This is a genomic window from Pseudoalteromonas sp. SWXJ133, from assembly GCF_015864365.1.
Lineage (GTDB): Bacteria > Pseudomonadota > Gammaproteobacteria > Enterobacterales > Alteromonadaceae > Pseudoalteromonas > Pseudoalteromonas arctica.
This window is the reverse complement of record NZ_JADYXJ010000011.1, coordinates 1-57,671: the sequence shown is the minus strand read 5'-3', so window position 1 is coordinate 57,671 and position 57,671 is coordinate 1. Positions and strand designations below refer to the sequence as shown.

The following is a 57,671-nucleotide window of genomic DNA, read 5'->3' as shown; positions in this document are numbered from 1 at the left end:
GTTTTTTGCATAGCGCGTCCTTCATCATCATTACCAGGGTAGCCACCCAGTGGAAAGAGCGCGTCGGGTGCAAATGCAATAAAGCCTACCTTCGCTAAGCGTCTTGCTACATCCTTTACGTAAGGGTTTAACCCACGATTTTCGTGTACCACGAGTACAACAGGAAGCTTGCCTTCTATGTTTTTAGGGGTTGCTAAGTAACCTTTGCCTTTACCGTGCCCGTTTGGCGAATTGAATTCTTCGTATGTTGCTTTAATATCATCGTCATTAAACGACACTTGTTCAGCCAATGCGTAATTAGGTAATAATGCTGATGTAAGTACAGCCATCGAAAAGCCAAGTGCAGCAAGGCCACTGAGTTTTTTCATAAAAGTACGTCGGTCCATTAAACCGTGGGCGTATTCGTCATACCAATCAAAGGCTTCTTGAGGAATGTGATCAGAGGGGGATTTATTCATGGCTGTTCCTTAATTTTATTATGTCTATTTATTATTTAAATACCATAACGTATTAGGGATAAAAAACGAGCAATATTTCTATCAATTATTAGGACTGTTAATTAATCCTGCGTGCTAAAAAATAAGTAATAGAAGTAATGTTAGCAAATAGGTGAATATTATTCTTAAGTTAAAAATAAAAAGCTCGGCATATAGTATGCCGAGCTTTTTTGGTTGGGATGTTACTTAATTTAGCTGTGAGTAGGCGCTGGTTGGGCATCTACTAGTGGTGGCTTGCCACGCATTTTACGTATTAATCGCTTAGCGTCTTCTAGTGCTACGTATTGGCAAGGTATAAGTATTAAGGTAATTACTGTGGCAAATAACACACCAAAAGCAAGTGATACAGCCATTGGGATAACAATTTTAGCTTGTAAACTCGTTTCAAAAATAATTGGCATTACACCAATAAAGGTAGTGATTGAGGTGAGTAATATTGCTCTAAAGCGACGAGCACCTGCTTGCATTACAGCATCCTTAATCGCAACACCTTCAGTGCGTGCTTTGTTTACAAAATCAACCATAACGAGGGAATCATTTACGACCACACCCGCTACAGCAATTATGCCAAACATAGATAAGCTACTCATGGTCATACCTAAAATCATATGCCCAAACATGGCGCCCACTACACCAAACGGAATAACCGACATTATAATAAGTGGCTGCGAGTAAGATCGAAGCGGAATGGCTAATAAGGCAAATATGATCATCATTGATATACCAAAGTCACGAAGCTGCTCTGAAGCGCTATCCATCTCTTCTTGAATGCGCCCAGCTACATCACTTGTAACACCAGGGTAGCTTTTAAGTAATGTTGGTAAGTATTCATCACGAATTTCTTCTGCAATCGCAAATGGTTCGGCTTGGTCGGTATTTACCGCAGCCCATACGTTTACAGTACGTTTAGAGTTTTCGCGGCGAATACGGTTAACGCCGTCAACAAGCTTAACTTCGGCTACTTCACTTAGTGGTACTTCAGCGCCAGTAGGTGTAATAATACGCACGCTTGCGATGTCACTAATTGAGTTACGTTCGTCTTCTGGATAGCGGATCATGACTTTAATTTCTTCGCCTTCACGCAATATTCGCTGCGCTTCTAAGCCGTAGTAACTAAAGCTAACTTGCGATGCGACATCAGCAAGCGTTAAACCCATGCTATAAGCGAGTGGTTTTAAATCAAGTTGCACTTCGTCGGTGGCACTTTGCATTGAATCGTTTACGTCGCCAACGCCTTCCATTGTTTGTAATTTGGCTTTTAATTTACCAGCCACTTCTTTTAGCTCGTCAGCATTTTTGCCTTCAAGTTTAAAGCTAACGTCGCCATCATCTCGACCGCCATTCATTATACTGTCTTGAATGGTCATGGTTTTAATGCCGGGTAGGGCGGGCATTTGCTCACGCCATAATGCACTTAGGGCAAAGGTGTCGATAGGGCGTAAATCAGGCTCTACCAAAATGGCCATAATATTTGCTTCAGTTCGCCCGCGCAGGCTTACCGATAAGTCGCGGATCATCGGTTTACCGTATTGCTCTTGTAGTTGCTGATCGACCTTTAATAACACGCTTTCTATTTTACGTGCGGTTTCAAGCGTTGCTTGCTCAGATGAGGCAAGGTTCATCTCTATATCAATACGCGGAAAGTCATGCGGTATTTTAGGGTTTGGTACAAACTTAACTAAACCACCTGCAAACATACCTGCGCTTACAATAAGCAAACACATAAAGCCAACAATTACGGTATAGCGGTAGTGAATACAGCGGCTAACAAAAGGAAGGTAGTAGTTATTCACAAAGCCTTTTAAACCACTATCAATCACCATACGTAAGCGATGTAATAGGTTTTTAGGATTTGGTTTACGCGGGTTCATTGCTGCAATATGCGCAGGTAAAATAAGTTTTGATTCAATGAGTGAAAAAATCAAACATAAAATAATCACGCCACCAATTGCCTTAGAAAAAGCAGCGCCAGGGCCTGTTGCGAGTGTTTGAGGTAAAAATGCCGCAATGGTTGTTAGCACACCAAAGGTTGCTGGCATCGCAACGCGTTTTACACCGCGTACAACGTTATCAAGTGTGTGGCCGTATTTTTCTATTTCGGCACTGGCTGACTCGCCCACAACTATGGCGTCATCAACAACAATCCCGAGTACAAGTATAAAGGCAAAAAGAGAGGCTAGGTTAATTGTTACATCTAAAAAGCCAATAGGCATAAACAAAAAGGCGCCCAGAAAAGACACCGGTAAGCCCATCATTACCCAAAATGCTAAGCGTAGCGGTAAAAATAGTGCCAGCACTATCATTACTAACAAGCCACCCCAAATCATGTTATCGACCATCATATCAAGTCGACCTTCAAGGTAGTAAGTTAAATCAACAATAGGAGAGAGCTTAACACCTGCAGGTAAAAGTGGCTCTTTAGCCGCCATGTAGCTTTTAAGGACTTTTGCTACATCGGTAATATCTTGATCTTTTGATGCGTTAACTTCAAACGAGAGTGAATTTTTACCATTGTATTTTGAATACTGCAGACCTTCTTCAAAGCCATCATTAATAGTTGCAACATCGCCTAAATAAATTTGTGCGCCATCAGCAAGGGTAATAAGGGGGAGTTTTTCAAACTCAAAACCACGGTAGGCTTGTTTTTCAACACGCATCGAAATATAACCGTTTTCAGAGCGTATTTGCCCCGCCGACATATTGGCCGAAAAGTTTTGCACAGCGCCTGCAATATCTCTAAATGTTAAGCCGTACTCGCGCAGTTTATCAGGGCTGACTTCTATGCCAATTTCGTACTCTAAGCCGCCGTTAAAATTAACAAGATTCACGTGAGGCAGTGCTTGTAACTCGTCTTTTATATCGTTGCCAAGCTCTTTTAACTGGTAGTTACTCATGTCGCCATAAAGCGCGAGTATCATTACTTCTTGCTCAAACTTATCGCGGCGAACAACAGGGCGCTCCATCCCCGCAGGAAAGGTATTTATTGAATCAACTTGTACTTTAATTTCATCAAGTACTTCTTGTGGGTCGTATTGCTCTTCTATTTCAATCCACGCTTGTGAAAAACCACGGTTAGAGTAAGTAATTAGGCGTTTAATACCTTCAATACCTTCGAGGTTTTCCTCAACTTTTATGGTTATTCCTTCTTCAACCTCTTGCGGGGCAGCTCCTGGGTAAACTGCTTGTACGCTTATCCAGTTACTTTCAAACTGTGGGAACATTTGTTTGCGAATGGTCATCGCCATTAAAATACCGCCCACTAATATAAATATCATTAGTAGGTTGGCAGCAACGGGATTTCGGGCAAACCATGCTATTAACCCTGTTTCACGAGTGCTCATGATTATTCCTCTTTCAGCGCAAGTTGAGTTACATCAGTTTTATTTGGCACAATATCTTCAACTTTTACTGCCATACCTTCAGTAGGATACTCAAGTGCTGAGGTAACAATTTGCTCGCCATTTTTTAACCCTTGGCTGGCTATAATCATGCCGTTTTGTTCGCGTATAATATTGAGGGTTTTAAACGACAATGTTAAATCGTCATTTAAAATTACAATTTTATTATCTTTAACTAAATGGTGCGCAACAATAATCGCGTTATCAAGCGGGCGACCTTCAATTGTAGCGTTAATGTATGACCCAAAACGAAGTGGGCGTGTTTTATCGCCATAAGGTGTTGCAAGCTGTGCAACTAAGTAGCTCATGCGGCTTGTTTGATCAACCACACCTTCGGTGCGAATTACTTTTGCCTGCCACATTGTTTGCTTACCCGCATATTCTGCGTTAAATGTAACGTTTGAGCCTACACCGCCGTTTTTTAAATATTGTAGTTCTTGGTCGGCAACCGGTAAACGGACCTCTGCAACTGAGGTTGCACTTAATGCACCAAAGCTGCTACCAGGGTTTACTACTGAGCCTAAGCTAATTGTGCGCTCATTAATAATGGCATCATATGGAGCTTTAATATAAGTACGTTCAAGATTACGGCTAGCACGTTTAACACTTGCTTGAGCAGAGCGATAACGTGCTAGTTTTTCGGCTAATTGTGGCTTACGTAAATAAAGTTCTGAGGCGATAGCTTCGCTTGAATCTGACTTAATACGCTCCCATTCAGCTTTTGCTACATGTGCTTGTGCGCGTTCTATTTCAAGTGCTGAGCTTGCTTGTGCTAAACCGGCTTGCGCTTCAATAAAGTCTGCCTCGTAATCATTTGCATCAATTCGTGCTAAAATATCGCCTTGCTTTACAAACGCGCCTTCAACAAATTGATCTGATACCGAAATAACTTGCCCGCTTACTTGTGCGATTAGTTCGGTACGGTCCTTTGGTTTAACAATGCCGTACGATTTAACATCGAGCGTTATAGAATCTAAAAGTACGCTTTGTGTTGCAACTAAAGGGCGTAAGTCTTGCTCTGGCTTTTCTTCGGGTGGCTGTTTCATCATCTTAAAAGCTATAGCTAACGCAATGCCGCCTGCTAAAACAGCAATTGGGAGTATTATTTGTTTTGTAGTAGCCACAAGGCATTCCTTCATAATTGGTGGTGACAGAGCAATAATACGCAATAAAGTGTTTACAAGCTGTTTTAAGATGTAACAAAGCATTACATATGTACATTACAACTCAACATGCGGCTAATTACGTTCCTAAAAAGGAATTAAAGTAAATGTTTTTTATACAGAGGATATTATGAAAACCGAATCAATGACTTGCAGATTAGGCTGCGGTGCATGCTGTATTGCGCCAAGTATTAGTTCGCCCATTCCAGGTATGCCAAATGGTAAAAAGGCAGGAGAGCGTTGTATTCAGTTGGACGAACGTAATTTATGTAAGTTATTTGGTGATTCAAGCCGACCTAAAGTATGTAGTGATTTTAGCGCCACATTTGATGTGTGCGGGTCAACAAATGCGCAGGCTCTAGCGCTTATTACAGAGCTCGAAGAGCTAACTTAGTGAGCTATTAAAATACACATATATTTACACTTATCTAGTAGTGAGTATTTATTTTAAGTAATTAAAAGCTGTGCTTTTCACGTGAGCAAGCTCTTCGTCTACCGACAAAGTGTCGATTTGTGGTTGTTTTGTAGACGTGAAGCTTGCTTACGTTACTGTTTACCAACTATACGTTGCGCTTAACGTATATTGCTCACCTCGCCCTGGTGTACCAGGTATCTCTTCAAACGATTCACCCCATAAGTTATCTGCTGCTAAAGTAATAAATAAGTTTTTTAGCATTGGCGGCGTAATTTTTAACGTTAAATGAGTAAATAAAGCATCGTCGTCACTACCGCGCAGCGCATTTTCGTGCTGTTTGCGCCACTCGTTATCTATTCTAAACTGCAATATATCAGTAGGATTCCAAACTGCGCCGAGTGTTAGGCGGTGATCAGGAAAGTTTAATGCGTAAAAACTAGCATCAATATCTGCCGCACCGTAATTTTCTGATTTATGAAGGTAGGTGTAACTCGCTACAATTTCGGTTGTTTCAAAGTGTTTAGTTGCTAAGAACTCAATGCCCGTCGTATTTATATCTACAGGGTTTGCAAAGCGCGCAGAGCTTGAATCAAAATTAAACGTCCAATCGGTTAAGTTGTCATCTTTGCGATAAAAAATAGCCGAATTAAGTTGCCAAGTTTGCTCATCAACTAATAAACCCAGCTCTAGGCTTTTAGTCGTTTCGCGCTCAAGGGTGTAATTACTTCTAAATAACCCGCCTGAATCACTTCCGCCAATGGCGGTATAGCCTGCCACTTGGCTTGCCTCTGCGTACGATAAATAAAACGTGCGCTCAAAACCTTTGCTGTTTTGTGTATTAAGCGTTATATCACCAATAAGTGACAGTTCAGAGTCGTCTCTATTTGTATCGTCAAACGCAGCACCTAAACGAAATGTAAGTTGTTTATTATCCTCAAGCGCCATTTTGTATTCAGGCAATACGCTTAATTTATAATACTTACGAGAGGTAAAGTTGTTTTCAAGCGTGGTAGATTCAATTGAGTCGTCAATAAACTGTGCTGAATAATTTACAGCAAATACATCGCTTTGAGCATGATGCCCCGATAGCGCTAACGACTTAACTTCACTTTTGTGGAACGCTTCAAAAGCGCTTGGATTTTCGCGAGAGTAAATATAATGATCGTCGTGTGTGCGGTAATAAGCCGACACTTCAAAGTTACTATCCTGCGCATAATTTTGCTTATGGTTTAGCATTAATAAGCGGGTTTCTAGATCTTCTGTTTCGTTAACGCCAAATGGAGTGTACAAATTTGGCCAACCAAAAAACTTATCTTGTGAGCCAAAAAACAAATCTGTTTGAGAATCAGCGCCAGCTAATTGAACGCGACCCGATGCACGCGTAAAGTCGTGATCGCCGTTATCAATAGTGCCATCGCTTTGTGAGTGAGAAATCTCACCTTCAAAACCAAGCTTCCAATCCTTTGCGCCTTCAAGGGGCATACTTACACCTGCATGTAAGCTTTGTAAGTTAAAATCGTTTGTGCCAGTACCTACCGATACACTGCCGCCCGTGCTAATTGGTTTCCAGCCAAACGATACAGTGCCTACAGAGCTATTAGCACCATTAAGCGCATTGTCTGCGCCTGTTAAAATATAAGGGCCGGTAAGCATTTGCGGTGCAATAGGAATTTCAGCAAAGTAATGACCAGACTGTGGGTCAAGTAAAGTAGCACTACCAACTCTAAAGCCGGTATTTTCAAAAATACCACCGCGTATAGTTACATCGGCTTGCGCTTCAGCCATATTACGTGATTGTAAATCAACACGTGGGTCATACTCTAAATTAGATACTGGAGAGTCAAATGTACCTACAGGTAATGTGTTTGCCGTGGGCGATGCCTCAACCGTTATTTTTTCGATTGCCGGTGATGCTTCAGTTTTATCAGTTACAGCTTCGCCGTAGGCAAAACTGCTCGCGCTGCATAGCAGTGCAGGGAGTATAAAGTGCGGTGACCATTTCATGTTGTGTGTCTCATTTTTTTATATGCAATTACGGTAACAATTAAATTCAGAACACACTTTTAAGGCGTGATAAAATAATTCAATTAAACAACTGCGATTTTGGCGCGATTGTACATTAATTCATTAAAAACTGCATTTGATTATCATTTGCAACGTTAATGCATCTAACAAACTTGGTCACATTTATTATGAATATAAAACAGCAAGATACTATTTACTTTGCAGGTGGCTGCCTGTGGGGCGTGCAAGAGTTTTTAAAGCACTTACCTGGTGTAATAAGTACTGAAGCAGGGCGGGCTAATGGAAAAAACGATAATACACAAGGTGAATACGACGGTTATGCTGAGTGTGTAAAAGTAATATTTAGTACAAAAGCGGTTAGCTTAAACGAGCTGTTTGGCTTCTTTTTTGAGATTATTGATCCGTATAGCGTTAACAAACAAGGGGATGACGTAGGCCCTAAATATCGCACTGCCATTTATAGCAAAAGCCAAGATCATTTAAAGGTCGCTAGCAATTATATAAGCCAGCGAAGTGATGCCGATAAAATTGTGGTAGGGGTAGAGCTGCTAACTAACTACGTGCCAAGCGATCCTGAGCATCAAGACCGCTTAACTAATCACCCTGATGATTACTGCCACATACCGCTTGAGTTACTGCATAAGTATAAATCGTAAATTTGAGTAGTGTAAGCGCACAAAGATAAGTAATTAGAAGCTATCGCTTCTCGCGCAAGCAAGCTTAGCGCCTACAGGTAAAGTTTAATCCGGTGTTTATTTTGTAGACGTGCAGCTTGCTGACGTGACGGGCGTAGCTCGTAATTACTTTATTTTAAAAGTCCCAAAAATACACACCCACAAAAAAGCTCACGTATTGTGAGCTCTTTTAAAACTTACTTATAGCTAATTTTAACTTACTGCTGCTTTTGCGGCGGGAAGTTACTTAAAATTTCGCTCACTGTTTTATTAATTGATGCTTCACGTTGTTCTGGCGATTGATTTTTCTTTAATCGACCTTCTTTTGCGCCGCGCCATACTAGTTGGTTTGATTCACGATCCACAATATCGATAATCAGTGTACCCACTTCGTATTCACGCGCAGTTGTATCGCGTTGAAAACCAGTACCCCAATAACCCCAATGCGGGCGGTAGTTTATATTGAAGTTGTCTACTTCAAGCTCTTTGTCTACCGATGCATGATAGTTAACAAGTACATCAGCTTGCGCTGCATCAACTAAGCTCATACCTAATGTTTGGCTCAGCTCTGCGTTAACGGCAGTGCGAACACGCTTTTCCATTAGGCCATTAATTTGATAGTTATTTGTGTCTTTAGTTAGGCTGGCGTTTTCTACCCAAGCAAATGTTTTAAAATTACTAAAGTTAGCTGATTTATCGTAATCCCAATCTGGGGTTTGTGTACAGGCTGTAAGAAGTGCTAGCGCTGCAACAATAAGTATATTTTTCATTACGTTTGCTCCAATAAAATGCATTAATTTAAAATAACACACATAGTTTAAATGTGTATTATTTAAACGTCCTAAATATTAGTCTAATTGTCAGGGCGTGTTGACCTCTCGTGGTTGAATTTGCAGCAGTATGTTTGGTATTTGGGCAAGGCAGAGCCTATGTAGTGTGGTTATTCCCCATAAATAGGTGATAACGCAGCATAAATGCCAAACATGCGCTGCCCGAAGGGTTCTGCCTAGGGGCAATTAACTCTTTGTTGCTCGGTTTTTACTTAGCCCACTAGGTTACAAACCTCACGCCGCGATTAAATTGCCCCTAAATTGAACAAATTTCAATCCACAAAGGTCAACACGCCCTAAGGCTGAACGACTAATTAACCTCTGTTAATTAGTCATCAGTAAAAGTTTAATGTTCAACTTCAATCCAATCTTTTTCATCTACCCAGTTTTGTGCACCGTCTTTTACCGAGCGAATAGGCACAATGTAGTCACAACTTATTTGTGGCTTAACTGAGGCAAATATAGGCACAAAACCAAAGCTTAGTGCGGTTTCTATAATTGCTTTTTGATTTTGCGGATCGATATCGGCCGCTTCATCTATATAAATTGGTATACGGTATAGGTTTTGTTCCTGGTCACTCAATAAGTAACGAATAAACAACATGCCACACAATAACTTAATCGTAATACGTGTGCCGTTTGAACCCGCCGAATCTATTTTTTCAAAGTGCTCTGTTTCACCTGCGCGGTTAACCACTTCAAATCGAATATCAAATAAATCGGTAAGTGTTAAACCCGCTTTATCTGAGGCGAGTTTAATTAAGTGATCTTTCGCTTCGTTTACCGCACTTTCGCTGTACGGTTCTTGGCTAAGTAAATCAAGCGTGTCACCTTGCTCAAACTGATGCGACGTGCTGATAATGGTATCTATACTATCAACCAGCATTTTGCGCGGTATTACGTTAATTTTAAACGCTTGCAGGTTTGAAATACGGTGCTGGCTTATGCCTTTATTAAAGCTGTTCATTTCGCGGCGAAGTCGGTCTAAATCTTCTCGCAAGCCTTTAATAGTTGCGGCCACTTCGGTAAGCGCAACGCGAGCTTGGCGCTCAACAGCGTCGCGTTCGTTATCAATATTATGAAAGGCGCTTATTAGCTTTTGGTATTTAGTGTATTCGTCGTTTTCGTTGTCGAATTTAGTAATACCCGCGTTATATACATGCAAATAAGTGTTGCGTACGTTTATGTCAAAATTACGCAGCTCTTGGCAGTCTTTATTAAAATGATGAACAAGGTCGCTTAAGTTATCAAAGTCGACTGTAATATCAATCATGTACGGGGTTACTTTACCGCTGTATAAATCAAGCGTGTGGTCAATTCGCTCGCTTTTAACTTGGCGTAAGCGCTCAGTTTGGCGATTAATTTGCTCTTGTTTCGATTTAATTAACGAGCGACGATCGGCAATTGAGCCACTATTTTTTTGAATATCTTGCAAGTAGTCGTCAACTTGTTCGCGCTCAGCTAATAATTGCTCTTTTAGCATGGCTTGCGCTTCAACCGACTGCTGCATTATATCAAACTGTTCTAAGCGTTTTAGGGCGCTCTCAGCGCTCATTAGTTCATCGTATAGCGCGTCTTTTTCTTTTTGCTTGTCGGCAACGTTTGCTGCAACATCGCGTTGTTGTTTAAATTCTTTAAGTGAATGCTCAAGTGCACTGAGCTGAGCGGTTAATTGCTCTTTGTTTTCGCCGCTTTGCATTTGCACAGGCGAGAGCTTTTTAAGCTTAATGCTCGCACCTGGCAGAGTTAGTACACCGCCTTTAACGTTTTCGCTAAGTAGCGATAAAAATTCACCAAACGCGTCTTCGTCATCAATGGTTATATCGCCATTAGTGGTGGTCGCAAATGAGAGAATATCAGGGTTTAAAATCCGCGATATTTCTTCTACTTCTTTTAACGAGAGGTCTTCGCGCATACGGGTAAACAAATTAAACTCAAGGTTTTTAAGTTGCAGCTTTAAGCTCTTAATTTGTTTTTGTGTTTCGCTAATGCGGTAGTCAAGCGTGTGCAGGCTTTGCCCTTGTGCGCTGGTTATAGAGTGCGAAAGCGACTCGTAATCTTGCTTTAACTGAGTCAGGCTGGTTTTAAGGGTGGCTTTATTTACCAGTTCAAATTCGCTTTTAAGCGCATCGTAATCTAAAAACCACTGCTCAATTTGTGTTTGTCTGCGCTCTATGTCGCGCGATTGCTGTACGTATAGGCTTTGCTTTTGCTCAAACTCGTGTTTTTCGTGTTCTATATCTTCAAGCGCTATACCCAGCTCATTAAGTTGCGATTCTTGATAAGTATCAAAATCAATCAGTGCTTGGTCAATTTTAGGTGCATACGCCGCTAATTTACCTTTAAGCACGGTTTGGTTTTCAAGCATTGATTCAAGCGCGGCTATTGGCTCTTGCATTGACTCAAGGGCTTTTAGTTCGCGTTTTGAGCGGTTTACTTTATCAAACGAGCGACGCCATACTTCATAAAAGTCGACCTTAGAGTTTGACATATGGCGTTCAAACACGCGTAGCATAAAGCGTTTTACGTCGCTTGCGCCTAATTTGTGTAAGTTAAGAATACGTCTAAATATTTCTTTATAAATAGAAGAGTCTTGCACATTATTAAGCGGGATCATTTTTAAGTTAATGTCGCCGTCAAAAGGCGTTGCGCCGCCAGTAAGTAGTGCGTTTAGCTCTTGTGCTTTAAGCTCAATAGGGTTGTAGTTAAGCGATTTTAAATGGTTGAACAGCTTGGTAAATTTAATAATAGTTTTACCTTGCGTGTACTGCTCTAAATCAAGCTTTCCTTGATAACAAAAGTACTGATGCGCGTAACCGGCAATTTTACCAAGCCCTGCAACACCAATCACTACCGAACCATGAGGCAAGTTAGCTTCTAGTAAAATGTACGACTGGTCCGACGAAAAATAAAACTTACGGGTTTCATCTAAATCGTGTCCGTCCCATTCTGTTAAGCGCAAATCGTTAATAAGCGGAAACTGCAGGGCGTTAATAACCGAGCTTTTACCTGTGTTATTTGGCGCGCAAATAGAGCTGCTTTTATCAAGCGGGATCACACATTTTGCATAGCCTGCGGTGTTAAGTAGGGCGAGTTTACTCAGTCCGTATAGATTTTTCATTCCTCGTCCTCTGTAATGTAGGTTTCTTCGTTTACTTCCATTAATGCATCTATATAGCGGTGAATCGGCGCTTGTAGCATAAAGCCGCCTTCTACTTCGCGGGCTAAACCTAAGCGCACCATGCGCAGGTAAACATCTTTACGTAAATCAGATCCCGAAAATATCTCAAGCTGATCAAACAAGTGTTTGTTAATTTGCACCAGCGTTTGCATGAGTTCTAAATCGTTTACGTCGTCAAACAATGCGCGCATTGGGTCTTTACCCGTATTGGCGTAGTGCTCAATTAAAATGTAAATGGTGAGTGCGATAGCGCGAGATATTTTGCCCATATTTGGCGTGCTTTCGTCGCTACCAAAATAATAAAAGCCACGGCTGTCGCGTTTTAAATCGTTGCCTAGGGCTGTAAATAAGGCGCTGTAGCTTTCTATGTGTTGGTCAAGCTCTTGCCACATTACGTTGTCTTGCTCGCAAATATGGTAACCCGCTACTAATTTTTTATTAATGGCTTGTAGATGGGTTAGCTCGTCTAAGTTTATGTGTGTTGTGCTAGTTTCTATCATAAGAGTTACTTATCTGCCTTTGTATCTGGCTGAGGCTCTGAATTAAATGGGTATAAAGAAAAGTGCTGACCGGCAATTTTTACGCGGGCTTTTTCATCGCTTTGAATTATTTTAATATCGCTGTCGCTGACTAATTTTTGATACAAAAATAGCATTTCGTCGGCATCGAGATCTGGGTAGCTTTCGTCTAAAAATTGCAGCAAGGGCTGCGGCTTTTTGCGTTTTTTATTAAAGCGCTTAGCAAAGCTGGTTTTAACATCGTTGTAGTCAGGAATATTAGGCGTAACAAATGCAGGCACATCTTGCTGATCTGGCAGTTGGTATTCTTCGTGTTCAAATTCAACCAAGCTTGCCATGTAAGCCACAATATGGCGCTGCTGACCAAGCGAGTATCGCTGCGCGTCGCTCACAAAATGTGGTTGTACCGCACTTAGCATATTGTCTACGCCATTTTTACGCACAAGCCCAAGTACTTTGGCTGCTTGGCGAGTTATTAAGTTATTACGGCGAAGCTCTTCGCGCAGCGGCATAAGCATATCGGCACTTTTACGTAAGCTTTCTCTGCCCACTAAATGCATCTCTAATATACGGGTACGTAATTGCTCTAACATACGTTTGTCATTGTAGGCTTTACCCGATCGCTCAATATGAATAATTTGCTTACTTATTTGTTCTTCAATGAGGGTAAAGCACGCATGAAATTCACCACGAATATCAACCATTTCAAGCATGGGCTCTATGTATTCGTCAAAGGCTTCTATTACCGCTTTATAACGCTTTTGCAGCGATTGCACCGCATTATTAGATTTAGCTTGTTCAACAATATTTAAAATAGCATTTTCGTTGTGCGTATAGAGCTTCATTATTTTACGCACCCGATCATCCATAATGCGGCTAAAGCGGCGTAAGTCGTCAAAGTCTTCTATTTCGCCAGCGTTATCTAGGCGATTACCTAAACGTGCGAGGTCGTCGACTAATACGCTAATTTCTTGTGCTAAGCCTAAATGTTCTTCTTGCAGTAAAAAAGTAGCAAAATCGGCAATGGCACGATTTATTTCAAGCTGAGAGGATTTAGCCAGTGGAATTAAAATATCTTGGTTTAACAAACGATTTGTTTCTTTATAAATACGCTCGTTTGACCAAGTAGGCTGTTTTTGTTTAATGGCGTTTTGTACGTCTTTCAGGCTAAAGTCAGCCATTTTAAAACGTTTAAATAATAGCTCTAATACACCCCAATGTTCAGTTATGGTGTTTAGTAGCTTTTTAGCTGGGATCATAAGAGGTTACAACATCCTAGTATTTTATTATTGAGTATTGTGTTCATACTCATTATTACGTATTTTTAATTAACCTTGTCTGTATATAGTATTCGTTTTTAAGACCATTTAATAATAGTTTTTGCATAGAGGCAGTGCTAAAATTCGCGCCGAAAATAGGCACATGAAATGGAACGTTATTTGTGTGTTTTTTAAAAACTAAATCAAAGGTTGTTTAACTACCATGGTTTCCTCGATTATTCTAACCCTAATAGCGATTGCTTTTTTACTGATCGTTATAGAAGATATAATCCATGTCAATAAAGCTAAAACCACGCTGTTTTTTGGTACGCTTTGCTGGATTCTTCTTTTTATATACCCTCTACACGGGCAAAGCCCCGATACGATTCAACACCTTTTAAATGAAAATATTTTAGAAATTGCCTCTCTATGGTTATTTTTAATGGCTGCAATGACCTTTGTAGCGTATTTAAATTCAAAGGGGTTTATAGAAAATATTGTGCATCGTGTTATGCCAAAAAGTATTAGCGAAAGAAAGCTGATGTTTTTGGTGGGTGGTTTTGCATTTTTGTTTTCGTCGATTTCAGATAACGTAACAGCTACGCTTATATCGCTCGCGGTTGTTATGTCGTTAAAACTTGAACCTAAAAAACTCATTAAATACGCCACGCTTATTGTGTTTGGGGTTAACTCAGGTGGGGTATCGCTAATAACCGGTGACGTAACCACACTGATGATATTTTTAGATGGCAAAGTAACCATTGCTCATTTATTGCTACTTATAGCGCCAGCACTTGCAAGCGTTATGCTTCTAGCTGCGCTACTGTCTATCGGTATGAAAGGGCGAGTTGAATTTGCCGGTGCAGGTAAAACCCGCATTGAAAAAACCGACATTACCATTGCTGTTATATTTTTATCTACCGTAATTAGCACACTTACGCTGAGTGTAATTTACAGCGTACCGCCTTTACTCACCTTTTTGTTTGGCTTATCAGTAATGTTTTTAGTAGCGCAATTTTTAATGCGCAAAAAAGACATAAACAAAGACATAATCGATTTTGTTCGCGATATAGAATACGACACATTATTGTTTTTTGTAGGTGTACTTTTACTTGTAGGCGCACTTAAAGAAATTGGTATGTTGAGTAAATTTACTGACCTATATACGGTAATGGCACCCGAGTACGCAAACTACTTAATGGGCATATTATCAGCGGGGGTCGATAACGTACCGCTTACTGCTGCTTTATTAAAAGCCGATATAGTAATGAGCCAACAGCACTGGTTGTCGTTTACGTATGCAACGGGCGTGGGCGGTTCAATGCTTATCATTGGGTCGGCTGCAGGCATTATTGCCATGAGTAAAGTTAAAGCGCTTACCTTTATGAGCTACTTGCGTTTATCGCTGCATTTATTAATTTGCTACACCGTAGGTTATGCAGGCTCGTATTACATGGGCAGTTTTATTTGATGCATAAATTATTAAATGCTTGACAGCTAGACGTCTAAACGATAACTTTCAAAGCCCCGCTACTTAGTGGGGTTTTGTTTTATTAGCCACTGGTTAATAAAGCATTCAGAAGAGGTGCGATACTTAGGTACTTAATGTTAGGCGACGAATGCCGATGATCATTAAGGAGGGAAGTACTCGCCGAGGAAAATAATGGTACGTCGTCATTGCTTTTCGGTTTATGGGGCTGAATCCTCAAAACTGTCACCAATATAGGTGGAGAGCTTCTGGCAGTGGACTTATCTTCAAGCATTCCTTTGCCAAGTTCTTCTTGTTTTATTGCGGTTTGGATACCGCGAAAGGAGACTAAATGACTACCCAATCAGCGCCACAAACAGTGCCTCAAACAGAGTTAAGCGCAAAATCAGATTACATCGTTGCCAAGTTTGGCGGAACAAGTGTTGCAAACTTTGAAGCGATGAGTCGCTGTAGCGAAATTATTGTTGCAGATAAAAGCGTACGTATTGTTGCCGTGAGCGCTAGTGCCGGCGTAACTAACCACTTAGTTGCACTGTGCAAACCAAGTATTACCTCAAGTGAGCGTCAAGAACACATAAACGGCGTGCTTGCTATTCAACACACTATTTTAGATGAGTTATCGCTAGATGCCGATTTAGCGGTTGGCTTTAACGAAACCCTAAAAGCATTTCAAACATTGGCTCAAGAGTCACTAACAACCGATCAGCAACACGACGAGCTACTTAGCTTTGGTGAGCGTTTATCGTCGTATTTATTTGCACAGGTACTTCGTTTACAAGGTTTAAATGCCGATCGCTTTGATGTGCGCAAGGTGCTTAAAACCGACAGCCAATTTGGTAAAGCAACGCCTAATGTTGCAGCCACAGCGCAAGCTGCTAAAGAACATTTAATCCCGTTATTAGACGCTCAAGTAATTGTGACTCAGGGCTTTATTGGCAGCGACGAGTACGGTCAAACAACAACGCTTGGACGTGGTGGTTCTGACTATAGCGCTGCATTACTAGCTGAAGCAATTAACGCTAAAAGTGTGCATATTTGGACCGACGTAGTGGGTATTTTTAGCACCGACCCGCGTTTATGCGCAAAAGCGACGCCAATTGCACGTTTAAGTTTTGACGAAGCCGCTGAAATGGCGACCTTTGGCGCAAAAGTATTGCACCCAGCGACTATTTTACCAGCGAGCCGTAGCCACATTAATGTATTTGTAGGCTCTAGCCGCGAGCCAGAGCGTGGCGGTACATGGATTGAGCGCGAAAAATCGCAGCAACCAGGTATACGCGCAGTAACGCAACGTAAAAACCAAATATTGCTTACGCTTAAAAGCCCAGAAATGCTCCTAGCAAGTGGCTTTTTAGCACGCGTATTTACACTATTAAGTGAATACAATATATCGGTCGATTTGGTAACCACATCAGAAATCAGCGTAGCTATAACCCTTGATAACGCGCAAAACGCATCGCGACCAGAGCTTGATCAAGAGTGCCTAGATAAGCTTGCAGAATTTTGCCATGTATCGGTAGAAAACAACCTAACATTGGTGGCACTTATTGGTTCTGAGATTCAATTACGCCAACACGAAATGAACTTAATGAGTGTATTAAAAGACTTTAATATTCGACTAATTTGTCACGGTGCTAGTAAGCACAACCTGTGCTTTTTAGTAGAGCAAACTGAGTCAGATAACGTGGTGCAGTCTATTCATAGCCGTTTATTAGAAAACGATTTTGCTGCTTAAATAATTTTACTATTAAGAAGCGGTTATTCAGGAAAGCGATTTATTAAAGTTAACTAGTAAAGTTACTTAATAAAGTCACTTAACAAAATTAATTAACAAAGTCGGTTAATAAAAAGCATCGCCAGTCGGTGCTTTTTTTATGCACCACACTTACATCAAAACAAACATTGCAGTCACTGCTATCAGCTACAGTAATGCTATTACTGCAAGCACTCAGCTTTGCACTATGTAATTCGTTAAACACATTGGGGCTAAGTAGTTGTGCAATAGGGCGGCTGGTGGCTTTAGCAAGTGACTCTTTTAATGTCCAAATTCTAAAAAACGTATCTGCTTGGGCTTGGGTATTAGTGGGCTCGGTAATAAGTGTAATTTCATCATTATGATAAAAATGCTTAGCGAGCTTTTCAAATGGGCGCTTTAGGCTTACTTTTTCAATATCAAAACCAAACTCACTTTTATCAAAATTAAGCGCGACCCCAACCAAACCATGCGAATGCGAAATACAGGTATTAATAACATCACCACTTACATGTATTTGCAGCTTTGAGCTTGCTTCGTCAAATTCTGTACTCATTTTATTAAGCGCCACGTGCGCATGTTGCGGCTGCGCTATTTTAATAAGGTGTTTTAACAATAACCGCGTAGCTAAATACTCTTGCTTAGCTTGAGGGCTTTTGCGGCGGTTTATAATGGTTAACTCAAATGGGCTTAAGCAATCGGGCAAATTAAAGTCACTAAGCTCAAGTGTTTTAGCATTAAATAATAAAAGGCTGTTACTTGCTAAAGACAAATTTGCCAATTGAGTTGAAGTAATACTCAAGGTGTTTTTAAAATAGTGTTCAGTCATAAAAGCCCTAAAGCAAAAGAAGTCGCTGATATTGTGAGCGGTTAACGCCACTAATAAAGGCTGGGTACAATTTTATTACTCAGCTGGCATGAAATATGGTTTAATTCACAATAATCAAAATAATAACAGATTTGTAGATGTATGGCACAAGTGCGTGATGGGTTTCAAAGCCGACTCGGTTTTGTTTTAGCCGCTGCTGGCGCAGCAGTGGGTTTGGGTAATATTTGGGGTTTTCCTACGCAAGCGGCCAACCATGGTGGCGGTGCATTTTTACTGGTTTACTTTATTGTTATATTTTTACTTGCGCTCCCTGCGCTGTATACCGAACTTTATTTAGGTCACAAAGCACAAGCTAATCCTGTAAAAGCATTGGGCGATGCATGGCAAAACACTAACCGTAAAGTTGGTGCAGCAGCAGGTTACATAGGCCTTGCGGGCGCAGTTGTTATGCTAAGTTTTTACTCAATAGTAGCTGGGTGGATGCTCTCGTACGCTATTGAACCCATAACAACCTTTTTTGGTTTTACAGGCGCAAGCGAGTTTTTACATAGCGACTCAGTGCTGCGTAATTTTGTATTTACGCCGCTTATGCTTATTTTAACCGCCAGTATTATTTTAAAAGGGGTTAAATCGGGAATCGAAACCTGGTCGCGCCGTTTAATGCCACTGCTACTTGTGTTGCTTGTTGGTTTAATTGCCTACATTGCAACACTCGATGGCGCAAGCGAAGGCTTTGCCGCGTATTTAATTCCTGATTTTAGCCAAATACTCGACCCTAATTTAATTATTGCCGCAATGGGGCAAGCGTTCTTTTCGCTCTCGTTAGGTGTAGGCTGTATGATGATTTACGGCTCGTACTTACAACCAGATGCTAATTTACCAAAGCTTACAGTAGGTGTTGCCTTACTCGATACCAGCGTTGCGTTTTTAGCAGGATTACTCATTATTCCTGCTATTTATGTGGCGCAGCACAACGGTGTAGAGGTATTTAGTGGTGGTAAACTGATTGGTGAAGGACAACTTATTTTTGCTATTTTACCTGCACTATTTAGCACCATGGGCGAAATAGGCTTATTAGTTGGTTTATTATTTTTTGTATTAATGTCTATCGCCTCGGTTACGTCAACTATATCGACCACCGAAATTCCGGTAGCATTTTTAGTCGAAAACCATAACGTTAGTCGCACTAAAGCAACATGGGCAGTGAGCGCCGTTGTACTTGTGTGTGCAAGCGCAATTATACTAAATTTTGATTGGTTATTTGGTTTGGTAATTATGCTATTTACTCAATACCAATTACCGCTTATGGGTTTATTTTACTTTATTACCGTAGGATGGATGTGGCAGCGTGGTAATAAATTACACCAAGCAACAACCGGCGTACATTACTGGTTTGCTCAGTACATTCGTTTTGTTTGCCCAATATTAATGACCTTGGTATTTGCAAACGTTGCCTTTGGTTAATTTTATCTAAGCCCCTAAAAATAGATTAATAAAGCGAAGTGAGTTTAAAATGCACTTCGCTTTTTTTGTACCTGTTATTTAGGTATAGCCAAGGCCTTTATAAAACCTCATTAGTCAGAGGCCTGCCTTCATTTACTTCAAGCGCGTTAAGAAGGGTTGTATTTGCTATTTCGGTGAGTGCTTCTTGGGTAAAAAAGCCCTGGTGGCCTGTTACTAAAACATTTTTAAAGCTCACTAAGCGCGAGAATATATCGTCTTGGTTTATTTCGTCGCTATGATTTTTAAAAAATAGCTCCGACTCTTGCTCGTAAACGTCGAGCCCTAAGTAGCCTAATTTTTTAGTTTTAAGCGCATTAATACACGCTTTGCTATCAAGTAATGCACCGCGTGACGTGTTAATGAGCATTATACCGGTTTTCATTTTACTAAATGCCTCGTCATTTATTAAATGATGAGTTTGCTCGGTAAGTGGGCAATGCAAAGAAATCACATCGCTTTGGCTAAGCAAGGTGTTTATATCGGTAATAGTATAATTGCCAGGTTGTGCGTAGGGGTCGCACACTAATACTTTAGCGCCAAAGCCATTTAAAATGTTACACAGCGCAAGGCCAATTTTACCGCAGCCCACAATACCCACGGTTTTATTGTGCAAGTTAAAACCGAGTAATCCGTTTAAATCAAAATTATCTTCGCGAACGCGGTTATACGCTTTATGGGTTTTACGGCTAAGCGTTAGCATAAGTGCTATGCAGTGCTCAGCTACTGCTTCTGGGCTGTATGCTGGTACGCGTAATACCTTTAGTTTATGTGCTTTTGCTGCAGTTAAATCAACGTTATTAAACCCTGCACAACGCAGCAAAATAGTGTTTATGCCTTGGCTTGCCAGTTGCTCAATAACAGCGGCGTTTACGGTGTCGTTAACAAACACGCATATGGCATCAAACCCGCTTGCTAAAATAGCGGTTTGTTCGCTCAGGGCTTGCTCAAAATACGTTATTTTTATATCACGCTGATCGCGTGTACTTTGTTCAAAAAAAGGCAGTTCGTACTTTTGAGTACTAAAAAAAGCAATGTTCATGGTAATAGCCTCGACGCTTAAGGAGTATTATTTATTACTAATACAATAAACTACTTTGTAAACCTGTGCTTTAGTAGTACGCATTTTATTGATTTAAATTAAGCCTTAAGCGGAGCCTTACTTGAGGTAAACAAAGGTATTTTTGAAGATACCTTTTTACCATCTTTAGCTGCGCTTAACTTTGCAGCTTGCAGTAGGTTGCTTTCTATTACTTGTTTAAGTGTTTCGGGCTTAGTGCGCGGTGCATAACGTGCAACAAGTTGCCCTTGTGAGTTAATTAAAAACTTAGTGAAATTCCACTTAATAGCACGGTTTTGCGAAATACCCCGCGTATGCGATTTTAAATAATTAAACAACGGATGTGTTTCTGGCCCGTTTACCATTACCTTACCAAATACCTCAAACGAGGTATTAAATTGCTCTTGGTAGAAGTCTTTAATGGCTAAATTATCAAGCGGCTCATTTTGGCCAAACTGGTTACACGGAAACGCAAGCACAGTAAAACCATGGCCTTTGTATTGCTGATAGAGCTTTTCGAGCGCGTTTAATTGCACCGAAAAATTACACTTACACGCTGTATTAACAATAAGTACGGTTTTGCCCTGTAACTGGCTAAGAGAAAAATTTTCGCTGTTAAAAAGTGGTGCATTAAATTGATAAATACTGTCCATAGGTTACCTACTTACCTTTCCCGCTTAAGGAAATTTTATAAAGATTTTCATTCGCTTTTTTATCGACCGGTTGACATAATCGAGGTCTAGTTTCTAAGTTATCAGTTTAATAGGTCATTTTTATGTCAATGAAAGTCGCATTTATAGGTTTAGGCGTAATGGGTTACCCAATGGCGGGGCATTTAGCAAAAGCAGGGCACAGCGTATGCGTTTATAACCGCACTCAAGCTAAAGCACAAACGTGGACTGAAAAACATTCAGGAAGCTTTGCACCAACCCCGCGCGAAGCTGCCAGCAATGCCGACATCGTATTTATGTGTGTTGGTAACGATGACGATTTACGCTCAGTAGTGTATGGCGACAACGGCGTGTTAGCAGGCATGTTGCCGCACACTATTTTGGTTGATCACACCACAACCTCAGCTGAAGTAGCTCGCGAAGTTGCAGCAAAAGCGGCTCTGCAAAATATCGACTTCATAGATGCGCCTGTATCGGGCGGACAAGCTGGCGCCGAAAATGGTGTATTAACGGTTATGGCGGGTGGTAATGAAGCCGTATTTGCTAAAGTACAGCCAGTTATGGCGGCGTTTAGTCGTTTTAGCCAACTGTTAGGCGGCGTAGGCTCGGGACAACTTTGTAAAATGGTTAATCAAATTTGTATTGCTGGTGCAGTGCAAGGTTTAGCTGAAGGCTTACATTTTGCCAAGCAAGCAGGGCTTGATGGCGAAAAAGTTATAGAAACCATTTCTAAAGGTGCAGCCGGTTCGTGGCAAATGGAAAACCGCTATAAAACAATGTGGGCGGGTGAATACGAGTTTGGTTTTGCCGTAGATTGGATGCGTAAAGATTTAGGCATTGCACTCGATGAAGCTAAAAACAACGGCGCTACTTTACCAATGACCGCAACGGTCGATCAATACTACGCCGATGTACAAGCACTCGGCGGCGGCAGATACGACACCTCAAGTTTACTAGCACGCATTGAAGCACTGCATAAAAAGTAACGTTTACGTTGAGTATGTAGATGTAGACGCCAAAGTATAGATTTATGGTTGTTTCGTAGACGCGAAGCTTGCTTGCGTGACGGGCAAAGCCCGTAAGATTTATTCACAAAGAGGTTATGAGGCGCTGCGCTTTTAGAGTAAGTGATTAATTTAAAGCTATTCTTGGCTTATGTCTTCTCATTTACTCCTCATTCGTTTCTCTTTGTGAAATATATTTTTCTTTTTTGAAGTGGTACAGATATTTATAAACAAAAACGCGACACTTTATTGCTAAAGCGTCGCGTTTTTTATGCGTTATACAAACAATCTAAAGGCAAATTACATGCTTTGAGCGTAGTTATACAACGCCTTTAAAATTGTAAGGTTTTTTTCGCTGTCGTCATGTTCATGCGCTAGGTTTTCAAGGGTGATCATAAAATCTTGCGCATTAATCGACGGTTGATCCTCTCCGTGCATTAACTTGTTTTGGCAATACTGGCGCCATTGGTCAAGCTCTTGCTGGTTTAGCGTTTCAGGCCAGTTACGGGCGCGGTATCTAAACAACAATGTATTAAACTTTTTATCTTCAAAGTCTAACTTCAATCCAGCCAATTCATCTGGTTTTGCATCACGAATAATCGCAAACTTAGCTTTATCAGCATGGCTTGTAAACCCATCGTAAAGTAAGTAGTCAACGTTAGTGGTTGCGCTGTAATCGCCTTGCTCGTTAAACACTTCGGTTACTTTATCGCGAAGGTCGGTATTGGCTTTTAAAATAGCTAAGTTAGCTAAGCACTGCTCGCGATCAATCCCAAGGCGGGCGGCATTTTCAGGCAATAACGTTTTAGCTGGGGCTAAAATAGGGCACTTGTTTAAATGCACCAGCTTTAAGCCAACAGGTAAATCGTCCTCGGCTAAATCTACACGTTTGGTGTATAAGCGTTTGCGTAACTCTTCTACGTTTAAATCAATGAGTACTTGCGGGTTTTGAGTTAAATCAAAACAAATAACCGCATTTTTATTTACCGGATGAAAGCTCATTGGTGCAACCCAGCTTGTACCGCCTTGTGTTGCAGGTATGCGCGATGTGGTATGCACCAGCGGCGTCATGTTAAATACATCAACCAACTCAGCAAGCGCCTTTTTACTACGCAAACCAAAAAAGAAGTTATACAGCTTGGGCTGTTTTTCTTTTATTAATTTAGCCAGTGCTATAGTGGCGGTTACATCACTTAGCGCATCGTGTGCTGCGGCGTGTTCAATACCATTGGCTACAGTTAAATGTTCTAACTTAAAGCTTGGGCTGTCGTCTTCTTTTAACGGCCATTCAATGCCTTCAGGGCGCAGCGCGTAACAAGCACGTACTAAATCAATAATATCCCAGCGACTATTATTGTTTTTATATTCGCGCTCGTACGGGTCGTAAAAGTTACGATAAAAGCTATAACGACTTACTTCGTCGTCAAACCGAATACTGTTATAACCGGCAACACAGGTGTTTGGTACGCTAAATTCAGCATGAATTTTTGCTATAAACTCAGCTTCAACCAAGCCTTTTTTCATCGCCACTTGTGGCGTAATACCTGTAATTAAACACGCCTCAGGGTGAGGCAAGTAATCTGCTTGCGGCTTACAATATTCAATAAGTGGCTCGCCAATAATATTTAAATCAAGATCGGTACGAACACCTGCAAATTGGCTCGGCTTATCCTTTTGCGGACTTGCCCCCCAAGTCTCGTAGTCGTGCCAATAGATTGTTGCTTGATTTTGCTCTTGATATGCCATTTGAAAACCCTGAGTAGTTAACTTGAAAGCGGCTAAATACGCGCCAAGTTACTAAAATAATGAATTATTTAGATTATGGCATATGGACGAGGGAGTTTATAGGTTTGGGTGAGAAATGAGTTTTATTTATAGGTTTCAATTAACTGAAAGGGAGGGGATGATTAAGGGTTTTGAAGAGGGTATAACTGGCCTAGTGAAAGAGTTGCGGTATAGCGTAAAGGCAAGATCATTTAACGCTTTGTGAATCATTATAGGGGGTAAGTAAAAGGGGCGCTTAATGCGCCCTTTAGTTTAACGTGCTGAAATACCTTGTATTTCATGCTGTGCCGCTAACTGTAAAAAGTTTGAACGGCTTTTGTATTGCGGATGTGCTTTAACTAAATCATCAATTTGCTTAGTTAATAAGTTAGGCAAAGTTACGTTAATTTTACCCGCTTTGCCTAAGTAGGGTTCAAGATCAATATCAACCAATGCCCACACCCAGCCTGAAAACTCAGGGTTGTTTACGTGATCGTTAATATTACTTGATTGCGGCGGTAAAATACCGTCTTCGGCTAATAACTCTAAATGAGTTTCTAGTGCGTCTTTAGCGTTTAATAGTGCTTGCTCGAATGAGTCACCCGCACTATAACAGCCTTGCACATCAGGAAACACCACGCCAAATGCTTCAGTTTCTGTACCTTTTTCAATTGCGATTGGATATAACATCGCTATTCTCCTAATGAGTGTTTACAACAGTGATAGAGTTAAGGAAATAGGGGCCTAAAGCCCCGCATCTTTCAGTATTTTTGCTACCAATCCTTTGCCTAAACCTTTCTTAGGGTGGGGAACGGTGATGAGGTTGATATGGGTTGGATGCCTAAAGTGATGATGACTACCTTTAACTCTAACTTCTTGCCAACCCGCCTCCTTGATTAAATCCTTGCTATTCACTGTACCTCGTTTTACTTCTCAACATAGGGTTATTGTAACCCTATTAACAGTGGTGTCAATTATTTATAACTCCAATAACCCTGTAAAATTTAAAAAAGTGGTAATATTAAACTTGCACCACTTGAAGGTATACCAAGGGCAGTCCAATTATAGTAGCTCATGTTGCATATTTAGCTACTGCTCCTTAGGTAGTTCTTTAATAAGTACTGCAGCAAGCCCTTGAGTGCTTTTTACAGCGGGTTGAAGAAGTAATCAAACGATTGGGTAATTCTAAACGTAGCCCTGCACTCTTTTGTGTTAGTACACGATCAATATAAATTAACAACATGGGCGCTTTGCTTTTCGCGAGACGTAATTGTTGCTTTAGCTTCGCAATTTGGACAAGTAACCCGCGCCATAATAACCACGAATCGTTAATAGAATGCACTGTTGTTATATGCAGTGCTTGCATGTATGCCAAATAACCATTAGCTGAGAACCAAAAGGGCGAAATGCTCACAATGTTTGGTAGGTATTGATATTTAGAATATGTAAACTATGTTTAATAATTGCACTTGTATTGAGTGTTGTTATTAGGTACATTCAACTTGTTTCATACATGGAGAATATAAAATGAATGTTGGTTTTGGCTTAATGAATATGTATTTTGGGTATAACACACGTGTAGGTGATGTTCAGGGATTAACTAAAGCTGTCGGTGAATATGAACAAATTGCAGCTAACGCTGAAACTCCAGAAGAGCGTGAGCGTTATGCTAATGCTGCAAAGCAGATAAAAAATGAAATGCTGCCTCGCATGAGAGAGGAAATGAATAACTATGCTAAACAATTAGGCTTAGATACAGACGAAGTAGGAAAAGTTATAACAAAAGATGAATTAGAAGAAAAAGAAAACATACAAAAACATACCCTATTTGAATATCTTGAAGATGGAACAAGTAACGATTTGTATAGCTATAAGGCCGGACAATTTTTAGAAAAGGACGTTTGATTCTTTAGAGAAGTGTTATTTTAGTAATAGTGTTCAAAAAAATTAAGCTGTAACTTACTGCCAATTTCAGCATCCCTTGCCATTTCATCGCTCATTAACTTAAGTAGCGGTTTGTCTCATTTTTAAAAAGCATGGCATCGTACTTAGTCGGGTCGTCAAGGCCCATTGCAAAGTGTGAACTGAGAATCAAAAAGCTAAAAAATTCACTCCTCCTCGCCTTCCGCTTTCGTGCAAAAAATGCGTCAAATTGACAACCCTAGTGACACACCATTTTTAGTTAAGCCTTGCAGTAAAAGGATCTGAGGGTCTTATGAAAAAGATCTGAATGTCAAAAGTGTGACAATGTTTGACATAAAGTGACACACAAACAACTCCAAAAAGAACAAAATAATCACTTCATCCATTAAGGTTTTGTCGCGGTTCTTAAGTACCAGTAGGTCGTAATCGGCATCGTTTTGCTCAGCTTGCATACAGCCCCTTGATTTTTCTTCAAACTGCGCAATCTTGAAATTGTTTTCAGCGCGAGCTACACCAGCGGTCATTTCTGCCGCTATGCGTTTACGCTCAACATAGCCGCCAGTTAAATCGGCTATTGGGCAGTAATAAATGAAACCAGAGTTTTTAACCATCCTATTATCTAATCCCTTGTATAAATTTAAGAAGCTTTTAGGCTCTTTGCTAAACGCTTGGTGCTTTAACCTACAAAGTAAGTTTAAGTTTTGTTGGTTGTTTTTATAAATACCAATTCCCGTAAATTAGTAGTTTGGAATTAGACTAAAGTCTATAAGTTAATTTTATTCACTTATTAGGTTTGTTTTAATCGTTTGTCGGTTTTGTGTTAATTCTCTAAAGTTTAGTTGTCGGCAACAAGTACGACTTAACCAACAGGACTACGACCATGAAACTTACTCTTATCAAAACTATCGCTCTTAGCTCACTACTTACATGTTCAGCTGCTGCAATGGCTGAGCAAAGTGATTACAAATTAATGGTTATTGAAACTGCAACAGCGCCACAGCCACTTGAGCAATCATTTAATAGCTGCGCACTGAATGTTAAGTCAAAAAATTACGCGCAAGCTGAAACAATTTGTACTAAAGCAATTGCACTTTTAAAAGATGCAGATGGCCCTAAATTTAAAGTACGCCAACTTACGTCATTCGCATTAAGCAACCGTGGTGTTGCACGTTTAAAAGCGAATAACGACACGGCTGGCCTAGCTGATTTATACGAAGCAAACCAAATGTCTACAAGTACAATGGTATCGCACAACTTAACTCGCGCTAAAGAAGACCTATCTTTAATAAGCGCTTTATAAAATGCTTACAAAAGTATGATATAAAATAGCGAGAGTAAAAAAAAACCATGTTAGGTTAATTCCTAACATGGTTTTTTTTGTTTTATTAAATGCGTGGGCTAATACGTTAAATACATTAATATTTTGGGTATGCTTGTTTAGGCTACACGAATATAATGCGAGATAACCGTATAAAAAATAATAACCCTTCTGCTTTGCTTATTTTGAGCAAGGTATCATTAAATAAATATTGAGATGTAAACCATGGCACCAGGAACCAGCCTAAGCGTACTTGAAATAAGTGCGATATTTTTATCAATTACCGCGTTACTCACCTATGTAAACCATCGCTTTATTGGCTTGCCAACAACCATTGGCGTTATGGTTATTTCGATGCTTTTATCTATCGGCGCTATATTTTTGGGTTTTTTAGGGTTTGATGATCTTATAGATTACGAAGTGAGCTTGCTCGATCAGTTAGATTTTACTGAAGTTTTGCTCGATGGCATGCTCTCTATGCTGCTGTTTGCTGGGGCGCTGCATGTAAATGTTAGCGATTTAAGGCGCTATAAATTGCCAATCGGTATTTTGGCCTGTGTTGGTACGTTGCTATCAACGGTTATTATTGCAGGCGCGCTTTATTTAGTGCTTCCTTTGCTTGGTTTTGATTTAGCGTTTATTTGGTGTTTACTGTTTGGCGCATTAATTTCGCCAACCGATCCGATTGCGGTAATGGGAATTTTACAATCTGCGGGTGCGCCTAAAAGTATTGAAACCGTGATTGCGGGTGAATCGTTGTTTAACGATGGTATAGGCGTGGTTATTTTTGTGCTTTTATTGGGTGTTTTATCAAGTGGTGATATTCCTACAACCTATTATGTAGCGCACACGCTGGCGGTTGAAGCGGGTGGTGGTATTGTTTTTGGTTTGGTATTAGGTGGTATTTTATATTACTTACTCAAAAGTATTGATAGTTACCAAGAAGAAGTACTACTTACTTTAGCGGGCGTTATTGGTGGTTATGCATTGGCAAGCCATTGGCATTTGTCGGGCCCACTTGCAATGGTAATGATGGGCTTAATGGTGGGTAACCACGGCCGAAGCTGGGCTATGAGCGACAAAACACGCCATTACGTTGATTTATTTTGGGAGCTGATTGACGAAATTTTAAATGCCATTTTATTTGTACTCATAGGGCTTGAAGTCGTCATGATTGCATTTTCGAGTAATTTATTTATTGCTGGTGGCTTAACTATTTTTATAGCGTTAATGGCACGTTTAATTGTTGTGGGTATAACAACCACTACATTTAATAAGCAATTAGAGTTGCCATCTGGCGCATGGAAAGTTTTAACCTGGGGTGGCTTGCGTGGTGGTATTTCGGTTGCATTGGTATTGCAGTTACCTGATGGGAACGAGCGGGATATTTTATTGGCTCTTACTTATGCGGTTGTGGTGTTTTCTATTTTAATTCAGGGTTTGAGTATTGGTAAAGTAGCCAAAACTATCCGTTAAAAATAAATTGGTTAGATCAAACCTGTTAAATGTAATTTTTTAAAAAGCGTGTGAAATAGCTGTATTTCACACGCTTTTTATTTTTCTTATAAAACAAAAGGGCAATTAAAACGTAAAGCTGAGCTGCACACCGCTGTAAATATGTTCTTGTGCTTCCCAGTAGTCGCCATCTATTTGGCGTGCTCGAGTAAATACTTCTATTTTAAATGGCTTAAAGTGATAACCCGCACCTATACCTGCGTAACCGTCTATGTCGTTGTTCGATTTTTCTATTTGGTAGGTGTTATCGCCTCTATCGTTTTTAAAGGCGAGTTCGAACAGATCTAAGCCAAGCTCGGCGTATATAAAAAAGTCATTAAAATAACCAAGCTTCATGCCATTGTCCCACGTTATAAATTCTTCTTGCTCGCCTTGTTTATTATCGATTACTGCCGCGCCAATTGCGCTTGTAAAAACAACACCAAAGTTACTGTAATTTTGCTTAACCATCATTTCTACACCCGCAGATGTAATGCTGCTATCGCCATTAAATTCTGATTTTATAAACATACCGGTGTTAGGCATGTCATTACCGAGCAAAAGCCTTGCGTTAGCATTTTGGCTAAATGATAAAAGCGTGCTTAATAAAACAAAAAGAGGAAGTGTGTATTTCAAAAAAGTTAACCTATTAATGATGAAAAGTTACCAGAGCCGTAATTATAAATACATAACTTAGTATTGCATGTAATTAAATGTATAAATTTGTTTGATTGTTATTCAGTTATGCCAAAGCAAGGTGCTTAAAATAAAACCGACTAAATAAAAGCATAAATAATTATATGTATTTTAAAATGCAAAGTAGCGATTTTAGGCACGTAAGATAGTGCGTAAGTTATTTAAATATATAGAAAAAGTTTAAGCGTATTAGACTAAGGTCTATAGGTTAATTTTCTTCACTTATTAGGTTTGTTTTAATCGTTTGTCGGGGTTGTGGTAATTCTCTAAAGTTCAGTTGTCGGCAACAAGCACGGCTTAACTAATCAGGAATATGACCATGAAACTTACACTTATCAAAACTATCGCTCTTAGCTCACTATTAACATGTTCAGCTGCTGCAATGGCTGATCAAAGTGATTACAAATTAATGGTTATTGAAACTGCAACAGCGCCACAGCCACTTGAGCAATCATTTAATAGCTGCGCACTGAATGTTAAGTCAAAAAATTATGCACAAGCGGAAGAAATTTGTACTAAAGCAATCGCACTTTTAAAAGACGCAGATGGCCCTAAATTTAAAGTACGCCAACTTACGTCATTCGCATTAAGCAACCGTGGTGTTGCACGTTTAAAAGCGCATAACGATACTGCTGCACTTGCTGATTTATACGAAGCATCAAAATTATCTAACAGCTCAATGGTATCGCACAACTTAACTCGCGCTAAAGAAGAGTTATCGTTATAAAAAACCTTTATAACGTGTTTTATAAAGTGCTTACTAAAGCATGATATAAAATAGCGAGAGTAAAAAAGCCGATGTTGGGTTAAACCCCAACATCGGCTTTTTCGTGTTTATTAACTTTGTATTGTGTTATTAAAAATAAAAAAACTGTATTCTGCTATTTATTGTTTAGTGATTTGCATGGTTTTTAACTAATTGTAATTACTAAGTATTTTTATAGATGTTAGACTAAAGTCTATAGGTTAGATTTATTCACTTATTAGGTTTGTTTTTATCGTTTGTGGTAATTGAGCTAACACTCTAAAGTTTATTTGTCGGCAACAAGTACGACTTAACTAATTAGGAATATAATCATGAAATTTACACTTTTAAAAACCATCGCTCTTGGCTCATTATTAACTTGCTCAGCTGCTGCAATGGCTAATCAAGGTGATTATAAATTAATGGTTATTGAAGACTCTGTAACTGCAGCCCCAGCATTTGAAAAATCATTTAATAGCTGTGCTTTAACTGTTGAATCAAAAAACTACGAAGAAGCAGAAGCTATTTGTACACAAGCAATTGCTTTACTTAAGCAAAGCCATGGTCCGCGTTTAAAAGTACGTGAACTTACATCGTTTGCATTAAGTAACCGTGGTGTGGCTCGTATAAAATCACAAAAAGACACTGCTGGTATTTCTGATTTATATGAAGCGGTTCAAATTTCTAAAAACTCACTTGTAACGCATAACTTAACGCGTGCTAAAGAAGAATTATCTCTTTAATATTAAATTTATAGCTTGAATTAGCTGTAAAATTCGCGAGTATCAAAACCCCACGTTAGGTAAAGCTTAACGTGGGGTTTTTGTATTTGTATTAAAACACATTTGTTTACAAAAAAACTCTACCACTCAACCCCTTTAAACTCGGCATGCATAGCTTATATTAGTGAGGAAAAGTAAATAAAAGCGAATGATATATTTATTTAATTAACAAATGTAATAGCTAAATCTAACATTCCATGCAAGGATATAGGTACAGGGTATGTTAACTTGTTGCCATCTCCCATAAATATTCAATAAATTTCAGTTGTTTAAATTTACTTATTATTTATTAAAGTAACCAATTCAATTTATAACAATATGATTTTTAATAATTAAAGTGCAAAAAAGGAAGTCTTTGTATGTCTTTTAAAAAAAGTCAGTTAGCTATTTCATTAGCGTTTACGCTAGGCCTTGTTGGGTGTGGTGGCGGTGATAAAGCGGTAGTTGTAGAACCAATAGTAGCCAAGCCTGATCCTGTAAAAGTAGAACCCGTAGAAGTAACAACTATTTCTCTTACTGGTAAGGTTATTGATGGCTATGTATCTGGTGCAATAGTATGGCTAGATATTGATGGTGATGGTACTTTTGATGAGCAAACAGAACCTTCTGTAGTCTCTGAAGAATCGGGTAATTATAGTTTTAACTTTACAGAAGAGCAGGCGCTGTGTGTGCCGTATTCAACTATGTATGTAGATGTACCCGTTGGCGCAATTGACGAGGATTTAGGGGAGGTAACACAAGCGTATCAAATGTCATTTCCGCCCTCAATTGAAGCGTTGACTGATGAAGACATTCGAAATATATCACCTTTAACAACCGTTATCTGGGAGCAGTTGAGTCTTCAATTACAAAAAACTGGTAGCAATAATTTAAGTTGTGATGCACTTAAAGAAAATACTGAGTTGCTTGCAAATGTTCAAAGCGAAATAACGAATGTTATGCAAAATTTGGTTGCTCATTATAATTTGACGACAGAGCAAATTTACTCAGATTTTATTGCCAATAATGACAGTGATGCGTACGACAGAGCACAAGCGATTGTTAAGGGATTAAAAGCTGCCTATAAATATAAGCAAGAACTAGATGCTCAGTTTCCTGACGCAGAAGAAGTAAGAGCAGTGATTTATCAAGACACAGCGAAAGATGATGAGTATGAGTTTGAAAATGCATGGTACAGAGACAAAGTTATTTTTGCAGGCGCTGAGCTTATTTATGAGCAAGTAAAGCTTCAAAATACAGACGAACTCGACAAAATTGACGTTATTCTGAGTCGACTGAATTCAGCAGATACGCCTTGGGGCGAAGAGTCGTTAAATGGAAAATTAAGAGTTAGAGACGATGTATACATTAATACCGATCGTACTTATCGGTGCTCTAGCATTGAGAACGTTAGCTTTGAGAAAAGTAATGTGCTTTATAGCGTTGATAATACAAGCCCATCGGTTAACTTTCCAACAGCTGATGAATGTGTTAGTGATAATTTAGATACACCGTTCGAGCGAGGTTTTAGCATTAGCTATACTGAGTCGGGATCGTATTACCAAACTGACTTTGCCTTTAGAGAGGAAAATGCCGACTTTCAAACATTATCTGATTGGGTAAATGTTAAAGACAAAGCTGCTGATCTAGAAACTCAAGATTTAGTTACTGTACTCGCTGCTATGCCTTATAAGTTTGATGACGAAACATCTATTGATGCTAGCTTTTGGCGTAAATACAAAACCACAGACAACGTACGTATTACAAAGACAATTGAAGGACAATGGTTTAGAGATACCCGCCGAGAAGATGGAACAATGCTGCATGAGTGCGGTGAAAATGGTGTTGATTGGGCTCCATGCGAATAATGTAAAAAGCACTTTAATAAATATTTAGCTTAGTGCCAGTCAGTTAATAACTGACTGGCATTTTTTTGTTTAAAAAAGCTTACTTTTACGTACGGTTATAACTATATACTTGATGAACTCTATTTTTAATCTGTTTTTTACTAAGGTTTGCTGTAAAATCACCCGCTTAACATTTGTGTAGCAATATTTACAACTGTTATTGCTCGTTAAATATTCAAACCAATTTAAGTAGAGCTTATGATTTTTTATATTAGTGGATTAAGTTTACTGGTTATTATTTTATGCGTATCGCTTTACGTAATTTACAGCAATGTGCATAAAAGTCGGGTAAGAAAATCCAAAGAATACAACGTACTGTTTGATAAAGACACGATAGTGGATGATTTAATCACTCAACTAACAGAAAAAAATCAAACACAAGAAAACCAAGATAAAACAGCTAAAGGTAAAGAAGAAATCCTTGCAATATTTGTTGAGTTACATCGTTCTGGTAGCTTTTGCGCACATTTGAGTGAACAGGAAATTATTTACTTTGTTAAAAAGAAATTAAACATGGAGAGTAGTAAAAATGGATAGCGAAAAAGCAGTCCCAGCAGTAAAAAGTGACTCATTTATGAGTCGGTTTGGTCGTCGTAATGTAATTGTTGTTTCATCAATTGTTGTTGTATTAGCCGTAATTGCAACGCTTACATCGCAAGTTGTTTCGTGGAATGAAGCAGATGAGCGTTTAGTACATCAATCGGCTTTTACAGGTAACTTAACCGTAATAAATCAAGCCGGCCCTTATTTAAAAGCATTTGGTACTACATCAGCATATAAAAAAGTAATTTCGATTAACTTTACGGGCGATGCCGGTGCAACAGCAAGCGCAATTGTACCGCTAATACCAATTCGATTTTTAGATACGACAACAGGTGGCGCACGAGGTGTCTCTCGTTTTAGATTGCCAGGCAATGTACCAGCAGCAGAGTCGGGTGCTTTACGTGGTTTACTTAAAATACACGAAGAGTTTGGTTCACAAGAAACATTAATATCTAATTTATTAATGCGTGCAACCACTGAAAATGTAAAAGCGTCGGCGCGTATGATGTCGGTAGAGCAACATTACTCTGGTGGTAATGGTCAATTAAGCCAAGATTTTGCTGATCAATTAACCAACGGTATTTTTGTTACTGAACAAATTATTAGTACGGGTGAGCGCGATAAATCTGACGATTTAGGTAATTTAAGTAAACAGCAGCGTGTCACTATTAATATTAAGATGGACGATGAAGGTAATACACTGCGTAATGCACCAATTTTAGGCGCTTACGGTATTACAGTAGTTGATGCCAGCATTATTGATATTGACTACGAAAGCAAAGTAAATGCTCGTCTTGAAGCCCAAAAGCAAGCTGCTGCTGATGAAGCGCTAGCGCGTCAAAACCTTAAAAAAGCTGAGCAACAAGCACGTACTGAAGTGGCTTTAGGTGAACAAGCAATTGCTAAGCAACGTGCTGAATCTGAAAAGCTAAAAATTAAAGAGCAAATTGATGCTGAACGAATTAAGGCAAATGCCATTATTTCTGCGCAGCAACGAGTGGCTGTAAAAGCGGAGCTTGCAAAAGAGCAAGAAGAGATTTTAAAGCAACAACGCTTAGAAGCATTAGGTATGGATGTTTTAGCTGAAGCTCGCTTAAGAGCTAAGTCTGCTGCACTTGATCCTAAGTATGTATTTGATGAAACGTTAAAAGCAGAAGTTAAAATTCAAACTGCTTTATTTACGAGCTTAGGTAATAGCCGTTTAGTACCTGAAATTGTAATTGGCGGGAGCCAAGGCGAGCAAAGCAATGGCTCTGAATTTATGCGTTTATTAGCCGCTGATGCTGCATTAAGCCTTAAAAAACGTTTAGAAAAAGATAAAAAATAAACGTTAATTAAGTATTGTACAAACAATAAAAACGTTGGCTGACTTACATCGGCCAGCGTTTTTTATTGTGTAAATTTTGCTATTGTATGGCGCGGCTTAGCTTGTAAAAACAAGCTTTTTAAATTATGAGATAAAAGAGTGAGCAGTACTTATGGACTCCAGTAAGCAGTTTATTTTAGATTTAGGGCAAGAGCATATTACCATTCAGCGACGATATGAAGCGCTGGGAGCGTTTAACGATTTTTTGATTGCTGTGTGGTTTTTAATTGGCAGTTTTTTCTTTTTAAATGACTCACTAATAGAAAGTGGCACATGGTTGTTTATAGCGGGCAGTGCTCAATTGCTTATAAAACCTGTTTTGAAGTTGATCAGCTTAGTACATGTTAGTCGGGTATTTCATTCAAATAAAACTTCATAAATAAAACCATAAATACGACTCATGATGAGTCCAGTTATTATGGCTAATAATTTACCTGTATAGGTAAATTATTAGCTATTTAAATATCAAGGATAGAAAAGTGAAAGTACTAAAGTGGATTGTAGTTGGAGTAGCGGTTTTATTAGTTATAGGTTTACTAATTCCCGAAAAAATAATGATTCCGGTACAAGGTGCCACAAGTAAAGATTGGAACCACAATACGTTTTGGTACGAGCCTTGGGGTAGGTCGGGTGTGCACAAAGGAATTGATATTTTTGGCACAAAAAATACCCCCGTAGTCGCCTCAACAAATGGGATAGTTATATTTTCAGGTGAGCTAACCCGAGGCGGTAAGGTGGTTGCAGTACTTGGACCTAAATGGCGCGTGCATTATTTTGCACATTTAAATGACTACTCGGTAAGTACAGGTGATGTAGTAAGCATAAACAGTCAAATTGGCTTACTGGGCGATACCGGAAATGCCGCAGGAAAACAGCCTCATGTGCATTATTCTATTTTATCGTTAGTGCCTATGCCGTGGCTTTTTACAACGCAAAACCAAGGGTGGAAAAAGATGTTTTTTTTGAGCCCACATAAAAAACTCACTGCTAAATAATTACTTCATTATTTATAAATGACCTTTGTGTGAATAATAGTTTTAGGTGTTTAAGCAAGGTATTTAACAGCTAAAATTAGTTAATAAGTAAGCGTGTATTTAAGCTAAAAATTAGCCTGCAACAGGTGTTTTACCCGCGCGAATATTTTTAATGCTTTTAATAAACATATAAATACAGGTAGTGATTAAACAGCCTGCTAAATAAAACACAATACCGTTGGGTGCATCAGATAAATTTGCGGCGAGCATAGGGCCAAATACCGAGCCAATGCTGTAACTTAAAAGCATAACCTCAGTTGCCGATACTATTTTTGCCATTGGCAATGAGTCGCACGCAAGTGTTATAGCAATCGGGTAAAGTGCAAAGCTGCATGCGCCTAGTATTAAGTAGCTTACTATTAATCCTGCTAAAGTGTTTGCTTGTAGTATCCCCACAGCACCGGCTGCGCCTACTAAACAAAACATACCCATCAATAAGCTTTTTTCAAGCCGAGTAGATAAGTAACTCACAAGCGGCTGCACGACCATGCCACCTAAAATAATAACTGCCATAAGTGTTCCTGTGTACTGAGCTTGATCAGCTTTTGCTGAAATATAAACCGGCATTAAGCCGTAAATAGGGCCCAGTAATAAGCCTGATGCCAAGCATCCGAGCATTGCAGGGTGGCTTAGTGTTTTTATTTCTTTTAGTGGTAGTTTTTCAAGGTGCTGTTTTTCGGGCTGACCTTTGGTTATTAATAAAGGCGCTAAAATAGCTAAAAATAATAGCGAGGCTACAAATAAATAAGGCGTTGAACCTTCAGTGCCAAGCGGCCCTATAGCAAGTTGACCAACGGCGCTGCCGCCATAAAGTGAGGTCATGTATAAGCCTAAGCGTTTAGCACGCGACTTTGCTATGTTGGTCATTAATAACCATGACTCAACAACGACGAACACACCTGCAACAGCAATACCTGCAATAAAGCGAGCCGCTAACCAGTTACCCATATTTGGAATAGCAAGCTGTGCCAGTACGCTTACAATTAATAAGCTTAAAAATAATATAAAAGCGAATCGATGACCTATTTTTACCACCACGCGTTCAATGGTTGTAGCGCCAACAAGTAAGCCAAAGTAAAAAATGCTCGCAAGCCAAGGCGCAAGGTTTTCATCAAGCTTAAATGCGGGTAACGACAGCGGAATAAGGCTCATTAAAAAGACGGATGCGATAGCAAAAAATGACAGCCCAATAACAGGCGCTAAAGGGTTGTTTGGGGTGCTTGTGGCGGCTGATTCGGCCATTTGTGTTTATCGACTCTTGAAGGTAAATAACCACTGTTTTAAAGTTTGAGAGGTTACTTTAATAATAAAATTTGCGCGAATTTAGAGCCAAATCAAAAATAAGTAAAGTGATATTTTATTAAACAATATAAATACATTTTAAAACGATCTTTTAGGTAAATTATCGGATCTATTATGCTTTTTATTGTAGTGTTTTTATGTAGATATTGTTTTATATTTGTGAGCATTTATTTGGGCGTGTTGCTCTTTGTGGATTGAAATTTGTTCAATCTAGGGGCGATTTAATCGCGGCGCGAGGTTTGTAACCTAGCGGGCTAAGTAAAAACCGAGCAACAAAGAGTTAATCGTCCCTAGAAAGAACCCAAGGGCAGCGCATGTTTGGCATTTATGCTGCGTTATCGCCTATTTATGGGGAACAACCACACTACATAGGCTCTGCCTTGCTTAAATACCAAACAGTCTGCTGCAAAATTAATCACGAAAGGTCAACACGCCCTAGTTAAACCCTATATAGAATAGGGTTTAACAGATTTTTAATGCAAGCTGACAGGCACATATCGCATGCTGCACGTAACTTTTTAAAGTTAATTAATATCGGGTGTAGAGTCTCTTAAAATAAGCTTTGGCTGAAAGACGTGCTTTACTGTTATGTCGCTTTTTTTATAAATATCTTTAAGTACTAAGTTAGCCGCAGCTCGACCCATTTCGGGAACTGGGTTATCTATTGTAGTAAGCGTTGGGTAGAGGTAATTGGTAAAAATTACGTTATCGAACCCAATAATGGCTAAATCTTTTGGTAGGTTAAAACCGTGTTCGCGGGCGTATTTCATGGCACCCGATGCCATTTCGTCATTGGCACATACAAGGGCGGTTATTTGCGCCTTATTTTGAATAAAATGCCTTAAGCCGTCACTGCCGCCGGTTTCTTTAAAGTCGCCTACATAATATAAGTTTTCGTCAAAGGTGAGGTTGTATTCTGCGAGGGCTTTTTTGTGGCCTTTTAAACGATTTGATGCATCTTCTTTAAACTGCGGGCCTGCTATGTACGCAATGTTTTTATGACCTTTGTTGATCATGGCTTTGGTGGCTAAGTAGCCGCCCATTACGTTGTCGAGGCTAATGCAGTTTTCTTCAATTTCTTTAACGTAGCGGCTCATTAAGTAAATAGGGGTTTTACCTTTACTCAGCTCAATTAGGTAATCATTTGATACCGCTTCTACGTGTGCAATAATAGCGTCGCAATTACGGCTTATTAAAAATTCAAAGCCGCTTTTTTCTTTTTTCTCGTCACTATGCCCAGGGGTAATAATAACGTGTTTACCCGCAATACGAAGGTGCTCTTCAATGGCTGACATCATTTGACCAAAAAACGGACCATCTAACTCAGAAACTAAAATACCGACGCTGTTTGTGGTACTGGAGGCTAAAGAGCGGGCAATAGAACTTGGCTGATAGCCTAGCTCTTTCATTGCTTCTAATACCTTTTTTTTAGTTTTTTTGCTTACGTAGTCGTTGTCGTTAAGTACCCTTGAAACAGTTGATAAAGACACACCTGCCATTTCTGATACTTGATAAATTGTCGCCATTGATGTCCTAGCTTATATGTGTTTTTACTCGCGCTTTATAAAAATATAAAGCGCGAAGGGTCATTAAAAGTTAATTTACACATTACTGCGTCTAATTGCTAAGTCTTCTGTTATTTTTTGCGTCATCGCTGAAGTAAGTGGGTAAATAAGCATCAATGCGGCGCCTAAAAAAGCAAATGCGGCAGGTATCCAGCTCATAAGTAATTGCATACCAGGTAGAGCTTGCGTAATTGTTAGCTCATCCATGCCGTTATAGCCATAGCCTGCAAGTACCACTAATACTAATGCACCTGCAAAACCACCCCCGGTTTTTTGCACAAATGTACCCGCAGAATAAATTAAGCCTGTAGCGCGGCGTTTGTTTTTCCACTCTGAATAATCGGCTGAATCACCAAGCATACTAAAAAATAAGGTGGGCATCATTGCGGCAAAAAATTCAGCGGCGCAACCAAAGGTAAATACAGCAACCAGGTTATCGCTAGGGACCCAGTAAAAAGCGGTAGTGAGTATGCCGCTTAGCATTAACGATGCAATAAATAGGTTTCGTTTACCCATTATTTCGGCCAGTTTACCTGTGGCAAGTGCGCCTAATATAGATACAACCAACAAGGCGATAAAATACTGTCCAGCCATGAGTTCATTAGCTACGTGGTACTTAAAGTAGTAAGCAATTACGCCGTATTTTATGCCGTTAAACATCATGGTTAAAAAACCAATACCCAGTAGTACAAGCCACGGTTTGTTGGTTAGAAGATCAACCATATCGCGCTGTGAACCCGTTAAGTTTTGCTTATCTTTATTAAGTAATTTTTTAATAACGTATGTCATTGCTGCCATAACAAGGGCAAAAAATACGCCACTGTATAAATCGCGGTAATAAAAAAACAAGGTGGTAGCAAGCAAAGGTAGGATTATAAATGGCAGGCTTTTAGTTAAATCAAATAACTCTGATTTTAAATTCCCTTCATTTGAGGCGTGCGGTGTTACACGCTCTTTAGTGGTAGAAAACGTTATAACCATTAAAATAATAAGTAAGCTGGCAAATAAGTACATAGTAAGCTGATAGCCTTTGGCATCGTCGCCGCCACCAAAAAACGCCACTAGCTCAGGTAAAAAACCCATCACTAATAAACCACCAGTAAAGGCACCAGCAAACCTAAAACCAGAGAGCTTTGTGCGCTCTGTATCGTCGGGTGTCATTACGCCCATAAGTGCCGAGTAGGGTACGTTACTTACGGTGTAAGCAAGCGTTAAACCTATGTAGGTTACGTAAGCATAAATAAGTTTATTGGTGGTACTAAAGTCGGGGGTAGTAAAACACAGCACCATAAACAAGCCCAAAAACGGTGCTGAGTAGAGTATCCATGGACGGAATTTACCAAAGCGCGACTGCGTTCTGTCGGCAATCATACCCATAATAATATCGGTTACGCCATCAGATAGCCTTACAACCAAAAATAACATAGCAGCCGCAGCGGCCGATATGCCAAATGTATCGGTGTAAAACACCGCTAAATAAGCAAGCGCACCGCGCCATACTAAGTTAGCGCCGGCATCGCCCATGGCGTAACCGACTTTTTCGTATAAAGGGAGTTTGTTCACAGTGTGTGTTCTTATTGTTATAAGCCGATAATTTATCGGCTTGTTATGAGTTTAGTGTACGCTTTACCACTGGCTTTAACAGTTCGTTTTTGTGTGTTGTAGTCTACGTGTACTATACCAAAGCGTTTTAAATATCCTTCTGCCCATTCAAAGTTATCCATTAGGCTCCACGCAAAGTAACCATCTACTTTTACACCTTGCTCGGCTGCGTTATGCAGGGCATTTAAATGCTCGTGGTAATATTCAATACGATCGTTGTCTTTTACTTCACCGTCTTTAAATTCGTCAGCCATGGCTGCACCGTTTTCGGTAATATAAATAGGCGGTAGGGTGTATTTTTCGTTCAACGATACAAGTAATTCTGTAAGCGCTTTAGGGTAAATTTCCCAGCCTATATCGGTCATTGGCGCTTTATGTGGCAGCTCATGGTAAAAGTCGGTTTCGCTTGCTTGATAATGCATGCGGGTATAAAAGTTAACCCCTAGGTAATCTAGTGGTTGAGCAATTATTTCCATGTCGCCTTCTAAAATATCAGGGCGGTGGGCTTTAGGTAATTGCGAAATTATATCTGGGTACTTACCTTGCATTACAGGCTGCATATACCATTGGTTTACGTAGTCATCAGCAAATGCAGTGGCTTTTAAATCTTCTTCACTTTGGGTGACGGAGTAACAAGGCGTAAAGTTAAGTACAATACCGTTTAGCGTATTTGGGCTGTTTTTAGCAAGTACTTGCATAGCCAAACCATGACCTAGTAATAAGTGGTGCGCGGCTTTACGGCCAAATTCGCGACCTACTATACCCGGAGCATGTACGCCAATTTCGTAGCCTAAAAATGAGCTGCAAAATGGTTCGTTTAAAGTGGCGTACGAGTGCACGCGTTCACCAAAAGCTTTGGTAATTAAGTCTGTGTAATGGGCAAATTCGTAAGCGGTGTTACGGTTTAGCCAACCGCCTTCGTCTTCAATGTGTTGTGGTAAATCCCAGTGGTACAGCGTTACAAAAGCTTTAATGTTACGACGTTTTAGCTCATCTAAAATGTCGGTATAAAACTTAACGCCGGTAGGGTTTAAGTGACCGCTTTTAGTCATTACGCGTGGCCAAGAAATAGAAAATCTGTAAGCGTCTACGCCTAACGACTCTATTAGGTTTATATCGTCTTTCCAGCGAGTGTAGTGCTCGCAAGCTATATCGCCATTTGAATTATCGACTATTTTGCCTTCTTTACTGCAAAAGGTATCCCAAATACATGGCAAGCGATCAGCTGCGCCGCCTTCAATTTGAAATGAGGCCGTAGCTACACCATAAGTAAAATTTTTGGCTAAAAGTGGTGAGCCACTAGGTAAAGATAATTGTTTCATTAAGAGAAAACCTCTGCTTCTTTGTAGTAAATTTTGCTTTTATTTATAGTTTATAAATTGCATTGATGGAAGCGCTTCCATATTTAATTTGATTAATCACTAAGGATGGTATTTAATAACTTTAAGGAAGCGCTTCCATATTTAGGTTAGTGGCTATTGTTAAGCAGGTCAATAGTTAAATTTAAATAACAAATAGGCGTTTCACAAAAACACACTGACACAACACAGGGCTATAAAAATGAAAAAAAGCTTAAACACTAAAAGGTTACACATGCTCCCCATTTTAATAGGAGGGTTATGCGTTTTAAGTGCGTGTAATAAACAAGAGGTTAACGCTAATAATAGCCAAGACGCCTTAGCCAAAAAGGCTGAGCATGAGCAAGGTGATTTATCACTTTGGCCAACGCTTAAAAGTAAGGTAGTGAAAACGCCTGAAATTGAAAATATGATTGCACAGTATTTAAAAACAATGACGCTTGAACAAAAAGTAGCGCAGATGATCCAACCTGAAATTCGCGATATAACTGCTGCAGACATGCGCAAATATGGTTTTGGTTCGTATTTAAATGGCGGTGGCTCGTTCCCGAATGCTAATAAACATGCAACGCCTGCAGATTGGATAACGCTTGCTGAAAGCATGTATCAGGCATCAGTTGATGACTCAATTGATGGCAGTAAAATTCCAACCATGTGGGGCACTGATGCAGTACATGGCCATAATAATGTGATTGGGGCGACGTTATTCCCTCACAATATTGGTTTAGGTGCTGCTAATAACCCCGCATTAATTGAGCGCATTGCAGCAGCTACTGCAATAGAAGTAATGGCAACAGGGATAGATTGGGTATTTGCACCGACTGTTGCGGTTGTGCGCGATGACCGATGGGGCCGAACGTACGAAGGCTACTCAGAAGACCCTGCAATTGTACGTGAGTATTCAGCCGCAATTGTAAACGGATTGCAAGGCAGAGCCGATGAGGACTTTTTAAGTGATAAACGCGTAATTAGTACCGTTAAGCACTTTTTAGGCGATGGCGGCACTGTAGATGGCGACGATCAAGGTGACAACATTGATAGCGAAGAGGTGTTATATAATATTCATGCGCAAGGTTATATAGGTGGCTTAACCGCAGGTAGTCAGTCGGTTATGGCATCGTTTAATAGCTGGAATGGTAAAAAAAATCACGGCAATAAATACCTACTTACTGATGTGTTAAAAACAAAAATGGGTTTTGATGGCTTTGTTGTAGGCGATTGGAACGGACACGGACAAGTTGCAGGCTGTACAAATGAAAGTTGCCCGCAGGCTGTTAATGCGGGGCTTGATATTTTTATGGTGCCAACGGGTGCATGGAAACCACTTTATGAAAATACAATTAAACAAGTAAAAGCGGGCACAATAACAATGGCGCGAATAGATGACGCCGTAGCACGTATTTTACGCGTTAAATTACGCGCGGGTTTATTTGATAAACCAAGCCCCGCAAATCGAAAATATTCAGGTAAATTAGAACTAATAGGTGCGCCAGCACATCGCGATATTGCCCGCCAAGCGGTACAAGAGTCGCTAGTACTGCTTAAAAACAACAACCATTTATTACCGCTTAACCCATCAAGCAACATCCTGATTGCAGGCGATGCGGCTGATAACATTGGCAAGCAATCGGGTGGTTGGAGTATTACGTGGCAGGGAACTAATAATCAAAATGCAGATTTTCCTGGAGCAACGTCTATTTATGCGGGGCTAAAAACGCAAATAGAGGCTGCTGGCGGTAACGCTATTTTAAGCCCAACGGGTGAGTTTAATACCAAACCCGATTTAGCCATTGTTGTATTTGGTGAAGAACCATACGCAGAGGGACATGGCGATAAAGACAACCTTGAGTTTGAACGTAACAATAAACGTTCTCTTAAAATATTAAAAACATTAAAGCAGCAAGGTATTGCGGTGGTATCGGTGTTTATATCGGGCAGACCAATGTGGGTTAACAGCGAGCTAAACGCGTCAGATGCATTTGTAGCAGCATGGCTTCCTGGCACTGAAGGACAAGGCATTGCAGATGTTTTATTAGCGGATGCAAGTGGGCAGGTACAATACGACTTTAAAGGTAAGTTGTCTTTCTCGTGGCCTAAATCGCCACTACAAACCGCAGTAAATAAGGGCGATGCTGATTACTCACCATTATTACCCTATGGCTTTGGCTTAACGTATAAAGATGAAAGTACGCTTGCCAATAATCTAAATGAAGACTCAGGTGTTGATATTAGTAACCTTGCGCCGCTATCTATATTTAATGGCAGCTTTAAAACACCGTGGCGTTTGTTTTTAAATTCAACCAGCGAGCAGCACCAAGTAGCAAGTAATAGTGTAAAACTTGGCGGCATTACTTATCGCACTGAAGACAAAGCGATTCAAGAAGATGCGATGCAATTTAATTTTGATGGCACTGCAGCCAGCTACATCGAAATTAATAGTAATTTTACCGAAGACAAAGTTGCCTACATTGAAGCAAATTCGGCCCTTAGCTTTAGCTATAAAGTAAACCAAATACCTAGCTCACAGACATACCTTGCAATGAAATGCGAACAAGGTTGTGGTGGCGAGCTTGATATTACCAATGAGCTTAAAAATGCTGATTTAAATACATGGCAAACCATGAGTATAGATTTAACGTGTTTTGCTAAAAAGGGCGTTGATTTTGCCAGAGTAACCAGCCCTTTTATTATTAAAACGGCAGGAGAGCTTAACGTTTCAGTTGCAGATATTAGCTTTGAACCACAAAGCGCTAAAACAGCAAAAATAAAGTGTGAGTAGTAGAGTGTTGATAAGTTAAGTTTATTGTGTGTTGTCTCAAAGCCCTTAGTAATAAGGGCTTTTTTTTATGCTGGGCAATACTGCTTTAAAAACTCATGATGAGATGGTAATTGGCTTACGCGTTGCTCTATTTGTTGCTTAATACCGTGTAAAAAAAGGGTGAGTTCTTCATCGCTCATCATGCTGGCTATTAAGTGATGTTGATTAGGCTCAATACCTTGACCAAGCATAACTTGCACCCACGAATCGACTCTAAAAATATCGCCATCGTCTAAAAATACACGACCGGTTTGTTTAAACAAATCAATTTTATGCTGAAGTGTTTTTGGCACTTCCATGGCACTACAATGCTGCCAAAACTCACTGTCATCACGATTAGTTACCTTGTAGTGCAGCACAATAAAGTCGCGAATATTTTCAATTTCGCTTTTAAGCTGTTTGTTGTATTCGTCAATGGCGTGATTGGTAATGCCATTAAATGGAAATAAACGCATAAAGCGAATAATACCCGACATAATTAAGTGAATGCTGGTGGACTCAAGTGGCTCTACAAAACCGCTGGCAAGGCCAAGCGCTAGGCAGTTTTTGTTCCAGCCTTTTAAGCGTCGCCCTGTTTTAAATTTAATAACACGGGGCTCTGTAAGCAGCTCACCTTCAATGTTATTTAATAATAGCGCTTTGGCTTGCTCGTCTTCCATATATTGGCTGCAATAAACCAATCCGTTGCCGACACGGTTTTGTAGCGGTATACGCCATTGCCAGCCGCTTTTATGGGCAATAGATCGGGTAAGTGGCAATACGGTCTCGCTGGTTGATTTTGTTTGCACCGTAATGGCGCTATTACACGGTAGTAAATGCGACCAGTCTTCGTAGCCAGTATGCAATGCTTGCTCTATTAATAAGCCTCTAAAGCCGGTGCAATCAATAAAAAAGTCGCCGTTAATGTGCTCGCCATTATTTAAAATCAATGATTCTATATGGCCCATTTTAGTGTTTTTTACTACTTTTTGTATTTTACCTTCAATGCGTTTTACACCTAATGGCTCTGAAAATTCACGTAAAAACTGCGCGTAACGTGTGGCGTCCATATGGTAAGCATAGTTAATGGGGTTTTGCTGATTAAACGCAAATTTACCGCTTTTAGCCGCTTGCAGTTCGTAGCAGTAATCGCCAAATGGATTGTTTATTCCTAGATCTTTACCTTGCAGCCAAAAGTGGTGAAATTCACCCGCCCAGCATTCTTTGCCCGTTGCGCCAAATGAGTGAATATAATGGGTGTTTTCATCGCCCCAGTTTTCAAAGCTAATGCCAAGTTTAAAGCTGGCTTGAGTGGCTTTCATAAATGCTTGCTCGTTTATACCTAGCAATTTATGAAATGTACGAATTGGCGGAATTGTTGCCTCGCCAACGCCCACGGTGCCAATATCGTCAGATTCAACAAGGGTTATGTTTATATTGTTGCCAACTAGTTTGGCAAGTGCCGCTGCGGCCATCCAACCGGCAGTGCCGCCTCCAGCAATTACTACGTTTTTAACAGCATTTGTTTTAGTCATTATGTGGCTGCCCATTATTTGATAAAAGGTGATTTAAAAGCGTGCGATTACTTGGCAGTCCATTTAAGCACTGCGCTATTTTTTCGCGATTTTGCTGATAATAGTAATCCCCAGCACGTGGGTCGTTAAATGTATTGTGTGCAGATACTGTTTGTGTATTAAAGCCCATGCCATATAAAACGTATTGGTAACTGCTTGATGAAAACACTTCTTCGTTTTCAATAAAATCAAAGCGGCTAGGGGGCTGAAATTGCCAAAGTTTAAGTAAGTTTTGCAGGCGCTCGGGCGCGGTATTTAAATTACTAATATCTTGCCAATAAGGAGTGTCGTCGCGCTCGCTTAGCACATAATGAAGTTTTAAAAACTCAATAACGCGCTGCCAACGAGTGCTAAAACGTTCATTGAAACGCGTTTCAAGCTGGCTCATGTGGGGGCGGTTTTGTGGAAGTTGCTCGCTTATCATGCTAATTGAAAGCTCAACCATGGCAAGTGCTGACGCTTCAAGTGGCTCTAAAAAGCCAGCTGACATCCCCACGGCAACACAATTTTTAATCCAAAATTGTTGCCTGTAACCAGGGCTGAATTTTAATACGCGGTAGTTAAGTTGCTCAGCTTGTTGCTCACTGGTACTTTTAGCTATGTAGCTTTTTAATGTGTTTTTTGCGCTTTCATCGCTTTGATATTTACTACTAAATACATAACCTGTACCACGGCGCGTTGGCAGGGCTATATCCCAAATCCAGCCGTTACTTTGCGCTGTAGATAGCGTTGCAGAGGCAATTGGCTGATCGGTGTTTGCATTAGGTATTTGCGCCGCAACAGCGCTGTTATTAAATAAAATATGATCTTGCGCTATAAACTCACTATTAAAATGCTCCCCAATTAAACGAGCGCGAGAGCCTGAGCAATCTATAAATAAATCACCCGTTATATTGCCATTATTATTTGTTTTTAATGAGGCAATATAGCCATGCTCGTCGTTAATAACCTCGGTTACATCGTCAGTAATATGCGTAACATTTAGATTTTTAACACAGTAATTTTTTAAAAACTCAGCAAATTTACCCGCATCTAAATGATAGCCATAGTTGGTAACTGCTGCGTATTCGGGTGTTTGTAATTGCTTTGGTGCAAGTGCGGCTTGGCACACAAAGCTTTGCATATTAACAACGTCGGCAAATTTTTGATCAGGTGCAATACGTTGCCAGCTGGCGTGTAAATTGGTTTGCTCGTAGCCTTGTGGATTCATAAAAGGGTGGTAGTAGTTTTCTCCCTCGCTGAGGTTACGCCAATTTATAAATTTAGAACCTTGCTTAAATGACGCGTCGCACTGGGTTATAAAATCAATTTCTTTAATGCCAATACGTTGTAGCGTGTTACGCATTGACGGCCACGTGCCTTCGCCCACGCCCAATATAGGCACATTTGCCGACTCCACTAACGTTACATTAAGGTGCGGGTGTTCGGCGGCTAATAAGCCTGCGCTTAGCCAGCCGGCAGTACCACCACCTAAAACGACTATTTTTGTTATTGGTTTGGTCATGAGTTAACACCCTAAAGTTGATAACATTTAAACTAGCATTAATACTGTTTTAAATACAAAAAAGCCGCTAGTAAAAACTAACGGCTTTACTTTGTATTACCTTTAGAAGTTGTAACGCATACCAATATTGTAACGTGCACCTAGCTGTTGTAGGTTCCACAATTGTACTGACGTACGGCCATGTTCGCGGCTGTTTTGCTCAGTAATGTTAAGGCCTTCAACAAAAAACGAGAGTTGTTCGCTGTAGTTGTACGCAACATTAAAGTCGATTTGATAATATTCTTCAGTAAAGCCTGGCTCGTTAATATAACGCGCTGCGCTATTTAAAAACTTATCACGCCAGTTGTACGCAATACGTGCTTGAAAATCATCGTTTTCGTACATGGCAATAAAGTTAGCTGTGTCACTTAAACCCACTAGTGCAAATTGTGTAGTAGTAGGGTCAGCGTTTACATCAAAGTCTATGTCGCCATTAACAGTGGTGTAGTTTGCTTGCACCCCAAAACCGCTTTCACCAAAAAAGTGCTGAAAGGCAATTTCGAAACCATCAATTGTGGCATTTTTATTGTTGGTAGGTACTTGCGCTGTAAATTCTAGTAATGGGTCATCGCTGTTAGCAATTACATCGTAGGCGGCTTCAAACTCTTCGTAGGTCATAGAGTCAAAATCAACGTTGTTTTCTGTTGCGGCAACCATTTGAAATAAGTTTGAATCGGTTAGAGCAAGTCCGCGAGATTCTAGCTCAGCAATGGCAGCTTGAGCGCGAGGGCCCGCTGTTGCATCGCGTAATCCGTAGTAGTTTTGCGTCATTGGTGTTAAACCAATAAAGTTTTCGATGTCTTTAGTGTAATAACCTACCGACACATAACTTGTTTCTGCAAAGTACCACTCAGCCGATACATCAATATTATCTGATTCAAGCGGCACTAAACCAGGATTACCCGTTGACGCTGTAGCCGGTGATGAACCCGCTAAAAGAGTAGGGGCGCCCGGTACACCAACCGTCGCTGCTGAACTTAAGTTGTCGTAAGTTGGGCGAGCAATTGTAGTGCTATAAGAAAAACGCGCTTTTACGTTTTCAATTACTTCTATGTCAAAGTCAAAGCTTGGTAAAAAGTGATCGTAGCTAGATTTAAGCGTGAAATCTTCTTTAGCCGAGCCAAAACGAACATTAAAGTCGTTATTACCTTCCCACGCTACTGCGTTAGGTAAGTCGATATTAGCCGTTGAGGTAATGTCGGTAGACTCTTGGCGTGCGCCAATAACAATGTTGTATGGCATATCGCCAATGTAACCATTGTAAGTAAATTGCACAAACGCTGCGGTTATGTCTTCTTCAATGGTGCGGTTAGTTGCAAATGCGCCATCGGCTGCAAAGTTAAAGCCGTATTCTTCACCTGCCCAGTAACCAATTTGCGATGCGCTGCCGGTATAACCTTGGTTGAACGAGCCCGATGTATCGTAGTCGTCAAACTCAGCTAAAAAGTTTGTTGGGTTTAGGTAGCCATCAGGTAGTTCGCCTGGGTTTTCGATACCCCAGTTACCCATTGTATTACGTGTAAGTGATTGCAGTGAATGGCTTTCCATAGAGCGAGACTCTATACCAAAGTCAATTGCGCCGTTTTCAATTTCGTATTTACCATGGATTCTAAATTCTGTGATTTCAGACTCTTGGCGAGCAAAGTTAGAATCTAAAATAGACGTACCCACATCAGAGGCATCTAACGTGTTATTACAATTTAGGTTGTCTCGGCGGCAATCATCAAAATCGATACTCATTGATGGAAGCTCGCGGCTAAAATCAACTTCTTGTGCGTTAACTACGTTTGCGCCCAAGCCTGCGTTTACCCAGCTGCCGTAAGGTGCATCTGGTTTGCTAGTGGCTTTTGAATTGTGCGCATCAAACATAAAGCTCAATTCTGAATTGAAATAGTATTCAACGTTTAAACCAATAGAGTCGTTTTGGTTAACTTGGTTTAACTCTTGAAACGCTAAACCTAAATCGCGTGTTTGCTGATCGCGACGTTCTTCTCGGTAATAAATAGGAGTTTTTACCGTGTTATCGTCAAATGTTAGCGCGCTTTTGTAGTTATCCATCCAAATTGATTGCTCAGCACGGGCTTCGAATAAATCTTGCTTAGAATATGTGTAATCCAGCGTGGCTGTTAAATCGTCAATAGGGCTGTACTGCAGCGTTAATTGCGCGTTTGTACGAGTACGTTCTCTGTCGGCAATGGTGTAGCGCAAATCTGATGGCATTGAATAAAGCTGGCCAACGGCGGGTGCATTAGTTAAAACAATATCGTCTGCAGCTTGTGGGATTGTGCCGTCAAAAGCTGATGTATTCCATTGATTTACAAACGCACCTGTTGATGAGCTATCGCGCTGTTGCATGCTTGCAGTTAACGAGGCACCAAATTTAGCTTCACTGTCGGTCCAGCTGATTAAGCCCGAAAGCTCTGGTGTTATGTCATCACCAACACGGTTTGTTGAGTCGTGTAATGCTTTTACACCTACGCTTGAAATAAAGCCTGGATTGTCGAGTGGGCGAGCCGTATTTATATTAATTGTTGCGCCAATACCACCTGATGCAATACTTGCTTTACCAGTTTTATATACTTCAACCGATTTAACGCTATCAGACGCTAAGTTTGCAAAGTCAAAAGCACGAGAGCTGGGTGTACCACCGCCTGAAGGCAATGATGCTGCCGGCATAGTACGACCGTTTAGGGTTACCATATTGTAGTCGGGGCCAAAACCACGAACAGTTACTTTAGAGCCTTCACCATTCGAACGATCAATCGACACACCTGTAATACGCTGTAGCGACTCGGCTAAGTTGGTATCAGGAAATTTACCAATATCTTCAGCTGATATTGCATCTACAACACCTGCGGCGTCGCGTTTTAACCGAGTTGACTCTTTAATACTGCTTTTAAAACCAGTAACTTGAATTACTTCAACATCTGTATTTGCTTCTTGTGCATATACAGGTAAAGAGATTGATGCGCCTAAAATCAGAGATAGGCTGGTCGCTATCTTTGTTTTTCTTACAATATGGTTGGACATTCGGTTTCCCTCGCACTTTTATCATTATTATTAACAGCTGTATGGGGCTGTTATTGTGTAATTATAAACATTGTCAAATGTATGGAAGCGCTTCCAGAAAAATTCATTTAACTGAGCTTTGTGGAAGCGCTTCCAGAAATGCTAGTTTAAATTTTAAAAAGGGTCAACTATTGTTTTAATAAAATGAGACTAAATTGTTCTTAAAATGTATTTTTTTAAATTTAATTTTATTTAAATTATAAATTACAGGTGGTTATAAAAAACCGTTTGAAATAGTGCTGTAACAACATTTTATTATAAGAAAACCAATTATTGATTAATTTAGTTATTTACACACTTTTATAAGGTGTTTAAATCAGCTTTTAATACAAGCTAAAATTAATAAATCGGCCGTTGGTCACTCAACTAAAAAATAGGTACATTTGCTAACTTAGCGAAAATGCCGATGTAGTGATTATGTACAACGCAATTGATGAAAACGCATCAAGCGGCGGTTCTATCTCATTTTATGAATCGGTCATTAAAAAATCGGCAATTGTTTAAAAAATCGTTAATTAAATCACTAAAAAGTAACGTAGTTTTTGCAGAAGATGGTATAAAAATAAACTTATAAAGTAATGCGCATAAGAGTGTTGCGGGTCGCTAGTTTTATCGCTATTTTAAAGGTTCTCTCATAGATGGATTTTATTATGCGCATTAAATTTTTAGCGAGCTTTTATTCTTTCTTCTTGTTTGCACTGTTTGGTTGTGACGACCAAAGCATGGCAATGCAAGATAGCCCTCAGCTAAATAGTAATGCAAGTAACTTACCCTCTGATCTCAAAGTAAACACACCTCCAGCAGCTCAAACAAACGAACCCGCTTTAGTGGTCGGTATGCTAGCAACACATTGTAAAAGTAAAGAAGCAGCCTACATTAACGCAAAAATGCATAAAGTTGTGCGTAACCCAGATGAAAGTACAGCCTACAAGTTAGAGCCTACCGATAAAGTGCTTTCTATTTGTGTTGCAAAAGATGACTCATCGCTTAGTTATCGATTTGGTAGAGTTAATGACATAGGGCTTGAAAAAGAAGCAACACCAGATGCACCATTTGGTAGTTACTACAGGCAAGTAGGGCGTATTGGCGAGAGTATTTTATTTTTTAGTAACGGCGAATATCATTATTATATTATTAACTCAGGCGGTATGGGCAGCGGTGTAACGGTTAATGTTTATAAAAACGATACATTAATAACTGAGCTGTTTTCGGGTAATGATCCTTACGATGATTTTGTTATAGCAACCGATTTAAATTTCCCTAAAAAATTGGTTATCGAAAAACAGCCATTTAATAAGCAAATGCAGTAAATAATGACTCCTCAGCAGCAAAACGTAATAGAGCAAGGGCATTGGTTTAAAAACCGTAGCGCTTATTTAAAAAGCTTTTTATTAACGCAGGGCAAAACGCTCTCGCTAAAGGCTCAGCAATCATTATTTTTGCGAGGTGATAAGCACGATGGAATTTATGCCGTACTTAGCGGCGTGGTGCGTATTAGTGGCGTAAGTAACGAAGGCAAAGAAGCCGTATTGAGCTTTATTGATTCATCACTGTGGTTTGGCGAAGTTACCTTGTTTGATGGTGGCCTGCGTACTCATGACGTATATGCACAAACTGATGTTGTGCTTTTTTACGTGCCCCAACGCGAGCTTGAACAGCTATTAAACGAACAGCCACAATATTGGCAAGAGTTTGGTTTATTGCTGGCACAAAAGTTACGCCTAATGTTTACCCCAATGGAAGATCACGCATTACTAAGTGCTGAGCAAAAAGTATGCAATCGACTTTTAATGCTCAGCGAGCATACAGAGCACTTAACACCACTTGTTTTATCTCAGCAGCAACTTGCTGATATGACCTACCTAACGCGCCAAACTATTAATCAAATACTGCAACAGCTTGTTAGCCTACAAGCCATTAGTTTGGGGTATCAACGCATAACTGTTTTAGATAAACAAAAGTTACAGGCGCGTGCTACACAAGCTTAAATAGAGACCGCTTTATTTAGTTGGAACCAAAATTGCTACAGATAATGTAACGCAACAATGGATTTGAGCTAATGACTACAATAACCTTTAAAAATCAATATAGTAATTATAACTCTCCTGCGGTAAATAAAGCGGCAGGTCCAAGCGAAGTTGCGGCAACTAATGTCCTTCCTAATGAAAAAACAAGTGATGCTAAAGGCATTACCTCAGCCCCTAAAGAACCAACGTTTTTAGAAAGTGCCCAAGAAGCGCTGGTTTATCAGCGCTTAGGTGTAAACAAAAACAAAATAGACGAGCTAAAAGCGACAATAGAAGAGCTCATTAAAGAACAGCAAAGTGAGGGCGCAGACCCTAGCGCAATTGCTGATAAAATAGAGGAACTTCAAAAAATGCTTGAGCAAGAGTATCAAAAAGGGCGCGAGCGAACGGATATGCAAGGTGAGCATGAGCCGGGTAAAATAATTTCTGCATTTGTTTAATTTACAAAATGTCGGATACCTGACATTGTTGCTGTACTTACTTTTGCTAAAGTAAGTTTTATATATAAAAATAAAGGCAAAACAATGAAAACACTTCAACAGCAACTTGGTAAATATGGTTTGTATCATCGTTCTAAGCGTAATGTACTAACGCACTTTATTGGTATTCCGCTCATTGTATTTGCAGCGTTGTGTTTACTAGCGCGCATTCAAATACCCCTTGGTAGTGTAGTAATTGATGGCGCACAACTTTTTGTATTAGCGTCGGTTGTTTATTATTTTATGCTGAGCTTTTCGCTTGGCTTTATTATGGCCGTGATATTCACTTTACTCCTTGTTGGTGCTCAGCCTATTGCGGCAATGGCGTTTTGGCCTTGGTTGAGTATTGGCGTAGGTGTGTTTGTATTTGGCTGGGTATTACAGTTTATTGGGCACTATTACGAAGGTAAAAAACCGGCGTTTGTAGATGACCTAATTGGTTTAATTATTGGCCCTTTGTACGTAACTGTTGAACTACTATTTTTAATGGGTTTTTACAAAACATTAGAAGATGAAGTAAACGCAATAGCAGGTCCTACAAAGGCGTAAAATACTTTACTAAGTACCTTTATAAAACCTAATAAATAACAATAAAAGGGCAGATAACGCATGCAATATAATAATAAAACCGTGTGGATCACCGGCGCATCATCAGGTATTGGTAAAGAGCTTGCTATACAATTTGCCGAGCTTGGAGCGCGCGTTATTTTATCAGCGCGCAATGTAGATAAACTAAACGATTTAAAAGCAACGCTTAAAGGCGAAGGGCACTTAGTTGTGCCGCTGGACTTAGCCGAGCCAGAGCATGTACTGAGTACAGTAACAGCAAAAATGAGCGAGCTTCCTGCAATAGATATTTTAATTAATAACGGCGGCGTATCGCAGCGCAGTTTATTTTTAGAAAACGACTTTAACGTGTACCGCCAATTAATGGAGGTTAATTACTTTGGCTTAATTGCACTTACTAAAGCTATATTGCCTTCTATGGTGGCAAGGCGCAGTGGCTCAATTGTGTCCATTAGTAGTGTGGCGGGTAAAGTTGGTTCAAAATTTAGAACAGGTTATTCGGGTTCTAAATATGCGGTTGTTGGTTTTATGGATTGCCTACGTGCAGAAGTAGCACAACATAATATTCATTGTTTAACAATTTGCCCAGGCTCTATTAAAACAGCAATTGCGCATAACTCACTAAACGAGCAAGGCATAGCGCAAAATAAACCAGAAGAGTCGATAGAAAATGGCATGGATGTAAGCGTAGCTGCTTCAAAAATGATTCGTGCCATTAGTAATAAAAAAGACGAAGTGATTATTGGCAAAGGTTTAAGTGGTTGGGCGCCTACAATTAAGCGCTTTTTTCCTACTTTGTTTAATCGCATTACCGCAAAAACAAACTATAGGTAGCGTCGTTTATTTCAAAGGCGTAAAATGCCGTAAATTTGATCAATTTAGAAAAGGATTCTAAATGAAGTATTCATGGCTGAGCCTATTTTTTATTGTATTAATTTGGTCTGGTATTAACCCAAAAGATCAATTTACATGGCTGCTTGAAGTTATCCCCGCAATTATTGGTTTAGTGCTGCTAGCAAGTACCTATAGCCACTTTAAACTTACCCCTATTTTATATACATTTATTTTAGCGCATTGCATAGTGCTGATGATTGGTGGGCATTACACCTACTCCGAAGTCCCTTTGTTCGATAATCTATTTGGTAGCGAGCGTAATAACTACGACAAAGTAGGGCACTTTTTTCAAGGGTTTGTACCTGCACTACTAGCACGCGAAATTTTACTGCGCAAAAAAGTAGTAAATGGTCGAGGCTGGTTAATCGCTTTTGTTATTTCGGTATGTTTAGCATTTAGCGCGTTTTACGAATTAATAGAATGGTGGGTTGCAGTGTTAAGCGGCGAAAACGCAGAAGCGTTTTTAGGCACGCAAGGTTACGTGTGGGATACCCAATCAGATATGGGACTGGCGTTATTTGGAGCTATTTGCTCGCTGTTAGTACTTTCAAGAGTACACGACAAACAGCTAAAAAACGTTAAAGATTATTTATAGGAACTTTCTATAGAAATGTTTATAAAAACATTGATAAAAAAGACTACTAACGTATGACCGCAAACACTAGTGATTACTCAATTAGCACAGACAAAAGTAAACTTAACTTTAACGTTATTTATAACTTTATTGCTAATAGCTATTGGGCCAAAGGCATTCCTAAAAGCGTGATGCAATCAGCTATTGATAACTCAATGTGCTTTGGTGTTTACAGCGCTCATAACGAGCAAGTTGGATTTGCCCGAGTAGTGACCGATAAAGCAACCTTTGCCTATTTAGCCGATGTATTTATTGCCCCGCACTTGCAAGGAAATGGGCTGAGTAAGTTACTCATTCAAACGATAGTAGAGCACCCTGAGCTACAAGGGCTCAGGCGCTTTTTATTAGCAACTTCTGATGCGCATGGCCTTTATGCGCAATACGGGTTTAAACCTATAGATAACCCCGCACTATTAATGCAAATAAATCCTGAGAATGTGTATGGTAATAGCAAGTAGAGAATACATTCTAAAGTGGGGATTATTATTGATGATTCATTATATAGCTAATTAGTAAGCTATTTTTTAAGTTATCAACTTTCTGACAGCAGGTATTAATACTCCTTTAAATACGATATTTTTTCTTCATTGATAGAGAAAAAGAAAGTACAAATAGAGCCAACCACCAAGCAGCAAATACCCACAATCCAGGCTTAAGCTCACACCATTCTGTAATGTTAATAACACCATATATGAACAGACTTAGAGAGATGAATGGTAAAATAAATAGGGAGTAAAACAGATATATAATAAAGTTTGATAGAAGTTTTTGATACAGTTTATGCTCATTATCAGAGCGAAACTCGATCATTAAAAAAATACATTGTGAAGATATAAGCAAGGTAATTACTTGTAATAAACACCAGCCTAAAGCCGCTAGAATCGCTATCCATTGCATTGTCATTTTTCGTTTTCCTTGCGCTTTTACTTGAAGAGACCGTTATGAAGCTATTGGTACGTTTTACCTTTGTGCTTTAACCAACCATCAACGTGATGTCCATTTGGATCTTTATGAGTCCAGTGTACTACGCCCCCTTTTTTATTCCACTCATACTCACCGTAAAATTGAACAGTATCACCCTTTGAAATCAAATTAATTCTTGGGGCAAGGTCAATATTATGTGCAATTAAAATAGTAATACCTGTACTTAATTTAAGAATAAATTTTTGATGACGCGAACCTTGATTATCATCATTTAATATACGAATAACGATTCCAGAATCTTGTACTTGAACGTTACTTTGGTGATTTTTGTATGCTTCATTCAAAGATGTAGCATTTGCAAAATTTGACCACTGTAGAAAAGTAAACCCGACTAAAATATATATTAATAACTTACGCATACATTAAATCTTCCTTAGTTCTATAACGCCACAAAAGCGGCTATAATCTGTGAAGTATGGATAATAGTATGATGGTTTTTAGTTGAGGTGTAATCAATTCTTAACTGACACTCTTTTACTTTTACTTGGCAGTAATCAAAAAATACTAAATCTGTATAGATTATTAAACCAGACAGCCACTCCAAATAAATAAAGTCAATCTAGGCTAGATTCACTTTTTAGGTTAAGAATTTATCTTTTACTACTCGGTTACTTACTTTTCATTCATAAAATAACTCATTATCACGCTTAAACCTAAATTAAGCGCATGAAAATAACTGCATAATGCAGTTGTGATTTATTACTGAATAGTTTTACTGAGTAGTTTAAATTTTATGCCAGTAGTTTTTCGCAGTTACTGATATTCGCTCGCCGCTTTCGCTTTAAGTTTTCACAATAACTTGCTTGTGAAGCTGTTCTGCCTAATGGGCCATGAAATACGCGCGTAAATTGGGTTGTAAGCTTTAACCAGTTTTCGGGGGAAATATGAACTCTTTCGAGTAAGGGTAAGTGTGTACTTTCAATATAACCGCGTTTGTCTTCTCGTATACAACGTCCTGTTAATTCAACAAGTTCAAGGTACGATTTAAGCTCAAACGGGAGTCCTTTTGGCATTATCTGACGTGGCACGCCTGCAAAGCGAAAGAGTTGTTTTGGTTGTTTTCCTTCTTTTGCAGATGTTAGTCGCTGTTTAACGCTGGTGTGGTCTGATTCCTCAGGCGTGTTAGCCATTTTAGCTCTAATTGGGTTTAAATCGACATACGCCATACAAGCGGCAAGTGCTGCTTCATCTAATAATGCTTGAGACGTAAAGCGTCCCTCCCAAAACCTGCCAGTGCAGTTGTCTTCTTTATTTGCTCTGCGGGCAATGTCTTCATTTAATAATCGCTGATATATTGCCAACAGCTTATTAAATACGACTTTTGGAGGCTATAACCCTCCAGGGCAAGATCACGAACTTTACCTTGACTTAAAAGTATGATCTTATACTCCTTTTTTAAGGAGCATTCTCATGCTTGATATTCAGCTATTTAAATATTTCGAATCAATCGATGATCCTC

49 protein-coding genes, 1 pseudogene and 1 riboswitch (1 of these 51 running past the window's edge) are annotated in these 57,671 nt (G+C 39.7%); of the genes and pseudogenes, 24 read left to right on the top strand and 26 right to left on the bottom strand.

The annotated features are described in order from the left end of the window. The 3 genes from I6F40_RS10370 to I6F40_RS10360 form a co-directional block, all read right to left on the bottom strand. A protein-coding gene (locus I6F40_RS10370; protein ID WP_197192888.1) for a dienelactone hydrolase family protein crosses the window boundary here: on the bottom strand, positions 1-458 show its 5' portion. 433 nt of this gene lie to the left of the window's left edge; 458 of the gene's 891 nt are visible here — the first part of the coding sequence; its start codon is at positions 456-458; the stop codon falls past the left edge of the window. 230 nt (positions 459-688) lie between these two features. Further along, on the bottom strand, positions 689-3,838 hold the full coding sequence (locus I6F40_RS10365) for an efflux RND transporter permease subunit (protein ID WP_197192887.1): 3,150 nt from the start codon (positions 3,836-3,838) through the stop codon (positions 689-691). Positions 3,839-3,840: 2 nt separating this feature from the next. Next, on the bottom strand, positions 3,841-5,019 hold the full coding sequence (locus I6F40_RS10360; protein WP_197192886.1) for an efflux RND transporter periplasmic adaptor subunit: 1,179 nt from the start codon (positions 5,017-5,019) through the stop codon (positions 3,841-3,843). Between the two features lie 169 nt (positions 5,020-5,188). Between I6F40_RS10360 and I6F40_RS10355 the strand changes: the two genes are divergently transcribed. Beyond that, a complete protein-coding gene (locus tag I6F40_RS10355; RefSeq protein ID WP_197192885.1) occupies positions 5,189-5,452 on the top strand; it encodes a YkgJ family cysteine cluster protein in 264 nt (87 codons plus the stop codon). 159 nt (positions 5,453-5,611) lie between these two features. On the opposite strand, the gene I6F40_RS10350 is transcribed toward I6F40_RS10355, so the two are convergent. Further along, a complete protein-coding gene (locus tag I6F40_RS10350; protein WP_197192884.1) occupies positions 5,612-7,477 on the bottom strand; it encodes a TonB-dependent receptor plug domain-containing protein in 1,866 nt (621 codons plus the stop codon). Positions 7,478-7,665: 188 nt separating this feature from the next. Here I6F40_RS10350 and I6F40_RS10345 point away from each other — a divergent pair, with 188 nt between their 5' ends. Beyond that, positions 7,666-8,154 carry a peptide-methionine (S)-S-oxide reductase gene (locus I6F40_RS10345; protein ID WP_007581898.1) on the top strand — a complete coding sequence of 163 codons (489 nt, stop codon included), beginning with the start codon at positions 7,666-7,668 and terminating at the stop codon, positions 8,152-8,154. Positions 8,155-8,390: 236 nt separating this feature from the next. Here the strand turns inward: I6F40_RS10345 and I6F40_RS10340 are convergent, their stop codons facing one another. From I6F40_RS10340 to I6F40_RS10325, 4 genes are all read right to left on the bottom strand, one after another. Next, complete coding sequence (locus I6F40_RS10340) at positions 8,391-8,942, bottom strand: DUF4136 domain-containing protein (RefSeq protein WP_008134542.1); 552 nt, start codon at positions 8,940-8,942, stop codon at positions 8,391-8,393. Between the two features lie 406 nt (positions 8,943-9,348). Further along, complete coding sequence (locus I6F40_RS10335; RefSeq protein ID WP_197140113.1) at positions 9,349-12,123, bottom strand: ATPase; 2,775 nt, start codon at positions 12,121-12,123, stop codon at positions 9,349-9,351. Beyond that, positions 12,120-12,683 (bottom strand): condensin complex protein MksE, encoded by a 564-nt coding sequence (locus I6F40_RS10330; RefSeq protein ID WP_197192883.1) that lies wholly within the window; start codon positions 12,681-12,683, stop codon positions 12,120-12,122. Before I6F40_RS10330 ends, I6F40_RS10335 begins: the two co-directional genes overlap by 4 nt. Positions 12,684-12,688: 5 nt before the next feature. After that, positions 12,689-13,960 carry a hypothetical protein gene (locus tag I6F40_RS10325; protein WP_197192882.1) on the bottom strand — a complete coding sequence of 424 codons (1,272 nt, stop codon included), beginning with the start codon at positions 13,958-13,960 and terminating at the stop codon, positions 12,689-12,691. Positions 13,961-14,183: 223 nt separating this feature from the next. Here I6F40_RS10325 and nhaD point away from each other — a divergent pair, with 223 nt between their 5' ends. After that, positions 14,184-15,431: a sodium:proton antiporter NhaD gene (nhaD, locus tag I6F40_RS10320; protein WP_165739886.1), complete on the top strand. Its 1,248-nt coding sequence runs from the start codon at positions 14,184-14,186 to the stop codon at positions 15,429-15,431. Between the two features lie 101 nt (positions 15,432-15,532). Further along, a riboswitch (Lysine riboswitch) is annotated at positions 15,533-15,705 on the top strand. A 75-nt stretch (positions 15,706-15,780) separates the two neighbouring features. After that, on the top strand, positions 15,781-17,184 hold the full coding sequence (gene lysC / locus I6F40_RS10315; protein ID WP_166420704.1) for a lysine-sensitive aspartokinase 3: 1,404 nt from the start codon (positions 15,781-15,783) through the stop codon (positions 17,182-17,184). An 88-nt stretch (positions 17,185-17,272) separates the two neighbouring features. Here the strand turns inward: lysC and I6F40_RS10310 are convergent, their stop codons facing one another. After that, the gene (locus I6F40_RS10310) at positions 17,273-18,031 is read right to left on the bottom strand and encodes a 4'-phosphopantetheinyl transferase family protein (RefSeq protein ID WP_197192881.1); all 759 of its coding nucleotides are present in this window, start codon (positions 18,029-18,031) and stop codon (positions 17,273-17,275) included. 141 nt (positions 18,032-18,172) lie between these two features. Here I6F40_RS10310 and I6F40_RS10305 point away from each other — a divergent pair, with 141 nt between their 5' ends. Further along, positions 18,173-19,495, top strand: coding sequence for a sodium-dependent transporter (locus I6F40_RS10305; RefSeq protein ID WP_197192880.1), 1,323 nt, complete (start codon positions 18,173-18,175; stop codon positions 19,493-19,495). Positions 19,496-19,592: 97 nt separating this feature from the next. On the opposite strand, the gene I6F40_RS10300 is transcribed toward I6F40_RS10305, so the two are convergent. Together I6F40_RS10300 and I6F40_RS10295 are read right to left on the bottom strand one after the other, a co-directional pair. Then, positions 19,593-20,573, bottom strand: a complete 981-nt coding sequence (locus tag I6F40_RS10300) for a 2-hydroxyacid dehydrogenase (RefSeq protein WP_197192879.1) — start codon at positions 20,571-20,573, stop codon at positions 19,593-19,595. Between the two features lie 98 nt (positions 20,574-20,671). Then, on the bottom strand, positions 20,672-21,244 hold the full coding sequence (locus tag I6F40_RS10295; protein ID WP_197192878.1) for a glutathione peroxidase: 573 nt from the start codon (positions 21,242-21,244) through the stop codon (positions 20,672-20,674). Between the two features lie 122 nt (positions 21,245-21,366). On the opposite strand from I6F40_RS10295, the gene I6F40_RS10290 reads away from it, so the two are divergent. After that, positions 21,367-22,248, top strand: a complete 882-nt coding sequence (locus tag I6F40_RS10290) for an NAD(P)-dependent oxidoreductase (protein ID WP_197192877.1) — start codon at positions 21,367-21,369, stop codon at positions 22,246-22,248. Between the two features lie 318 nt (positions 22,249-22,566). Here the strand turns inward: I6F40_RS10290 and sbcB are convergent, their stop codons facing one another. The 3 genes from sbcB to I6F40_RS19705 form a co-directional block, all read right to left on the bottom strand. Further along, positions 22,567-24,012 (bottom strand): exodeoxyribonuclease I, encoded by a 1,446-nt coding sequence (gene sbcB / locus I6F40_RS10285; RefSeq protein WP_197192876.1) that lies wholly within the window; start codon positions 24,010-24,012, stop codon positions 22,567-22,569. 291 nt (positions 24,013-24,303) lie between these two features. Continuing rightward, positions 24,304-24,720 (bottom strand): type II toxin-antitoxin system HicB family antitoxin, encoded by a 417-nt coding sequence (locus tag I6F40_RS10280; protein ID WP_197192875.1) that lies wholly within the window; start codon positions 24,718-24,720, stop codon positions 24,304-24,306. Positions 24,721-24,774: 54 nt separating this feature from the next. Further along, positions 24,775-24,945: a type II toxin-antitoxin system HicA family toxin gene (locus tag I6F40_RS19705; protein ID WP_197192874.1), complete on the bottom strand. Its 171-nt coding sequence runs from the start codon at positions 24,943-24,945 to the stop codon at positions 24,775-24,777. Positions 24,946-25,557: 612 nt separating this feature from the next. Here I6F40_RS19705 and I6F40_RS10270 point away from each other — a divergent pair. Continuing rightward, positions 25,558-25,935, top strand: a complete 378-nt coding sequence (locus I6F40_RS10270; RefSeq protein WP_197192873.1) for a hypothetical protein — start codon at positions 25,558-25,560, stop codon at positions 25,933-25,935. A gap of 308 nt (positions 25,936-26,243) precedes the next feature. Here I6F40_RS10270 and I6F40_RS10265 read toward each other — a convergent pair whose 3' ends face one another. After that, on the bottom strand, positions 26,244-26,564 hold the full coding sequence (locus I6F40_RS10265; RefSeq protein WP_231609343.1) for a hypothetical protein: 321 nt from the start codon (positions 26,562-26,564) through the stop codon (positions 26,244-26,246). Between the two features lie 269 nt (positions 26,565-26,833). Between I6F40_RS10265 and I6F40_RS10260 the strand changes: the two genes are divergently transcribed. Then, on the top strand, positions 26,834-27,253 hold the full coding sequence (locus I6F40_RS10260) for a hypothetical protein (protein ID WP_197192872.1): 420 nt from the start codon (positions 26,834-26,836) through the stop codon (positions 27,251-27,253). A gap of 243 nt (positions 27,254-27,496) precedes the next feature. Further along, positions 27,497-28,747, top strand: a complete 1,251-nt coding sequence (locus I6F40_RS10255; protein WP_197192871.1) for a cation:proton antiporter — start codon at positions 27,497-27,499, stop codon at positions 28,745-28,747. A gap of 105 nt (positions 28,748-28,852) precedes the next feature. On the opposite strand, the gene I6F40_RS10250 is transcribed toward I6F40_RS10255, so the two are convergent. Then, positions 28,853-29,401, bottom strand: coding sequence for a hypothetical protein (locus I6F40_RS10250; RefSeq protein WP_197192870.1), 549 nt, complete (start codon positions 29,399-29,401; stop codon positions 28,853-28,855). Between the two features lie 379 nt (positions 29,402-29,780). Here I6F40_RS10250 and I6F40_RS10245 point away from each other — a divergent pair, with 379 nt between their 5' ends. The 7 genes from I6F40_RS10245 to I6F40_RS10215 all read left to right on the top strand — a co-directional run bounded on the left by I6F40_RS10245 (position 29,781) and on the right by I6F40_RS10215 (position 35,778). Beyond that, on the top strand, positions 29,781-30,188 hold the full coding sequence (locus I6F40_RS10245) for a hypothetical protein (protein WP_024590869.1): 408 nt from the start codon (positions 29,781-29,783) through the stop codon (positions 30,186-30,188). 350 nt (positions 30,189-30,538) lie between these two features. Then, positions 30,539-30,949, top strand: coding sequence for a hypothetical protein (locus I6F40_RS10240; protein WP_197192869.1), 411 nt, complete (start codon positions 30,539-30,541; stop codon positions 30,947-30,949). A gap of 398 nt (positions 30,950-31,347) precedes the next feature. Next, positions 31,348-32,835 carry a hypothetical protein gene (locus tag I6F40_RS10235; protein WP_197192868.1) on the top strand — a complete coding sequence of 496 codons (1,488 nt, stop codon included), beginning with the start codon at positions 31,348-31,350 and terminating at the stop codon, positions 32,833-32,835. Positions 32,836-33,072: 237 nt separating this feature from the next. Continuing rightward, entirely contained in the window at positions 33,073-33,411 is a 339-nt protein-coding gene (locus I6F40_RS10230; RefSeq protein WP_166379388.1) for a methanolan biosynthesis protein EpsI, read from the top strand. After that, positions 33,404-34,744, top strand: coding sequence for an SPFH domain-containing protein (locus I6F40_RS10225; protein WP_024600641.1), 1,341 nt, complete (start codon positions 33,404-33,406; stop codon positions 34,742-34,744). The genes I6F40_RS10230 and I6F40_RS10225 overlap by 8 nt, the downstream gene beginning before the upstream one ends. Positions 34,745-34,895: 151 nt before the next feature. Then, positions 34,896-35,162, top strand: a complete 267-nt coding sequence (locus tag I6F40_RS10220; protein ID WP_197192867.1) for a YrhK family protein — start codon at positions 34,896-34,898, stop codon at positions 35,160-35,162. A 100-nt stretch (positions 35,163-35,262) separates the two neighbouring features. Beyond that, positions 35,263-35,778: a M23 family metallopeptidase gene (locus I6F40_RS10215; protein ID WP_197192866.1), complete on the top strand. Its 516-nt coding sequence runs from the start codon at positions 35,263-35,265 to the stop codon at positions 35,776-35,778. 111 nt (positions 35,779-35,889) lie between these two features. Here the strand turns inward: I6F40_RS10215 and I6F40_RS10210 are convergent, their stop codons facing one another. The 4 genes from I6F40_RS10210 to I6F40_RS10195 all read right to left on the bottom strand — a co-directional run bounded on the left by I6F40_RS10210 (position 35,890) and on the right by I6F40_RS10195 (position 41,608). Then, positions 35,890-37,059 carry an MFS transporter gene (locus I6F40_RS10210; RefSeq protein ID WP_197192865.1) on the bottom strand — a complete coding sequence of 390 codons (1,170 nt, stop codon included), beginning with the start codon at positions 37,057-37,059 and terminating at the stop codon, positions 35,890-35,892. A gap of 584 nt (positions 37,060-37,643) precedes the next feature. After that, positions 37,644-38,645 carry a LacI family DNA-binding transcriptional regulator gene (locus I6F40_RS10205; RefSeq protein WP_197192864.1) on the bottom strand — a complete coding sequence of 334 codons (1,002 nt, stop codon included), beginning with the start codon at positions 38,643-38,645 and terminating at the stop codon, positions 37,644-37,646. A 75-nt stretch (positions 38,646-38,720) separates the two neighbouring features. After that, entirely contained in the window at positions 38,721-40,247 is a 1,527-nt protein-coding gene (locus I6F40_RS10200; protein WP_197192863.1) for an MFS transporter, read from the bottom strand. A gap of 32 nt (positions 40,248-40,279) precedes the next feature. Beyond that, a complete protein-coding gene (locus I6F40_RS10195) occupies positions 40,280-41,608 on the bottom strand; it encodes a GH1 family beta-glucosidase (RefSeq protein WP_197192862.1) in 1,329 nt (442 codons plus the stop codon). 238 nt (positions 41,609-41,846) lie between these two features. Here I6F40_RS10195 and I6F40_RS10190 point away from each other — a divergent pair, with 238 nt between their 5' ends. After that, complete coding sequence (locus tag I6F40_RS10190) at positions 41,847-44,423, top strand: glycoside hydrolase family 3 protein (RefSeq protein WP_197192861.1); 2,577 nt, start codon at positions 41,847-41,849, stop codon at positions 44,421-44,423. Between the two features lie 65 nt (positions 44,424-44,488). Here the strand turns inward: I6F40_RS10190 and I6F40_RS10185 are convergent, their stop codons facing one another. From I6F40_RS10185 to I6F40_RS10175, 3 genes are all read right to left on the bottom strand, one after another. Further along, a complete protein-coding gene (locus tag I6F40_RS10185) occupies positions 44,489-45,976 on the bottom strand; it encodes a tryptophan halogenase family protein (protein ID WP_197192860.1) in 1,488 nt (495 codons plus the stop codon). Further along, positions 45,969-47,519, bottom strand: a complete 1,551-nt coding sequence (locus tag I6F40_RS10180; RefSeq protein WP_197192859.1) for a tryptophan halogenase family protein — start codon at positions 47,517-47,519, stop codon at positions 45,969-45,971. The genes I6F40_RS10185 and I6F40_RS10180 overlap by 8 nt, the downstream gene beginning before the upstream one ends. A gap of 102 nt (positions 47,520-47,621) precedes the next feature. Then, on the bottom strand, positions 47,622-50,588 hold the full coding sequence (locus tag I6F40_RS10175) for a TonB-dependent receptor (protein ID WP_197192858.1): 2,967 nt from the start codon (positions 50,586-50,588) through the stop codon (positions 47,622-47,624). Between the two features lie 677 nt (positions 50,589-51,265). Here I6F40_RS10175 and I6F40_RS10170 point away from each other — a divergent pair. The 7 genes from I6F40_RS10170 (at position 51,266) to I6F40_RS10140 (ending at position 55,686) form a co-directional block, all read left to right on the top strand. Further along, complete coding sequence (locus I6F40_RS10170; protein WP_197192857.1) at positions 51,266-51,937, top strand: hypothetical protein; 672 nt, start codon at positions 51,266-51,268, stop codon at positions 51,935-51,937. A gap of 3 nt (positions 51,938-51,940) precedes the next feature. Beyond that, entirely contained in the window at positions 51,941-52,615 is a 675-nt protein-coding gene (locus tag I6F40_RS10165) for a Crp/Fnr family transcriptional regulator (RefSeq protein ID WP_197192856.1), read from the top strand. Between the two features lie 71 nt (positions 52,616-52,686). Next, a complete protein-coding gene (locus I6F40_RS10160; protein WP_197192855.1) occupies positions 52,687-53,094 on the top strand; it encodes a hypothetical protein in 408 nt (135 codons plus the stop codon). Positions 53,095-53,178: 84 nt separating this feature from the next. Further along, positions 53,179-53,682 (top strand): Mpo1 family 2-hydroxy fatty acid dioxygenase, encoded by a 504-nt coding sequence (locus tag I6F40_RS10155; protein ID WP_010553511.1) that lies wholly within the window; start codon positions 53,179-53,181, stop codon positions 53,680-53,682. 60 nt (positions 53,683-53,742) lie between these two features. Next, positions 53,743-54,534, top strand: coding sequence for an SDR family oxidoreductase (locus I6F40_RS10150; RefSeq protein ID WP_166379360.1), 792 nt, complete (start codon positions 53,743-53,745; stop codon positions 54,532-54,534). Between the two features lie 61 nt (positions 54,535-54,595). Then, positions 54,596-55,189, top strand: a complete 594-nt coding sequence (locus tag I6F40_RS10145; RefSeq protein ID WP_166379358.1) for a DUF2238 domain-containing protein — start codon at positions 54,596-54,598, stop codon at positions 55,187-55,189. Positions 55,190-55,242: 53 nt separating this feature from the next. After that, positions 55,243-55,686 (top strand): GNAT family N-acetyltransferase, encoded by a 444-nt coding sequence (locus I6F40_RS10140; protein ID WP_166379356.1) that lies wholly within the window; start codon positions 55,243-55,245, stop codon positions 55,684-55,686. A 106-nt stretch (positions 55,687-55,792) separates the two neighbouring features. Here I6F40_RS10140 and I6F40_RS10135 read toward each other — a convergent pair whose 3' ends face one another. The 3 genes and pseudogenes from I6F40_RS10135 to I6F40_RS10125 form a co-directional block, all read right to left on the bottom strand. After that, complete coding sequence (locus tag I6F40_RS10135; RefSeq protein WP_149592096.1) at positions 55,793-56,131, bottom strand: hypothetical protein; 339 nt, start codon at positions 56,129-56,131, stop codon at positions 55,793-55,795. Positions 56,132-56,175: 44 nt separating this feature from the next. Beyond that, positions 56,176-56,571, bottom strand: a complete 396-nt coding sequence (locus I6F40_RS10130) for a DUF3465 domain-containing protein (RefSeq protein ID WP_166379352.1) — start codon at positions 56,569-56,571, stop codon at positions 56,176-56,178. A gap of 372 nt (positions 56,572-56,943) precedes the next feature. Then, positions 56,944-57,504: pseudogene (locus I6F40_RS10125) on the bottom strand (transposase); the annotation flags it as partial. Between the last annotated feature and the right edge of the window lie 167 nt (positions 57,505-57,671).

Excerpts from the sequence above, each read along its gene's own strand:
- I6F40_RS10195 (WP_197192862.1), bottom strand. The coding sequence starts at position 41,608 with ATGAAACAATTATCTTTACCTAGTGGCTCACCACTTTTAGCCAAAAAT.
- I6F40_RS10335 (WP_197140113.1), bottom strand. The coding sequence starts at position 12,123 with ATGAAAAATCTATACGGACTGAGTAAACTCGCCCTACTTAACACCGCA.
- I6F40_RS10350 (WP_197192884.1), bottom strand. The coding sequence starts at position 7,477 with ATGAAATGGTCACCGCACTTTATACTCCCTGCACTGCTATGCAGCGCG.
- I6F40_RS10345 (WP_007581898.1), top strand. The coding sequence starts at position 7,666 with ATGAATATAAAACAGCAAGATACTATTTACTTTGCAGGTGGCTGCCTG.
- I6F40_RS10310 (WP_197192881.1), bottom strand. The coding sequence starts at position 18,031 with ATGACTGAACACTATTTTAAAAACACCTTGAGTATTACTTCAACTCAA.
- I6F40_RS10135 (WP_149592096.1), bottom strand. The coding sequence starts at position 56,131 with ATGACAATGCAATGGATAGCGATTCTAGCGGCTTTAGGCTGGTGTTTA.
- I6F40_RS10205 (WP_197192864.1), bottom strand. The coding sequence starts at position 38,645 with ATGGCGACAATTTATCAAGTATCAGAAATGGCAGGTGTGTCTTTATCA.
- I6F40_RS10150 (WP_166379360.1), top strand. The coding sequence starts at position 53,743 with ATGCAATATAATAATAAAACCGTGTGGATCACCGGCGCATCATCAGGT.
- I6F40_RS10145 (WP_166379358.1), top strand. The coding sequence starts at position 54,596 with ATGAAGTATTCATGGCTGAGCCTATTTTTTATTGTATTAATTTGGTCT.
- I6F40_RS10130 (WP_166379352.1), bottom strand. The coding sequence starts at position 56,571 with ATGCGTAAGTTATTAATATATATTTTAGTCGGGTTTACTTTTCTACAG.
- I6F40_RS10355 (WP_197192885.1), top strand. The coding sequence starts at position 5,189 with ATGAAAACCGAATCAATGACTTGCAGATTAGGCTGCGGTGCATGCTGT.
- I6F40_RS10330 (WP_197192883.1), bottom strand. The coding sequence starts at position 12,683 with ATGATAGAAACTAGCACAACACACATAAACTTAGACGAGCTAACCCAT.
- I6F40_RS10340 (WP_008134542.1), bottom strand. The coding sequence starts at position 8,942 with ATGAAAAATATACTTATTGTTGCAGCGCTAGCACTTCTTACAGCCTGT.
- lysC (WP_166420704.1), top strand. The coding sequence starts at position 15,781 with ATGACTACCCAATCAGCGCCACAAACAGTGCCTCAAACAGAGTTAAGC.
- I6F40_RS10160 (WP_197192855.1), top strand. The coding sequence starts at position 52,687 with ATGACTACAATAACCTTTAAAAATCAATATAGTAATTATAACTCTCCT.
- I6F40_RS10280 (WP_197192875.1), bottom strand. The coding sequence starts at position 24,720 with ATGTTATATCCAATCGCAATTGAAAAAGGTACAGAAACTGAAGCATTT.
- I6F40_RS10140 (WP_166379356.1), top strand. The coding sequence starts at position 55,243 with ATGACCGCAAACACTAGTGATTACTCAATTAGCACAGACAAAAGTAAA.
- I6F40_RS10270 (WP_197192873.1), top strand. The coding sequence starts at position 25,558 with ATGAATGTTGGTTTTGGCTTAATGAATATGTATTTTGGGTATAACACA.
- I6F40_RS10165 (WP_197192856.1), top strand. The coding sequence starts at position 51,941 with ATGACTCCTCAGCAGCAAAACGTAATAGAGCAAGGGCATTGGTTTAAA.
- I6F40_RS10225 (WP_024600641.1), top strand. The coding sequence starts at position 33,404 with ATGGATAGCGAAAAAGCAGTCCCAGCAGTAAAAAGTGACTCATTTATG.
- I6F40_RS10255 (WP_197192871.1), top strand. The coding sequence starts at position 27,497 with ATGGCACCAGGAACCAGCCTAAGCGTACTTGAAATAAGTGCGATATTT.
- sbcB (WP_197192876.1), bottom strand. The coding sequence starts at position 24,012 with ATGGCATATCAAGAGCAAAATCAAGCAACAATCTATTGGCACGACTAC.
- I6F40_RS10305 (WP_197192880.1), top strand. The coding sequence starts at position 18,173 with ATGGCACAAGTGCGTGATGGGTTTCAAAGCCGACTCGGTTTTGTTTTA.
- I6F40_RS10295 (WP_197192878.1), bottom strand. The coding sequence starts at position 21,244 with ATGGACAGTATTTATCAATTTAATGCACCACTTTTTAACAGCGAAAAT.
- I6F40_RS10365 (WP_197192887.1), bottom strand. The coding sequence starts at position 3,838 with ATGAGCACTCGTGAAACAGGGTTAATAGCATGGTTTGCCCGAAATCCC.
- I6F40_RS10210 (WP_197192865.1), bottom strand. The coding sequence starts at position 37,059 with ATGGCCGAATCAGCCGCCACAAGCACCCCAAACAACCCTTTAGCGCCT.
- I6F40_RS10290 (WP_197192877.1), top strand. The coding sequence starts at position 21,367 with ATGTCAATGAAAGTCGCATTTATAGGTTTAGGCGTAATGGGTTACCCA.
- I6F40_RS10300 (WP_197192879.1), bottom strand. The coding sequence starts at position 20,573 with ATGAACATTGCTTTTTTTAGTACTCAAAAGTACGAACTGCCTTTTTTT.
- I6F40_RS10220 (WP_197192867.1), top strand. The coding sequence starts at position 34,896 with ATGGACTCCAGTAAGCAGTTTATTTTAGATTTAGGGCAAGAGCATATT.
- I6F40_RS10245 (WP_024590869.1), top strand. The coding sequence starts at position 29,781 with ATGAAACTTACACTTATCAAAACTATCGCTCTTAGCTCACTATTAACA.
- nhaD (WP_165739886.1), top strand. The coding sequence starts at position 14,184 with ATGGTTTCCTCGATTATTCTAACCCTAATAGCGATTGCTTTTTTACTG.
- I6F40_RS10235 (WP_197192868.1), top strand. The coding sequence starts at position 31,348 with ATGTCTTTTAAAAAAAGTCAGTTAGCTATTTCATTAGCGTTTACGCTA.
- I6F40_RS10185 (WP_197192860.1), bottom strand. The coding sequence starts at position 45,976 with ATGACTAAAACAAATGCTGTTAAAAACGTAGTAATTGCTGGAGGCGGC.
- I6F40_RS10240 (WP_197192869.1), top strand. The coding sequence starts at position 30,539 with ATGAAATTTACACTTTTAAAAACCATCGCTCTTGGCTCATTATTAACT.
- I6F40_RS10265 (WP_231609343.1), bottom strand. The coding sequence starts at position 26,564 with ATGGTTAAAAACTCTGGTTTCATTTATTACTGCCCAATAGCCGATTTA.
- I6F40_RS10190 (WP_197192861.1), top strand. The coding sequence starts at position 41,847 with ATGAAAAAAAGCTTAAACACTAAAAGGTTACACATGCTCCCCATTTTA.
- I6F40_RS10325 (WP_197192882.1), bottom strand. The coding sequence starts at position 13,960 with ATGATCCCAGCTAAAAAGCTACTAAACACCATAACTGAACATTGGGGT.
- I6F40_RS10260 (WP_197192872.1), top strand. The coding sequence starts at position 26,834 with ATGAAACTTACTCTTATCAAAACTATCGCTCTTAGCTCACTACTTACA.
- I6F40_RS10180 (WP_197192859.1), bottom strand. The coding sequence starts at position 47,519 with ATGACCAAACCAATAACAAAAATAGTCGTTTTAGGTGGTGGTACTGCC.
- I6F40_RS10175 (WP_197192858.1), bottom strand. The coding sequence starts at position 50,588 with ATGTCCAACCATATTGTAAGAAAAACAAAGATAGCGACCAGCCTATCT.
- I6F40_RS10170 (WP_197192857.1), top strand. The coding sequence starts at position 51,266 with ATGGATTTTATTATGCGCATTAAATTTTTAGCGAGCTTTTATTCTTTC.
- I6F40_RS10230 (WP_166379388.1), top strand. The coding sequence starts at position 33,073 with ATGATTTTTTATATTAGTGGATTAAGTTTACTGGTTATTATTTTATGC.
- I6F40_RS10155 (WP_010553511.1), top strand. The coding sequence starts at position 53,179 with ATGAAAACACTTCAACAGCAACTTGGTAAATATGGTTTGTATCATCGT.